Origin of the sequence: Phytobacter massiliensis JC163 (assembly GCF_000321045.1) — a bacterium.
Lineage (GTDB): Bacteria > Pseudomonadota > Gammaproteobacteria > Enterobacterales > Enterobacteriaceae > Phytobacter_A > Phytobacter_A massiliensis.
The window spans coordinates 381,166-427,149 of record NZ_HE578946.1 but is presented as its reverse complement, the minus strand read 5'-3'; the positions used below and the strand labels follow the sequence as shown (position 1 = coordinate 427,149).

General features: G+C 56.8%; 45 protein-coding genes, 1 other RNA gene and 1 pseudogene. 15 read left to right on the top strand and 32 right to left on the bottom strand.

From position 1 onward, the window contains the following. Positions 1-80: 80 nt before the first annotated feature. The gene (locus tag ENTHG_RS12450) at positions 81-980 is read right to left on the bottom strand and encodes a LysR family transcriptional regulator (RefSeq protein WP_044180133.1); all 900 of its coding nucleotides are present in this window, start codon (positions 978-980) and stop codon (positions 81-83) included. Positions 981-1,196: 216 nt separating this feature from the next. Here ENTHG_RS12450 and ENTHG_RS12445 point away from each other — a divergent pair, with 216 nt between their 5' ends. Next, positions 1,197-2,675, top strand: coding sequence for a UbiD family decarboxylase (locus tag ENTHG_RS12445; protein WP_044180131.1), 1,479 nt, complete (start codon positions 1,197-1,199; stop codon positions 2,673-2,675). 119 nt (positions 2,676-2,794) lie between these two features. Further along, entirely contained in the window at positions 2,795-3,343 is a 549-nt protein-coding gene (idi, locus tag ENTHG_RS12440) for an isopentenyl-diphosphate Delta-isomerase (protein ID WP_044180130.1), read from the top strand. Between the two features lie 46 nt (positions 3,344-3,389). Here the strand turns inward: idi and lysS are convergent, their stop codons facing one another. The 5 genes from lysS to xerD all read right to left on the bottom strand — a co-directional run bounded on the left by lysS (position 3,390) and on the right by xerD (position 9,479). After that, positions 3,390-4,907, bottom strand: a complete 1,518-nt coding sequence (gene lysS, locus ENTHG_RS12435) for a lysine--tRNA ligase (RefSeq protein WP_044180128.1) — start codon at positions 4,905-4,907, stop codon at positions 3,390-3,392. A gap of 9 nt (positions 4,908-4,916) precedes the next feature. Next, positions 4,917-6,015, bottom strand: a protein-coding gene (prfB, locus tag ENTHG_RS12430; protein ID WP_106403261.1) for a peptide chain release factor 2 whose coding sequence is annotated in 2 segments (ribosomal slippage) — positions 4,917-5,939 and positions 5,941-6,015 — 1,098 coding nt in all. Because the reading frame shifts where the segments join, the coding sequence is not laid out codon by codon here. A gap of 90 nt (positions 6,016-6,105) precedes the next feature. Further along, complete coding sequence (gene recJ, locus ENTHG_RS12425; protein ID WP_044180124.1) at positions 6,106-7,839, bottom strand: single-stranded-DNA-specific exonuclease RecJ; 1,734 nt, start codon at positions 7,837-7,839, stop codon at positions 6,106-6,108. 5 nt (positions 7,840-7,844) lie between these two features. Beyond that, positions 7,845-8,558 carry a bifunctional protein-disulfide isomerase/oxidoreductase DsbC gene (gene dsbC / locus ENTHG_RS12420; RefSeq protein ID WP_044180122.1) on the bottom strand — a complete coding sequence of 238 codons (714 nt, stop codon included), beginning with the start codon at positions 8,556-8,558 and terminating at the stop codon, positions 7,845-7,847. 24 nt (positions 8,559-8,582) lie between these two features. Next, a complete protein-coding gene (gene xerD / locus ENTHG_RS12415) occupies positions 8,583-9,479 on the bottom strand; it encodes a site-specific tyrosine recombinase XerD (RefSeq protein ID WP_044180120.1) in 897 nt (298 codons plus the stop codon). Positions 9,480-9,580: 101 nt separating this feature from the next. On the opposite strand from xerD, the gene fldB reads away from it, so the two are divergent. Next, the gene (gene fldB / locus ENTHG_RS12410) at positions 9,581-10,102 is read left to right on the top strand and encodes a flavodoxin FldB (protein WP_044180118.1); all 522 of its coding nucleotides are present in this window, start codon (positions 9,581-9,583) and stop codon (positions 10,100-10,102) included. 2 nt (positions 10,103-10,104) lie between these two features. On the opposite strand, the gene ENTHG_RS12405 is transcribed toward fldB, so the two are convergent. Together ENTHG_RS12405 and sdhE are read right to left on the bottom strand one after the other, a co-directional pair. Next, positions 10,105-10,521 carry a protein YgfX gene (locus tag ENTHG_RS12405; protein ID WP_044180117.1) on the bottom strand — a complete coding sequence of 139 codons (417 nt, stop codon included), beginning with the start codon at positions 10,519-10,521 and terminating at the stop codon, positions 10,105-10,107. Continuing rightward, entirely contained in the window at positions 10,502-10,768 is a 267-nt protein-coding gene (sdhE, locus tag ENTHG_RS12400) for an FAD assembly factor SdhE (protein ID WP_044180116.1), read from the bottom strand. Before sdhE ends, ENTHG_RS12405 begins: the two co-directional genes overlap by 20 nt. A 248-nt stretch (positions 10,769-11,016) precedes the next feature. Here sdhE and ygfZ point away from each other — a divergent pair, with 248 nt between their 5' ends. Continuing rightward, complete coding sequence (ygfZ, locus tag ENTHG_RS12395) at positions 11,017-12,000, top strand: tRNA-modifying protein YgfZ (RefSeq protein WP_044180115.1); 984 nt, start codon at positions 11,017-11,019, stop codon at positions 11,998-12,000. A gap of 48 nt (positions 12,001-12,048) precedes the next feature. Here the strand turns inward: ygfZ and trhA are convergent, their stop codons facing one another. After that, positions 12,049-12,708 carry a PAQR family membrane homeostasis protein TrhA gene (trhA, locus tag ENTHG_RS12390; RefSeq protein ID WP_044180114.1) on the bottom strand — a complete coding sequence of 220 codons (660 nt, stop codon included), beginning with the start codon at positions 12,706-12,708 and terminating at the stop codon, positions 12,049-12,051. Between the two features lie 258 nt (positions 12,709-12,966). Between trhA and ENTHG_RS12385 the strand changes: the two genes are divergently transcribed. Together ENTHG_RS12385 and ENTHG_RS12380 are read left to right on the top strand one after the other, a co-directional pair. After that, positions 12,967-13,698, top strand: coding sequence for a MurR/RpiR family transcriptional regulator (locus ENTHG_RS12385; RefSeq protein WP_044180113.1), 732 nt, complete (start codon positions 12,967-12,969; stop codon positions 13,696-13,698). A 112-nt stretch (positions 13,699-13,810) separates the two neighbouring features. Beyond that, positions 13,811-15,244, top strand: coding sequence for a 6-phospho-beta-glucosidase (locus tag ENTHG_RS12380; protein WP_044180709.1), 1,434 nt, complete (start codon positions 13,811-13,813; stop codon positions 15,242-15,244). Between the two features lie 42 nt (positions 15,245-15,286). On the opposite strand, the gene ENTHG_RS12375 is transcribed toward ENTHG_RS12380, so the two are convergent. The 8 genes from ENTHG_RS12375 to ENTHG_RS12340 all read right to left on the bottom strand — a co-directional run bounded on the left by ENTHG_RS12375 (position 15,287) and on the right by ENTHG_RS12340 (position 25,405). Then, the gene (locus tag ENTHG_RS12375; protein ID WP_044180112.1) at positions 15,287-16,030 is read right to left on the bottom strand and encodes an SDR family oxidoreductase; all 744 of its coding nucleotides are present in this window, start codon (positions 16,028-16,030) and stop codon (positions 15,287-15,289) included. Between the two features lie 165 nt (positions 16,031-16,195). Next, positions 16,196-19,069, bottom strand: coding sequence for an aminomethyl-transferring glycine dehydrogenase (gene gcvP / locus ENTHG_RS12370; RefSeq protein ID WP_044180111.1), 2,874 nt, complete (start codon positions 19,067-19,069; stop codon positions 16,196-16,198). 71 nt (positions 19,070-19,140) lie between these two features. Continuing rightward, entirely contained in the window at positions 19,141-19,527 is a 387-nt protein-coding gene (gene gcvH, locus ENTHG_RS12365; RefSeq protein WP_044180110.1) for a glycine cleavage system protein GcvH, read from the bottom strand. A 25-nt stretch (positions 19,528-19,552) separates the two neighbouring features. After that, a complete protein-coding gene (gcvT, locus tag ENTHG_RS12360) occupies positions 19,553-20,647 on the bottom strand; it encodes a glycine cleavage system aminomethyltransferase GcvT (RefSeq protein ID WP_044180107.1) in 1,095 nt (364 codons plus the stop codon). A gap of 414 nt (positions 20,648-21,061) precedes the next feature. Beyond that, positions 21,062-22,264 (bottom strand): FAD-dependent 2-octaprenylphenol hydroxylase, encoded by a 1,203-nt coding sequence (gene ubiI, locus ENTHG_RS12355; RefSeq protein ID WP_044180105.1) that lies wholly within the window; start codon positions 22,262-22,264, stop codon positions 21,062-21,064. A 46-nt stretch (positions 22,265-22,310) separates the two neighbouring features. After that, positions 22,311-23,489: a 2-octaprenyl-6-methoxyphenyl hydroxylase gene (ubiH, locus tag ENTHG_RS12350; RefSeq protein WP_044180103.1), complete on the bottom strand. Its 1,179-nt coding sequence runs from the start codon at positions 23,487-23,489 to the stop codon at positions 22,311-22,313. Further along, the gene (gene pepP, locus ENTHG_RS12345) at positions 23,486-24,802 is read right to left on the bottom strand and encodes a Xaa-Pro aminopeptidase (protein ID WP_044180101.1); all 1,317 of its coding nucleotides are present in this window, start codon (positions 24,800-24,802) and stop codon (positions 23,486-23,488) included. Before pepP ends, ubiH begins: the two co-directional genes overlap by 4 nt. A 24-nt stretch (positions 24,803-24,826) precedes the next feature. Beyond that, positions 24,827-25,405 (bottom strand): YecA/YgfB family protein, encoded by a 579-nt coding sequence (locus ENTHG_RS12340; RefSeq protein ID WP_122959178.1) that lies wholly within the window; start codon positions 25,403-25,405, stop codon positions 24,827-24,829. A gap of 222 nt (positions 25,406-25,627) precedes the next feature. Between ENTHG_RS12340 and zapA the strand changes: the two genes are divergently transcribed. From zapA to ENTHG_RS12330, 3 genes are all read left to right on the top strand, one after another. Beyond that, positions 25,628-25,957: a cell division protein ZapA gene (zapA, locus tag ENTHG_RS12335; protein WP_044180097.1), complete on the top strand. Its 330-nt coding sequence runs from the start codon at positions 25,628-25,630 to the stop codon at positions 25,955-25,957. 41 nt (positions 25,958-25,998) lie between these two features. After that, a non-coding RNA gene (gene ssrS / locus ENTHG_RS24280) (6S RNA) lies at positions 25,999-26,182 on the top strand. 24 nt (positions 26,183-26,206) lie between these two features. Next, positions 26,207-26,812 carry a 5-formyltetrahydrofolate cyclo-ligase gene (locus tag ENTHG_RS12330; RefSeq protein WP_044180095.1) on the top strand — a complete coding sequence of 202 codons (606 nt, stop codon included), beginning with the start codon at positions 26,207-26,209 and terminating at the stop codon, positions 26,810-26,812. 11 nt (positions 26,813-26,823) lie between these two features. On the opposite strand, the gene ENTHG_RS12325 is transcribed toward ENTHG_RS12330, so the two are convergent. From ENTHG_RS12325 to rpiA, 3 genes are all read right to left on the bottom strand, one after another. Then, positions 26,824-27,435: a DUF2238 domain-containing protein gene (locus tag ENTHG_RS12325; RefSeq protein ID WP_044180092.1), complete on the bottom strand. Its 612-nt coding sequence runs from the start codon at positions 27,433-27,435 to the stop codon at positions 26,824-26,826. 72 nt (positions 27,436-27,507) lie between these two features. Continuing rightward, on the bottom strand, positions 27,508-28,740 hold the full coding sequence (gene serA / locus ENTHG_RS12320) for a phosphoglycerate dehydrogenase (RefSeq protein WP_044180090.1): 1,233 nt from the start codon (positions 28,738-28,740) through the stop codon (positions 27,508-27,510). 267 nt (positions 28,741-29,007) lie between these two features. Then, positions 29,008-29,667 (bottom strand): ribose-5-phosphate isomerase RpiA, encoded by a 660-nt coding sequence (rpiA, locus tag ENTHG_RS12310; protein WP_044180086.1) that lies wholly within the window; start codon positions 29,665-29,667, stop codon positions 29,008-29,010. A gap of 174 nt (positions 29,668-29,841) precedes the next feature. Between rpiA and argP the strand changes: the two genes are divergently transcribed. Then, entirely contained in the window at positions 29,842-30,735 is an 894-nt protein-coding gene (gene argP / locus ENTHG_RS12305) for a DNA-binding transcriptional regulator ArgP (protein WP_044180084.1), read from the top strand. 50 nt (positions 30,736-30,785) lie between these two features. On the opposite strand, the gene ENTHG_RS12300 is transcribed toward argP, so the two are convergent. From ENTHG_RS12300 to epd, 6 genes and pseudogenes are all read right to left on the bottom strand, one after another. Next, on the bottom strand, positions 30,786-31,535 hold the full coding sequence (locus ENTHG_RS12300) for an oxidative stress defense protein (RefSeq protein WP_044180082.1): 750 nt from the start codon (positions 31,533-31,535) through the stop codon (positions 30,786-30,788). A gap of 91 nt (positions 31,536-31,626) precedes the next feature. Next, positions 31,627-32,262 carry an arginine exporter ArgO gene (gene argO / locus ENTHG_RS12295; RefSeq protein ID WP_044180706.1) on the bottom strand — a complete coding sequence of 212 codons (636 nt, stop codon included), beginning with the start codon at positions 32,260-32,262 and terminating at the stop codon, positions 31,627-31,629. 137 nt (positions 32,263-32,399) lie between these two features. Further along, on the bottom strand, positions 32,400-33,260 hold the full coding sequence (gene mscS, locus ENTHG_RS12290) for a small-conductance mechanosensitive channel MscS (RefSeq protein ID WP_044180080.1): 861 nt from the start codon (positions 33,258-33,260) through the stop codon (positions 32,400-32,402). A gap of 185 nt (positions 33,261-33,445) precedes the next feature. Beyond that, positions 33,446-34,525, bottom strand: a complete 1,080-nt coding sequence (gene fbaA, locus ENTHG_RS12285; RefSeq protein WP_044180078.1) for a class II fructose-bisphosphate aldolase — start codon at positions 34,523-34,525, stop codon at positions 33,446-33,448. An 83-nt stretch (positions 34,526-34,608) separates the two neighbouring features. Continuing rightward, a complete protein-coding gene (pgk, locus tag ENTHG_RS12280; protein WP_044180077.1) occupies positions 34,609-35,772 on the bottom strand; it encodes a phosphoglycerate kinase in 1,164 nt (387 codons plus the stop codon). 52 nt (positions 35,773-35,824) lie between these two features. After that, a pseudogene (gene epd / locus ENTHG_RS12275) lies at positions 35,825-36,843 on the bottom strand (erythrose-4-phosphate dehydrogenase). Between the two features lie 370 nt (positions 36,844-37,213). Between epd and ENTHG_RS12270 the strand changes: the two are divergent. Genes ENTHG_RS12270 through ENTHG_RS12250 form a run of 5 tightly spaced genes read left to right on the top strand, consistent with a single transcriptional unit; the run spans position 37,214 to position 40,303 of the window. After that, positions 37,214-37,666: a PPC domain-containing DNA-binding protein gene (locus tag ENTHG_RS12270; protein WP_161624527.1), complete on the top strand. Its 453-nt coding sequence runs from the start codon at positions 37,214-37,216 to the stop codon at positions 37,664-37,666. A 14-nt stretch (positions 37,667-37,680) separates the two neighbouring features. Further along, positions 37,681-38,259, top strand: a complete 579-nt coding sequence (locus ENTHG_RS12265) for an ECF transporter S component (RefSeq protein ID WP_044180072.1) — start codon at positions 37,681-37,683, stop codon at positions 38,257-38,259. Then, a complete protein-coding gene (locus ENTHG_RS12260) occupies positions 38,260-38,967 on the top strand; it encodes an energy-coupling factor transporter transmembrane component T (protein ID WP_044180071.1) in 708 nt (235 codons plus the stop codon). Beyond that, positions 38,955-39,629 (top strand): ABC transporter ATP-binding protein, encoded by a 675-nt coding sequence (locus ENTHG_RS12255; protein WP_044180068.1) that lies wholly within the window; start codon positions 38,955-38,957, stop codon positions 39,627-39,629. The genes ENTHG_RS12260 and ENTHG_RS12255 overlap by 13 nt, the downstream gene beginning before the upstream one ends. Next, complete coding sequence (locus ENTHG_RS12250; RefSeq protein WP_044180066.1) at positions 39,623-40,303, top strand: energy-coupling factor ABC transporter ATP-binding protein; 681 nt, start codon at positions 39,623-39,625, stop codon at positions 40,301-40,303. The genes ENTHG_RS12255 and ENTHG_RS12250 overlap by 7 nt, the downstream gene beginning before the upstream one ends. On the opposite strand, the gene ENTHG_RS12245 is transcribed toward ENTHG_RS12250, so the two are convergent. From ENTHG_RS12245 to cmtB, 6 genes are read right to left on the bottom strand one after another with little or no spacing between them, the layout of a single operon-like run. Beyond that, complete coding sequence (locus tag ENTHG_RS12245; RefSeq protein WP_044180064.1) at positions 40,293-41,021, bottom strand: nucleoside/nucleotide kinase family protein; 729 nt, start codon at positions 41,019-41,021, stop codon at positions 40,293-40,295. The two genes, ENTHG_RS12250 and ENTHG_RS12245, sit on opposite strands and share 11 nt — an antisense overlap. After that, complete coding sequence (locus ENTHG_RS12240; RefSeq protein ID WP_044180062.1) at positions 41,018-41,527, bottom strand: MltR family transcriptional regulator; 510 nt, start codon at positions 41,525-41,527, stop codon at positions 41,018-41,020. The genes ENTHG_RS12245 and ENTHG_RS12240 overlap by 4 nt, the downstream gene beginning before the upstream one ends. Positions 41,528-41,542: 15 nt before the next feature. Beyond that, complete coding sequence (gene glpX / locus ENTHG_RS12235; protein WP_044180060.1) at positions 41,543-42,514, bottom strand: class II fructose-bisphosphatase; 972 nt, start codon at positions 42,512-42,514, stop codon at positions 41,543-41,545. Beyond that, a complete protein-coding gene (locus ENTHG_RS12230) occupies positions 42,511-43,788 on the bottom strand; it encodes a zinc-binding dehydrogenase (RefSeq protein WP_044180058.1) in 1,278 nt (425 codons plus the stop codon). Before ENTHG_RS12230 ends, glpX begins: the two co-directional genes overlap by 4 nt. A 17-nt stretch (positions 43,789-43,805) precedes the next feature. After that, positions 43,806-45,185 carry a PTS mannitol transporter subunit IIBC gene (locus ENTHG_RS12225; protein ID WP_044180056.1) on the bottom strand — a complete coding sequence of 460 codons (1,380 nt, stop codon included), beginning with the start codon at positions 45,183-45,185 and terminating at the stop codon, positions 43,806-43,808. A 23-nt stretch (positions 45,186-45,208) separates the two neighbouring features. Continuing rightward, complete coding sequence (gene cmtB, locus ENTHG_RS12220) at positions 45,209-45,652, bottom strand: PTS mannitol transporter subunit IIA (RefSeq protein WP_044180054.1); 444 nt, start codon at positions 45,650-45,652, stop codon at positions 45,209-45,211. Positions 45,653-45,984 lie beyond the last annotated feature (332 nt).

Sequence of the window (45,984 nt, the reverse complement as noted above, 5' to 3'; positions counted from 1 at the left end):
GGCTTCCTGCACGCAAAACAGATCCTCTAAGAGTGTGGATGGCTCCTTATTCTAGCAGCCAGCAGGCGCTTGCCAACCTCTCAACCTTCGCTGGGCGCAAAAGGATAACCCGCAGCGATAATCTGCATGATTTCCGGCTGCCAGTTAACGGCAGGCATCTTCACCAGCGCGGGGTAAAACACCTGCGGGGAAGGGAAAACATCCACCACATAGCAATGCTGTAACTTTGCTGGGTCAACCTCGGATGAGGGAAGCAGCGTCGCCGCCTCCAGCCCCGACTCCAGCCACTCTAAAATGACCCCTGGCTGCGTGATCTGCATAATCACCTTCGGGTTGCCGCCTGCCTTACGGAACAGGTCGAGCAGCATCTCATACGTACCGGAATCTTTTGCCCGATGCAGCAAAACCAGGGGAAAGGCCGCGAGCGCCTGATAATCAAAAGGCGATGACGGCGCCTCTGACAGGCAACGTTTATTGATAACCGCCACCGGCTTTATCGGATCAAATGAGACAAAATCATACCCTTCGCTGCGGTAGGGCCGCTGAATCATGGCGAAATCAATATGGCCTTCATTAAGCAGTGTCTCTAAATGGCTGGAGTCGGTTACCGATATATTTATTTCAATATGCGGATGCCGACGATACAGCTCCAGCAATAACGGTTTGAACCAGGACTGGAAAAGATGGGTCAGGCCGATTTTTAACTGGAATTGTTCCTGATGGGCAATAGCTACCGTTTCCCTGGCGGTGTCTTCAATCTGACGTAATATCTCGCAGGCTTTGCGATAAAGAAAGTAACCCGCTTCCGTGGGTTCGATCCGGTTTCCCTGGCGGGTAAACAGCGATACCGCCAGCTCCTTTTCCAGCTCCTGAATACGTTTGCTAAGCGGCGGCTGCGCCATATTCAGCACTTTCGCTGCCTGGCTGACGGAGCCCTGCTCCACAACACGGCAGAAATAGCGCAATCTTTTCAGATCCATAGCGGGTCGCTCTGTAATGATAAGGCGCTCAGTATCACACTTGTCGAATCAAAGCGAAAGCCTGCTTTATTTTCACTATTGCCCTAAATAATTAACATTTTTGAAAAAATTACCTTTTTGATCTGCTTAGCCTCAGGAAAACGGTATTTGCCTTAGCGCCATGACAAAAATAGGGTATCGCCAGGTTTTCATTTTTTTCTGCAAAAGGAACAGGCTATGTCTGAGTCACAAAATAGCGTTTCCGATTTACGCTCGGCGCTGGAATTATTAAAAACGTTACCCGGCGAATACGTTGAAACCAATACCGAAGTCGATCCGCACGCGGAGCTTTCCGGCGTATACCGCTACGTGGGCGCTGGCGGAACCTGCCAGCGCCCCACCCGTAAAAACGGCCCGGCGATGGTCTTCAAAAATATTAAAGGTTTTCACGATATCAGCGTGGCGATTGGCCTCAATGGTTCACGTCAGCGCGTAAGCCATTTTCTGCGCTGCGCGCCGGAAAAGCTGGGCCACCTGTTAAAAGAGTCGGTTGCCAGCGCCATTCCCCCTGTCACGGTGGATAACGCCGTCTGCCAGGAGGTGGTACATCTGGCAAGCGATGCCGATTTCGACCTGCGAAAGCTGCTGCCTGCGCCAACCAATACCGAAGAGGATGCCGGGCCGTATATCACGATGGGGCTGTGCTACGCCTCCGATCCCGAAACACATGAATCCGACATCACCATTCACCGCCTGTGCGTGCAGAGCCGTGACGAGCTCTCTATGTGGCTGACGCCGGGGCGCCATATCGACGCCTTCCGCATGAAGGCGGAAGCCGAAGGGCAACCGCTGCCGATCTCAATCAGCATCGGCGTGGACCCGGCCATTGAGATTGCCGCCTGCTTCGAGCCGCCGACCACGCCGCTGGGCTTCAATGAACTGAGTATCGCCGGGGCGCTGCGCGGTAAGGCGGTGGAAATGGTGCAGTGTAAAACCATCAACGAAAAAGCCATCGCCCACGCCGAGATTGTCATTGAAGGCGAGCTGCTGCCGGACGTGCGCGTGCGTGAGGACCAGAACACCGATACGGGCCGCGCGATGCCGGAGTTCCCCGGCTACACCGGCGAAGCCAAAGCGGCTATTCCGGTTATCAAGGTAAAAGCGGTCACCCACCGCACCCATCCTATCTGGCGCACCACCGTCGGGCCAGGCGAAGAGCATGTCAATATGGCGGGCATTCCAACGGAAGCCAGCATCCTGGATATGGTGGAACGCGCCATGCCGGGCAAACTCCTGAATGTTTTCGCCCACTCGGCAGGCGGCGGCAAGCTGCTGGCGGTGCTGCAATTTAAAAAATCCTCTCCGGCGGATGAAGGCCGCCAGCGTCAGGCCGCCCTGCTGGCGTTTTCTGCCTTCCCGGAACTCAAACATGTGATTCTGGTGGATGAAGATGTCGATATTTTCGACAGCGACGACGTGCTGTGGGCAATGCAGACCCGCTACCAGGGCGATGTCGATACGGTGACGATCCCCGGCGTGCGCTGCCACCCTCTCGATCCGTCGCAGGTGCCGGAATACAGCCCGTCCATTCTGCAACAGGGCATGTCCTGCAAGACGCTGTTCGACTGCACGGTGCCCTTCCACCTGAAGCACAACTTCGAGCGCTCTAAATTTAAAGAGGTGGACGTGAAACGCTTCCTGCCGGATTTCGAATAACGCTATTGCCGGGCCGGGGCCTGTTTTGGTAATGCCTTTCTCAGCGTAATAGGCTACGCTGATGGGCTGAGTACATGGCCCGGTATGTGCCGGGTCGTTTTTGATTTACAGGAGTTTTCATGACCCGGGAACATGTCATACTGCTGGATGCCCAGGACGCCCCTTCCGGCACGCAGGAAAAATACGCGGCGCATACTCAATCCACCCCGCTTCACCTCGCCTTCTCTTGTTGGTTGTTTAACGACCGGGGCCAGTTTCTGGTAACCCGCCGCTCGCTTGCCAAAAAGGCGTGGCCGGGCGTATGGACTAACTCGGTATGCGGCCATCCGCAACAGGGTGAAGACACCGAAGCAGCTATCGTTCGCCGCTGCCGTTTTGAGCTTGGCGTAGAGGTTGCCGCCCTCACCCCCGTCTACCCGACATTCCGCTACCGCGCCGTCGACCCGGGGGGCATAGTGGAAAATGAAGTCTGCCCGGTGTATGCCGCGCGGGCAACCAGCGAACTGCAGGTTAATGCCGATGAAGTAATGGCGTACCAGTGGAGCGATCTTGAGGCGGTATTACGCGCAATCAGCGCCACGCCGTGGGCGTTCAGCCCGTGGATGGTAATGCAGGCGTCAGACGACGCGGCGCGCGAAGCACTGCTGCGTTTCAGCCGCCAGCAATAAAAAACCCCGACGCACCGGCCGGGGTTTTCATTTGTCACCGTGAGGCTTATTTCACCGGACGCATCGCCGGGAAGAGGATCACGTCGCGGATGGTATGGCTGTTGGTGAACAGCATAACCATACGGTCGATACCAATGCCCAGGCCCGCTGTCGGCGGCAGGCCATGTTCCAGCGCGGTTACGTAGTCTTCGTCGTAGAACATCGCTTCATCGTCGCCCGCTTCTTTAGCGTTAACCTGATCCTGGAAGCGCTGCGCCTGGTCTTCTGCGTCGTTCAACTCGCTAAAGCCGTTGCCGATTTCACGCCCGCCGATAAAGAACTCGAAGCGATCGGTGATTTCCGGGTTCACGTCGTTACGGCGCGCCAGCGGGGAGACCTCCGCCGGATATTCGGTGATAAAGGTCGGCTGAATCAGGTGCGCTTCCGCCACTTCTTCGAAGATCTCGGTCACGATACGGCCCAGACCCCAGCTCTTCTCAACCTTGATACCGATGCTTTCAGCGATGGCTTTCGCAGAATCGAAGTTATCCAGATCCGCCATCTCAGTTTCCGGACGGTATTTCTTGATAGCTTCGCGCATGGTCAGTTTTTCAAACGGCTTGCCGAAGTCGAAAGTCTGATCGCCATAAGGCACTTCGGTGGTGCCGAGAATATTCTGCGCCAGAGTACGGAACAGCGATTCGGTCAGCTCAATCAGATCTTTGTAATCCGCATACGCCATGTAGAGTTCCATCATGGTGAACTCAGGGTTATGGCGAACGGAGATGCCTTCGTTACGGAAGTTACGGTTGATCTCGAACACGCGTTCGAAGCCGCCAACCACCAGACGCTTGAGGTACAGTTCCGGCGCGATACGCAGGTACATGTCCAGATCCAGCGCGTTATGATGGGTGATAAACGGACGCGCGGAAGCGCCGCCAGGAATCACCTGCATCATCGGGGTCTCTACTTCCATAAAGTCGCGGCCAACCATGAACTGGCGGATGCCCGCCAGAATCTGCGAACGCACTTTAAACGTTTTGCGGGATTCATCGTTAGAGATGAGATCCAGATAGCGCTGACGATAGCGCGCTTCCTGATCCTGCAGGCCGTGAAATTTATCCGGCAGCGGACGCAGCGCTTTGGTCAGCAGGCGCAGTTCGGTGCAGTGGATAGACAGTTCGCCCGTTTTGGTTTTGAACAGTTTACCTTTGGCGCCGAGGATATCGCCCAGATCCCATTTCTTGAACTGCTCGTTATAAACGCCTTCCGGCAGATCGTCGCGAGCAACGTACAGCTGAATACGGCCGCCAACGTCCTGCAGGGTCACGAAGGACGCTTTACCCATAATGCGGCGGGTCATCATGCGCCCGGCAACGGCCACTTCAACGTTGAGCGCTTCCAGCTCTTCGTTCTCTTTCGCATCAAAGTCAGCATGCAGTTGGTCTGAGGTATGGTCGCGACGGAAATCGTTCGGGAACGGAACGCCCTGCTCACGAAGCTGAGCCAGCTTCTCGCGGCGCGCTTTCATTTCATTGTTAAGATCGGCTACCTCATCAGCGGCCTGTACGTTTTGTTCAGACATTTTGGTTCCTCATAACCCTGCTTTCAAACTTGCTTCAATAAATTGGTCCAGGCTACCGTCCAGCACCGCCTGCGTATTGCGGGTTTCAACCCCGGTGCGCAGATCTTTGATACGGGAGTCGTCGAGGACATAAGAACGAATCTGGCTGCCCCAGCCGATGTCGGATTTGTTATCTTCCATCGCCTGTTTCTCGGCATTTTTCTTCTGCATTTCCAGTTCATAAAGCTTCGCTTTCATCTGCTTCATGGCCTGGTCTTTGTTCTTGTGCTGTGAGCGGTCGTTCTGACACTGCGTCACCAGCCCGGTAGGAATGTGGGTGATACGCACCGCCGATTCCGTACGGTTAACGTGCTGACCGCCCGCGCCGGACGCGCGGTACACGTCAATACGCAGATCCGCCGGGTTGATTTCGATATCGATATCGTCTTCCACTTCCGGGTAGACGAAGGCGGAGCTGAACGAGGTGTGGCGGCGACCACCGGAATCGAACGGGCTTTTACGTACCAGGCGGTGAACGCCGGTTTCCGTACGCAGCCAGCCGTAGGCGTATTCGCCAGCGATTTTGATGGTCACGGATTTGATACCGGCCACTTCGCCTTCCGACTCTTCAATGATTTCTGTTTTAAAGCCGCGCGCTTCGGCCCAGCGCAGATACATGCGCATCAGCATGCTCGCCCAGTCCTGGGCTTCGGTGCCGCCGGAACCAGCCTGAATATCCAGATAGCAGTCGGCGCTGTCGTACTCGCCGGAGAACATGCGGCGGAACTCAAGCTGCGCCAGTTTCTCTTCCAGCGTATCGAGTTCAGCAACGGCTTCGTTAAAGGTCTCTTCATCATCGGCCTCGACGGCCAGTTCCAGCAGGCCGGAGACATCTTCAAGCCCCTGAGCCATCTGGTCGAGCGTATCGACGATCGCTTCGAGAGAAGAACGCTCTTTACCCAGCGCCTGCGCGCGTTCGGGTTCATTCCAGACGTCCGGCTGTTCCAGCTCGGCGTTTACTTCTTCAAGACGCTCTTTCTTCGCATCGTAGTCAAAGATACCCCCTAAGAACGTCGGAGCGCTCCGTGAGGTCCTGAATGCGGTTTTTTACCGGGTTGATTTCAAACATGGTCGTTTTCTTTTGATGGACTTGTCAAAGTGCGGTCATAAGGGCGGAATTGTACCGGATTCACACCCTGTTTTATAGCTGATAGTGCTGTTATATTGGCCAGAGGTTTTCGATAATTAACTGTACGCTGCGGTTGCCGCGAAACTCGTTCACATCCAGCTTATAGGCGATATTGACCGCCCGTACGCCGTTGTCCGGCCAGCAAGTGGTATCCACGTTGAAGGCGATACCATCGAGCAACGGGCCGCCGCCTGCGGGTTCGAGCATCACTTTCAGGTGGCGCTCCCCGACAAGCCGCTGTTGCAGCAGGCGGAACTCGCCGTCGAACATCGGCTCCGGGAACATCTGCCCCCAGGGTCCTGCGTCACGCAGCATCTCGGCGGTTTCCAGCGTCAGCTCCTGGGGCGCAAGCGGCCCATCAGAGACGATCTCGCCCTGCAGCAGCGAAGGGTCAAGCCACTCGGTGACCAGCTCGCCAAAATAGCGTTGGAACTCCTCAAAGCGCGCCTCTTCAAGCGTAAGCCCCGCCGCCATCGCATGGCCGCCGAACTTAATCATCAGCCCGGGGTGTAGCGTGTCCAGCCGCTCCAGCGCGTCGCGCATATGCAGCCCCTGAATGGAACGGCCAGAGCCTTTCAGCATGCCGTCGCCCGCGGGCGCAAAGGCGATCACCGGGCGATGAAAACGCTCTTTGATGCGCGAGGCCAGGATGCCCACCACTCCCTGATGCCACTCGGGGTGGTACATCGCCAGCCCGCCCGGCAGCGTATCGCGGCTGCGTTCAAGCTTCTCGCACAGCGTCAGCGCCTCTGCCTGCATGCCCTGCTCTATCTCTTTGCGGGTCTGGTTAAGCGCGTCAAGCTCGCTTGCCAGCACCCGCGCTTCGCCAGGGGTGTCACACAGCAGCAGCGCTACCCCGACCGACATATCATCCAGCCGCCCGGCGGCATTCAGGCGCGGCCCCAGCGCAAAGCCCAGGTCGCTTGCCGCCAGCTTCTGCGGGTCGCGGTTCGCAACCTCCAGTAACGCTTTGATACCCGGACGGCACTTGCCGGCGCGAATGCGGCTTAGCCCCTGCCAGGTCAGAATGCGGTTGTTGGCATCCAGCGGCACCACGTCCGCAACCGTGCCCAGCGCCACCAGATCAAGCAGCTCCGCCAGGTTAGGGATTGCCAGCCCGCGCGCTTCAAACCAGCCCTTGTCGCGCAGATAAGTGCGCAGGGCCAGCATCAGGTAGAAAGCCACGCCGACGCCCGCCAGCGACTTCGAGGGGAAGTCGCACTCCCGCAGGTTCGGGTTGATGATCGCATCGGCTTCTGGCAGCGTCTCGCCGGGTAGATGGTGGTCCGTGACCACCACCGGGATACCGAGTTCATGCGCCCGCTCCACCCCGGCGTGAGAAGAGATGCCGTTATCCACGGTAAGAATGAGCTGCGCGCCTCTGGCGTGCGCCTGGTCGACGACTTCCGGGCTCAGCCCATAGCCGTCGTCAAAGCGGTTCGGCACCAGGTAGGTGACGTTTTCGCAGCCCAGCGCACGCAGCGCCAGCACGCTCAGGGCGGTGCTGGTCGCGCCATCGGCGTCAAAATCCCCCACCACCACAATGCGTAACCCTTCCTGCAGGGCGTTGTGCAGGATCGCCACCGCGTTATCGATGCCGTACAGCCGCTGCCAGGGCAACATGCCTTTCACCCCGCGCTCAAGATCCCCCGCATGGCGTACGCCGCGGCTGGCATAGAGCCGACGCAGTAAGGGAGAGAGATCGGCAGGGAGTTCCGCCGCGTCGTTAACTTCGCGACGGCGCAGTCGTATTTCAGATTTCACTAGAGTTACTTACCGCCAGTCTGTTTTTGGTGCTCATCAAGGAACGCTTTCATCTCTTTCGGCCCCTGGTATCCCGGCACAACGTAACCGTTACTCAGCACAATAGCCGGGGTGCCGTTTATGCCAAACTGTACGCCCAGCGCATAGTGATCGGCGATGTTGATATCGCAGCTCGCCGGTTTCACCCCTTTGCTGTTCATCGCATCGTCAAACGCTTTGTTACGATCTTTGGCGCACCAGATAGCCTTCATATCCTGCTCGGCCTGGCTCTCCAGCCCCTGACGCGGGAAGGCCAGGTAACGCACGGTAATGCCTAGCGCATTATAGTCCGCCATCTCTTCATGCAGCTTATGGCAATAGCCGCAGGTGATGTCGGTAAAGACGGTGATGACGTGTTTCTCCTGCGGCGCTTTATAAACAATCATCTCTTTTTCCAGCGCGTTGAGATGGGTCATCAGCAGCTGATTGGTTACGTTTACCGGCTGCGCGCCGCTGACGTCGTACATCGGGCCCTGGATGATATGTTTACCATCCTCGGTAACGTACAGCACGCCGCTTTGCGTGAGCACGGTTTTCATACCGGCGACCGGCGCGGGCTGAATATCGCTGCTTTGTACGCCGAGCTTGGCCAGCGACTGTTTAATCGCCGCATCGTCAGCTTGCGCATTCCCCGCCAGCGCGGCGGCCAGCAGAGTGAATATAACGAGACCTTTTTTCATAAATTATCCTTAAATCACCAGCCATCACGCTCGCGGGTGATGCTGTTGATGAAGCTGTCGCAGCCGCTCTGTCGCAACGTGCGTATAAATTTGCGTCGTGGAGAGATCGCTGTGGCCAAGCAACATCTGCACGACACGTAAGTCTGCCCCGTGATTGAGCAGATGGGTAGCGAAGGCATGACGCAAAACGTGCGGCGAGAGCTTTTCGCTATCGATTCCCGCCAGCTGCGCGTAGTGCTTAATGCGATGCCAGAAGGTCTGCCGCGTCATCTGCTGCGCCCGCTGGCTGGGAAAAAGCACATCAAGAGACGCGCCGTTTAAAAGCCAGGGGCGACCGTGTTCAAGCCAGTTTTCCACCCAGTAAACGGCCTCTTCACCCAGGGGGACCAGCCGCTCTTTATTGCCTTTGCCGATCACCCGCACCACCCCCTGACGCAGGCTGATATCGCTCATCGTCAACCCAACCAGTTCAGAGACGCGAAGCCCGGTGGCGTATAACACCTCCAGCATGGCTTTATCACGCAATTCCAGCGGCTGGTCAACGGCTGGCGAGGCCAGTAGCCGCTCTACCTGCGCTTCGCTGAGATCTTTCGGCAGACGCTGCGGCAGCTTCGGCGAGGCCAGCAGCGCGCTGGGATCGTCGGCGCGGAACTTTTCCCGATACAGATGCTGGAAAAAACGGCGAACCGCACTCAGCATGCGGGCCGAGCTGGTGGCCTTGTAGCCCCCTTCCATCCGTTCCGCCAGCAAGGCCTGCAGGTCGTCTGCCTGCACGCTGGCGAGCGTTAACTCACGATGGTGCAGCCACTCAACCAGCCCCTGTAAGTCACGACGATAGGCGCTCAGGGTATTTTCCGCCAGGTTGCGCTCCAGCCAGAGGGCATCTAAAAACTGCTCGATACGGGCGAGATCCTCTTCCACCTTCACTCCTCCTGATTTCGTCACGCTGCATTATGCCTGATAGCGGCCTGATTCTGGTACACTGCTCGCAAAGAGACACCCGGAATTGAGAAGTTTACGTTATGAACATCGGTCTGTTTTATGGTTCCAGCACCTGCTATACCGAAATGGCGGCAGAGAAAATTCGCGACATTATCGGCCCGGAGCTGGTGACATTACACAATCTTAAAGACGATGCGCCCGCGCTGATGGAGCAGTATGACGCGCTCATTCTCGGCATTCCAACCTGGGATTTCGGCGAGTTACAGGAAGACTGGGAGGCCATCTGGCCGCAGCTCGACACCCTTAATCTTGATGGCAAAATCGTTGCGCTCTACGGCATGGGCGACCAGCTCGGCTACGGCGAGTGGTTCCTTGATGCGCTGGGTATGCTGCACGATAAGCTGGCCCCCCGCGGCGTGCGCTTTATTGGCTACTGGCCAACGGAAGGTTATGAATTTACCAGCCGCAAACCGGTGATCGCCGACGGGCAGCTCTTCGTCGGGCTGGCGCTGGATGAAACCAACCAGTATGACCTCAGCGAAGAGCGCATTCAGAACTGGTGCGAACAGATCCTGATGGAGATGGCGGAACAGTTCGGCTGAGATTAATGCTGCCGCTGCGCCGAATGTTGTAATACTATCCGGCGCAAATCGCGCCACTCCTGCTCATCCATACTGTCTGCCGCCAGCCATAAATGGTGACGGCGGCCATCATCCTCGCGGCGCAGACGCAGCAGCATGCCCGCTTTCAGCATCCACGGCGTACCGGCAATATCCCACTCCACGCCCTGCCAGCGCAGCCGGGAGTCCATCATCAGCTTGATCTCGCCCTGACAGGCGTTGATGCGGCGCTGGCTGCGCACGCAGTCAAACACCACCAGCGAAAGCAGCAGCAGCCAGAGCGGCGTATAGCTCAGCGGCCACGGCAGCAGCAACACAATCGCCGCCAGCACGCCGTGAAGTAACAATGACAGCCATTGTGAGCGCCATGAGACGCGTAAATCAGATTGCCACAGGACCACGTTCCCGATTCCGTGTCTGAATTAACTGGACCATCCGCTGCAACTCGCTATCCTGCGGTTTGCCATGATTCATCAGCCAGTTAAATAAATCCGGGTCATCGCACTCCAGAAGGCGCACGAACAACCGTTTATCGTCATCGCTCAGTGAATCATATTCATGTTCAAAGAAGGGCATGATGGAAATGTCCAGTTCACGCATACCGCGTCGACACGCCCAGTGGATACGGGCCTTATTGTTTATATCCATGTTTTCAACCTGCTTAGCCACGATGAGTTGCTATTGTAACGTGTTTTTAATCATCTATCGGCGGAATATTTCTGTTTGGGAGGACGCTTCCTGAATAAATCTTGCCGTTACAACGTTGCCTGCGCTTTTGCGTAGCGCCACGCAGAGTTGTTATAAGGCACAAATCGTCTGTTTTTATCGCTTGCATTGATGAACGGCTCTTTTACCATTAACTCATGACTTCGCCTCAGGCTAATCAGGACATTACTATGGCTTTTACTCCGTTTCCTCCGCGTCAGCCCATCGCCTCAACGCGCCTGCCGCTGACGCTTATGACCCTCGACGACTGGGCGCTCACCACCATCACAGGCGCAGATAGCGAGAAGTACCTGCAAGGCCAGGTCACCGCCGACGTCGCCAGCATGCGTGACGATCAGCACCTGCTGGCGGCCCACTGCGATGCCAAAGGCAAGATGTGGAGCAACATGCGTCTGTTCCGTACTGCGGAAGGCTTTGGCTGGATCCTGCGCCGCAGCGTTGCCGATGCCCAGCTTACCGAAATCAAAAAATATGCCGTATTCTCGAAAGTGACCATCGCCGCAGACAGCGAGCACGTGCTGTTAGGGGTGGCGGGTTTCCAGGCCCGCGCCGCGCTGGCCAACCATTTTAGCGTGCTGCCGGATGCCGATAATCAGGCCGTCCGTGACGGCGCATCCACCATTCTGTGGTTCGCCCACCCCGCCGAGCGCTTTTTACTGGTGACCGATGCCGCGACCGCGGAAAAAATCACCGAAGCCCTGCGCGGCGAAGCGCAGCTTAACAATAGCCAGCAGTGGCTGGCGCTCAATATCGAAGCGGGTCTGCCGGTCATTGATGCGGCAAACAGCGGGCAGTTTATTCCGCAGGCCACTAACCTGCAGGCGCTGGGCGGGATCAGCTTTAAGAAAGGCTGTTACACCGGCCAGGAGATGGTGGCCCGCGCCAAGTTCCGTGGCGCCAATAAGCGCGCGCTCTGGTCGCTGGCAGGCACCGCCAGCCGGGTGCCGGAAGCGGGCGAAGATCTGGAGCTCAAAATGGGGGAGAACTGGCGGCGAACCGGTACCGTGCTGGCGGCGGTCCAGTTGGACGATGGCAAGCTGGTGGTGCAGGCAGTCATGAATAATGACATGGAGCCAGGCAGCGTCTTCCGGGTGCGTGATGATGTGAACACCCTGAGCATTGAGCCGCTGCCTTACTCTCTGGAAGAGGGTTGAGTCACTCCCCCGGTCGGCATCTGCATACCGGGGGTTTTACGGGTTGGGTTACATCTGGCCGACGTACAGGTAGATCGCCAGGAAATGGCAGACGCTGCCGCCAAGCACAAAACCGTGCCAGATAGCATGGTTATACGGAATGCGTTTGCATACGTAGAAAATGACCCCCAACGAATAGACCACCCCGCCCAGCGCCAGCAGCGTTACGCCGCCCGCCGAAAGCCGGATTGCCAACTGGTAAACCACAATCAGCGACAGCCAGCCCATGGTGAGATAGGTCACCAGCGACAGCACCTTAAAGCGGTGGGCAATCGTCAGCTTAAACAGGATCCCCAGCAGCGCCAGGCTCCAGATAACAACCATTAACCCCCGGGCCAGCGGCGAATCCAGCCCCACCAGCAGAAAGGGGGTGTAGGTTCCGGCTATCAGCAGGTAAATAGCGCAGTGGTCAAACTTTTTGAGCCACACCTTGGCCCGCTGATGCGGAATAGCGTGATAGAGCGTGGAAGCAAGAAACAGCAGAATCATACTGCCGCCGTACAGGCTATAGCTGGTAACCGCCATAGTGCCGGCGTTGGCGTCTGCCGCCTGCACCAGTAACAGCACCAGACCAACAATACCAAACACCAGCCCGATGCCATGACTGATGCTGTTGGCTATTTCCTCAGCCAGTGTATATCCCTGCGCGATTAATGGCTTGTGCACCATAGTTGACTCCAGGAGAACTCAAAAAAAACGTCGCGTGTATAGAGTAACTGAGAATGATTCCAGTGCACACATGTTCGCTAAAATAAATCATAAAATTCATTCAAGTTATTATAAATCAATTAGTTAAGCTTAACATTTAAACTTACATCTGTTCTTTTCACCAAAAGCCACTTAAATCAATCGCATAGTGCTGACAGCCGCCTGCATGTTATTATTCTCAGCTGATAATTTCCTAAGTGAGCCAACGCCATCGTGAGTATGTTCTCCCACGCCGCTATCGCCAGCCTCAACAACCTTGAGATGATGGTCTACAACTTCGTCATCAAGAACCGCGATAAAGTCATGTACATGACCATTCGTGAACTGGCCGACGGCGCGGGCGTCTCCACCACCACGGTGCTGCGTTTTTGCCGTAAACTGAACTGTGAAGGCTATTCGGAATTCCGCGTGCGCTTTAAGCTGTATCTGGAACAAAATGAGCCGCAGCAGGCTAACTTCGGTGCCAGCGAAATTATCAGCTTTTTCAGAGGCGTTAATAATGATGAATTCGACCAACTCTTAGAAACGGCTGTCGATATTATATTATCGTCGGAGCGTATAATATTTGTCGGCGCGGGCACATCCGGCGCATTAGCAAAATATGGCGCGCGCTTTTTCTCAAACGTTGGAAAATTCAGTAATCACATTGACGATCCCTATTTCCCCGTCACCAATGATATGGCGCGCAATGCGCTGGCTATCGTCCTGTCCGTATCGGGTGAGACCGAAGAGATCCTGCGTTTTGCCAGCCAGTTCAGCCTTCATCACTGCAAGGTGATGACAATTACCAGCCATGAACACTCCCGGCTGGCAAAGCTGGCGGACTTTAATATCTCCTGGCATGTGCCGCAAACGCGCATTGGCGGTGTCTACGATATTACCACGCAGATTCCGGTAATTTATATTCTTGAGTCGCTGGGCCGAAAGCTGGCGAAAAAACTCACACAATAAAACAGTCCGTTTTTTATATGTAACAAGTTACACGCTATGGAAATTGTTATAGCGTGACTTTTGATTACCCTTTGTTAGACTCGCAAAAAGACAATCAGCGGGATTAATGAAGATGAAAAAACTGACTCTACCGAAAGATTTTTTATGGGGCGGCGCGGTGGCGGCGCACCAGGTGGAAGGCGGCTGGAATAAAGGCGGCAAAGGGCCGAGCATCTGCGACGTGCTCACCGGCGGCGCCCACGGCGTACCCCGTGAAATCACTCAAAGCGTGATTGAAGGTAAATACTACCCGAACCACGAGGCCGTGGATTTCTACAGCCACTATAAAGAAGACATCAAACTGTTTGCCGAGATGGGCTTCAAATGTTTCCGCACCTCGATTGCCTGGACGCGCATCTTTCCCAAAGGCGACGAAGCCGAGCCGAATGAAGAAGGGCTTAAGTTCTACGACGCGATGTTCGATGAGCTGCTGAAATACAATATCGAGCCGGTGATCACCCTCTCCCACTTTGAAATGCCGCTGCATCTGGTGCAGCAGTATGGCGGCTGGACCAATCGTAAAGTCGTCGATTTCTTTGTGCGCTTCGCCGAAGTCGTCTTCGAGCGCTATAAGCACAAGGTCAAATACTGGATGACCTTTAACGAAATCAATAACCAGCGTAACTGGCGCGCGCCGCTGTTCGGTTACTGCTGCTCCGGCGTGGTCTACACAGAGCATCAAAACCCGGAAGAGACCATGTACCAGGTGCTGCACCACCAGTTCGTCGCCAGCGCCCAGGCGGTGAAGATCGGCCATCGTATCAACCCGGATATGAAAATCGGCTGCATGCTGGCGATGGTGCCGCTCTATCCTTTCTCCTGTAAACCAGAAGATGTGATGTATGCGCAGGAGTCCATGCGCGAGCGCTATGTCTTTACCGACGTGCAGCTGCGTGGTTACTACCCCTCCTACGTGCTGAACGAGTGGGAGCGCCGCGGCTTTAACATCAAAATGGAAGCAGGTGATGAGCAGATCCTGCGCGAAGGCACCTGCGACTATTTAGGTTTTAGCTACTACATGACCAATGCGGTCAAAGCCGAAGGCGGCAGCGGTGACGCCATTTCCGGTTTCGAGGGCAGCGTGCCTAACCCTCATGTCAAAGCTTCTGACTGGGGCTGGCAGATTGACCCGGTGGGCCTGCGCTATGCCCTGTGCGAACTCTATGAACGTTATCAGAAGCCGCTGTTCATCGTGGAAAACGGTTTTGGTGCATACGATAAAGTGGAAGAAGACGGCAGCATTAACGATGACTACCGCATCGACTATCTGCGTGCCCATGTAAAAGAGATGATTGAAGCGGTCACTTACGACGGCGTGGACCTGATGGGCTACACCCCGTGGGGCTGCATCGACTGCGTCTCCTTTACCACCGGCCAGTACAGCAAGCGCTATGGCTTTATCTACGTCAACAAGCATGACGATGGCACCGGCGACATGTCGCGTTCACGCAAGAAGAGCTTTAACTGGTACAAAGAAGTCATCGCCAGCAACGGCGAGCATTTGTGAGTTGAATTCCCCTCACCCCGCCGGGGTGAGGGGCAAACAGGGCTACTTCCCGCCCGCCAGCTCCAGAAAACTCCCTGTCACATACGACGCTTTGTCGCTCAGTAACCAGACTATCGCCTGCGCCACCTCTTCCGGCTGGCCGCCGCGCTGCATCGGCAACAGCGATTTGACACGATCCACGCGGCCCGGTTCGCCACCGGAGGCGTGCATGTCGGTGTAGATAAAACCCGGTCGGATGCCGTTGACGCGAATCCCCTGGGCGGCAACCTCCAGCGACAAACCGGTAGTAAGCGTATCCACTGCCCCTTTCGACGCCGCATAGTCGACATATTCGCCCGGCGAGCCTAACCGTGCCGCCGCTGATGAGACGTTAACAATAGCGCCACCTGCGCCGCCCCGCTTTACAGACATCCTTTTTACCGCCTCCCGGCAGCAGAGGAAATAGCCGGTGACGTTGGTCGCCAGCACCCGGTTGATACGCTCTGCGGTGAGGTTTTCCACGGTGCTTTGTTCAAATAATATGCCAGCGTTATTGACCAGCGCGGTGAGCGGCTCTGCTTCACGGTCGATAGCCTCAAACATGGCGACGACCTGGCTCTCATCGCTGATATCCGCTCGCAGGGAGAAAGCCTTCCCTCCCGCCGCCTGAATAGCTTCCACCACCTCTGTCGCAGCACGCATATTGTGGTGATAATTCACCGCTACCGTGTAGCCTTCCTGCGCCAGTAAGAGCGCGGTTGCCCGCCCGATCCCCCGGCTTGCGCCCGTTACAAGTGCTATTGCCATACCGTTCTCCCAAAAATAAAGGCGCCGAAGCGCCTTTAAAATAGCCGATCGCCCCCGCATCCGGAAGTCCCAGGTGCGCATACACTTACCCGGGCAAATCATACCGTTGTGCGGTTTCGTAGCCCGGATAAGGCGTTTCGCCGCATCCGGGAGCCGCGTGTGCGCTTACTGATAGTCGCTCATCGGCACGCAGGCGCAGAACAGGTTACGGTCGCCGTACACATCGTCAAGACGCTTCACGGTCGGCCAGTATTTGTTCGCCACGCCCGCCGGGAAGACCGCGACGTCGCGGCTGTAGCCGTGGTTCCACTCCGCCGCCAGCTCATTCTGGGTGTGCGGCGCGTTCACCAGCGGGTTATCGGCAAGCGGCCACTCGCCGGATTTCACGCGGTCGATCTCCGCGCGAATGGCCAGCATCGCGTCAATAAAGCGATCCAGCTCGACCTTGCTTTCAGATTCCGTCGGCTCCACCATCAGCGTGCCCGCCACCGGGAACGACATGGTCGGCGCGTGGAAGCCGTAGTCGATCAGGCGCTTGGCGATATCCAGCTCGCTAATGCCGGTCTCTTCTTTTAGCGGACGAATGTCGAGGATGCACTCGTGCGCCACGCGCCCGTCGCGGCCGGTATAGAGCACCGGGAAGGCCTCTTTCAGGCGGCTGGCAATATAGTTGGCGTTGAGGATCGCCACCTGGCTTGCCTGTTTTAAGCCCTCGGCGCCCATCATGCGGATGTACATCCAGCTGATCGGCAGAATAGAGGCGCTGCCAAACGGCGCGGCGGAAACCGCGCCCTGGCGGGTCAGCATCCCTTCAATCTGCACCACGCTGTGGCCCGGCACAAACGGCGCCAGATGCGCTTTCACGCCAATCGGCCCCATGCCCGGACCGCCGCCGCCGTGCGGAATGCAGAAGGTTTTATGCAGGTTAAGGTGCGACACGTCCGCGCCGATAAAGCCCGGCGAGGTAATGCCAACCTGGGCATTCATGTTCGCGCCGTCGAGGTAGACCTGGCCGCCGAACTGATGCACCACTTCACACACCTCGCGGATCGTCTCTTCGTAGACGCCGTGGGTGGACGGGTAGGTCACCATAATGCAGGAGAGGCTGGCGGCGTGCTGTTCTGCTTTGGCACGCAGATCGGCCAGATCGATATTGCCGTTCTTGTCGCAGGCTACTACCACCACCTGCATCCCCGCCATCTGCGCGGAAGCCGGGTTGGTGCCGTGGGCGGAGGCCGGGATCAGACAGATATCGCGGTGCCCTTCGTTACGGCTTTCATGGTAATGACGAATCGCCAGCAGGCCAGCGTACTCGCCCTGCGCGCCGGAGTTCGGCTGCATGCAGACGGCGTCGTAGCCGGTCAGCTTCACCAGCCAGTCGGCAAGCTGGCCGATCATCTGCTGATAGCCCTCAGCCTGTTCCGGCGGGCAGAACGGATGCAGCTCGGCAAATTCCGGCCAGGTGATGGGGATCATCTCCGCCGCCGCGTTCAGCTTCATGGTGCAGGAGCCCAGCGGGATCATCGCCTGGTTGAGCGCCAGATCTTTACGCTCGAGCGAGTGCATGTAGCGCATCATATCGGTTTCGCTGTGATAGCGGTTAAACACCGGATGCGTCAGGATCGCGTCGTCACGCAGCATGCTCTGCTGGATGGAGCGGCTGTCGTGCGCGACCTCTTTGTCCAGCGCGTCAATGTCCAGCGCGTTTTCTTCCCCCAGCAGGACACGGAACAGCTGCAGCACATTCTCGCGGGTGGTGGTTTCATCAAGGGTGATGCCCACGGCGTTATGAATATCGCTGCGCAGATTGATGTGCGCCGCTTCGGCACGCGCCAGCACGGCGGCTTTATCGGCCACCTCCACGCACAGGGTGTCGATGTAGTGGGCGTGGCGCAGCTTCAGCCCTTTTTGTTGCAGGCCCGTCGCCAGGATATCGGTCAGGCGGTGAATGCGGTTCGCAATGCGCTTGAGGCCGACCGGGCCGTGGTAAACGGCATACAGGCTGGCAATGTTCGCCAGCAGCACCTGCGAGGTACAGATGTTGGAGTTCGCTTTCTCGCGGCGGATATGCTGTTCGCGGGTCTGCATCGCCATGCGCAGCGCGGTGTTGCCCGCCGCATCTTTCGACACGCCGATAATACGGCCCGGCATGGAGCGTTTAAATTCATCTTTTGCCGCGAAGAACGCCGCGTGCGGACCGCCGTAGCCCATCGGCACGCCAAAGCGCTGGGCGGAGCCGAAGACAATGTCCGCGCCCTGTTTGCCCGGCGCGGTCAGCAGCACCAGCGCCATAAAGTCGGCGGCGACGCTGACGATAACCTTGCGCGTTTTCAGTTCGCTAATCAGCGGGGTGTAGTCATGCACCTCGCCGGTGGTGCCCACCTGCTGCAACAGCACGCCGAACACGTCCTGATGATCCAGCGCCTTCTCTGCGTCGTCGACAATCACCTCAAAGCCGAAGGTTGCCGCGCGGGTGCGCACCACGTCCAGGGTTTGCGGATGAACGTCAGCGGCCACGAAGAAGCGGTTGGCATTTTTCAGCTTGCTGACGCGTTTGGCCATCGCCATCGCTTCGGCGGCGGCGGTCGCTTCATCGAGCAGAGAAGCAGAGGCGATATCCAGCCCGGTCAGATCCAGCGTGACCTGCTGGAAGTTAAGCAGCGCTTCCAGTCGGCCCTGCGACACTTCCGGCTGATAAGGGGTATAAGCGGTGTACCAGCCGGGGTTTTCCAGCATATTGCGCAGAATAACCGGCGGTAGCTGCACGGCGGTGTAGCCCATGCCAATGTAAGACGTGAAGCGCTTATTGCGACCGGCAATGGCTTTTAACTCAGCCAGCGCGGCAAATTCAGTGGCGGGGAGCCCCACCTGCGGCGGCGTCGCAAGCTGAATGTCTTTCGGCACAATCTGGGCTGTTAGCGCATCTAACGACCCCGCGCCAACGGCAGCCAGCATCTCCTGCTGCTGCGTGGCGTCCGGTCCGATATGGCGTTCAATAAAAGCGCCGCTGTTTTCCAGCTGGCTTAACGTCTGTGTCATGGGCGATGGTTCCTGAAACGTGCGGTGAAATGGGTACTTACCCTCTCCCCACCGGGGAGAGGGAGAAAGGATTACTCGTCTAACAGGGCTTCGTACGCGCTCGCATCCAGCAGCGCTTCGACTTCGCTCTCATCGCTGGCTTTGATTTTAAAGATCCAGCCGCCTGCGTACGGTTCGCTGTTAACCAGCTCCGGCGCGTCGCCCAGGGCGTCGTTGACGGCCACGATTTCGCCGCTAATCGGCGCATAGATATCGGAAGCCGCTTTAACCGACTCGGCTACCGCGCAGTCGTCGCCAGCGCGGACGGTCGCGCCCACATCCGGCAGATCAACAAAGACCATATCGCCCAGCAGTTCCTGAGCGTGTTCGGTGATGCCAACGGTCCAGGTGCCATCAGCCTCTTTGCGCAGCCATTCGTGTTCTTTACTGTATTTCAGTTCTGCTGGTACGTTGCTCATCAATCATTCTCCAGAAAAGGATGGGTTACGCGACGGCTTTGCCGTTACGCACAAAAACAGGTTTGGTGACCTTCACCGGCATTTCGCGGTTGCGGATCTGCACAATAGCGGTCTCGCCGATCCCCGCCGGGACGCGCGCCAGCGCAATGCTGTAGCCGAGCGTCGGCGAAAAGGTGCCGCTGGTAATAATGCCTTCCTGGTGGTTACCATTCTCATCGGTAAAGCGCACCGGCAGTTCGTTACGCAGTACCCCTTTCTCGGTCATCACCAGGCCGACCAGTTGTTCAGTGCCTTTTTCACGCTGTGATTCCAGCGCTTCGCGGCCAATAAAATCGCGATCGGCCGGTTCCCAGGCGATGGTCCAGCCCATGTTGGCCGCCAGCGGTGAAACGCTTTCGTCCATCTCCTGGCCATAGAGGTTCATGCCCGCTTCCAGACGCAGGGTGTCGCGCGCGCCGAGACCGCACGGTTTGACGCCCGCTTCCACCAGCCCGCGCCAGAAATCGGCGGCCTTTTCATTCGGCATCGCAATCTCATAGCCCGCTTCGCCGGTATAGCCGGTGGTGGCGATAAACAGGTCACCTGCCTGCACGCCAAAGAACGGCTTCATACCTTCGACCGCCGCGCGCTGCTCGTCGGTAAACAGCGTGGCGGCTTTTGCCTGCGCGTTCGGCCCCTGTACCGCAATCAGCGCCAGGTCGTCACGCACGGTAATGTCGATGGCGTAAGGTTCAGCGTGTTGGGTTATCCAGGAGAGGTCTTTTTCGCGGGTGGCGGAGTTAACGACGAGGCGGAAGAAATCATCGGCAAGGTAATAAACGATCAGGTCGTCTATTACGCCCCCGGAGGCGCACAGCATGCCGGAATAGAGCGCTTTGCCAGGCTTCGTGAGCTTCGCCACGTCGTTGGCCAGCAGATAACGCAGGAACTCCCGGGTGCGGCTGCCGTGCAGATCGACAATGGTCATATGAGAGACATCGAACATACCGGCATCGCTGCGCACCGCGTGGTGTTCGTCGATTTGCGAGCCGTAATGCAGCGGCATCATCCAACCGTGAAAATCAACCATGCGCGCGCCGCACAGCGTGTGTTGTTCATATAGGGGAGTCTGCTGAGCCATCTTTTCCTCGTCGAATAGCTTTCACGTTGCTGACGGCGAAAATTCACCGCGCGCTGAGGCATCGACGCCCGTTCCGGTAGCCGACGCAAACGTTAACTTCCGCCTGAACTTATCACCGAAAGCGGCGCTTCACCATCAAAGAAAATGAGCCATCACATTAGCTTATGACCATTTTTAACCAATGGCCCATCAGAGGATTATGCTGAGTATTAGGGCAAAATTCGTCATTAAGCATGGTAAAGCACGGTATGCTTACGCCATTCACGATATTTAGCTCGACAGAACAGAGAATTTTCCCGACGGGATTTTTTTGAGGAATGAGAAAAACTAATCCGAAAAATGGCGTGAAATTAGATTTTTTCAAACGAGAGAGGCTTTCCCTTTCCAGGACCGGAAAGGGAAAGTGTGACGCAGTTAACGCAGCCAGCCCGGCAGGTCGTTTAAGCCCATTGCCTGACGCAAAAGCTGTGGTTTAACTCCCGGCAGCGTGTCCGCCAGCTTCAGGCCAATATCGCGCAGCAGTTTCTTCGCCGGGTTTTCACCGGCAAACAGCTCGCGGAAGCCCTGCATACCTGCCAGCATTAACGCGGCGCTGTGCTTACGGCTGCGCTCATAGCGACGCAGGTACATGTGCTGGCCGATATCCTTACCCTGAGCGTGCAGACGCTTGAGTTCGGAAATCAGTTCGGCGGCATCCATAAAGCCAAGGTTGACGCCCTGCCCGGCCAGAGGGTGAATGGTATGCGCCGCGTCGCCCACCAGCGCCAGACGATGGCCGGCAAACTGGCGCGCATAGCGCCCGGTGAGCGGGTAAACCTGCCGTTCGCTCTCTACACTACACAGGCCAAGGCGATTATCAAACGCCACGCACAGCGCCTGGTTGAACGCCTCCTCGCTGGCATCTTGCATCTGTTGCGCCTGTTCAGGCAGCATCGACCAGACAATCGAGCAAAGATGCGGGTCGGCCAGCGGCAGGAAGGCCAGAATGCTGTCGCCATGGAAAACCTGACGGGCGACGGCCTGATGCGGCTCGGCGGTACGAATAGTCGCCACCAGCGCGTGGTGATGATAATCCCAGGAGGTGAGCGGGATATCCGCTTTGTTGCGCAGCCAGGAGTTGGCGCCATCGGCCCCGACCACCAGCCGGGCTGTCAGCATAGAGCCATCCTGCAGGGAGATAAACGCTTCGTTCTCTCCCCAGGCGACCTGCTGCAGTTGCGCGGGCACCGTTAGCGTAACGTCAGCGCACTGCTGCGCTTTGTGCCATAACGCCTGGTGAATCACCCCATTCTCAACAATATGACCAAGGTGGCTATAGCCCATGCTGCGATCGTCAAAGGCGATGCGGCCAAAGCTGTCTTTTTCCCACACTTCCATACCGTGATAGCAGCTGGCGCGGCGGGCAACAATGGCGGACCAGACGCCCAGCCGCGTTAGCAGCTTTTCACTGGCGGCATTGATCGCTGACACCCGCAGCTGCGGCGGCGCGTTATCGTCCACCGGTACGGGCGTGTTCTGCTCCAGTACCGCCACGCGCAGCCCGCTGCCCTGCAACCCGCACGCCAGCGCCAGCCCCACCATGCCGCCGCCTACAATTGCCACATCAACACTTTGCACTGTTTACTCCTTAAAGCCGGGACGGAATGAGTCTGTCATCATATTTTTATCGCGCTACCCAGCCAAGCGTGCGCTGCGCCAGCACGTCTCGTGCCGGGGGGAATAATTCCATCGCCATTAACCCGACGGTGCGCCCGGCCACCAGCGGCGCCCAACGGTTGGCGAAAACATGCACCAGCCCGTCCGTTACGCCTATGGTGGCGCGTTTGTCCGCGTGACGACGGTCGCGGTAGCGTGCCAGCACGCCGTAGCCGCCGATATCCTCCTGCCCAGCCCAGGCGCTGGCCAGCGTCTCCGCCAGGCTCATGACATCTCGCAGGCCAAGGTTGAAGCCCTGCCCGGCGATGGGGTGCAGCGTCTGCGCCGCGTTGCCAACCAGCACGGTACGGTGAGAGATGGGCGAGGAAGCGGTGGTTAAAGAGAGCGGATAGACGCTGCGCGTGCCCGCATGGACAATTTTGCCCAGCCGCCAGCCAAACGCTTTTTGTAGCTCAACGCAGAATTTTTCATTGCGCCAGGTGAGGATCTCATCCTTTTTGTCCAGCGGCTGGCACCACACCAGCGAACAGCGCCCCTGCGACATCGGCAGCAGCGCCAGCGGCCCATGCGCGGTAAAGCGCTCGAAAGCCCGCCCGCCGTGGGCGACCGCAGTCGTAACGTTGGCAATGACCGCCGCCTGGTGATAGGGCGACTGCTGCCAGTCTATACCGCACTGCGCTCCCAGCGCGGAGCGTGACCCGTCGGCGGCCACCAGCAGCGTACCGTTGAGGGTTTCGCCACCCTCCAGCGTCACGCTCACCTGCCCTTCGCTGCGGGTGAAACGGCTGACGCGCGCCGGGCAGTGCAGCGTGACGCCAGGCGCTTTTTGCAGCAGGGTAAACAGCCGCTGCCCGGCATCGTACAGTTCGACCACCTGCCCCAGCGCATCCAGCCGGTAGTCGCGGGCATCAAGGGTGACAAAGCCCGCGTGGCCCCGGTCGCTGACGTGCACGGTGGTGATCGGGGTGGCTTTATCAGCCAGATGGGGCCAGACGCCAATTTGCGCCAGCTGCTGGCAGGTGCCCGCCGCCAGCGCAATCGCCCGGGCGTCAAAGCCCGGGTGGCCCTGCTCGCCGGGCGTTGACGCTTCGATAAGGTGAACCGGCAGTTTGCCGCCGGTAAAGTGCGATATCGCCAGCGCAAGGGTCGCGCCCGCCATCCCGCCGCCTACGATAATCACGCTCATAAGCGGCGCGCCGCCGCCATCAGCGCCTCAATGTCATCGGCTTTTTTGACCACGCCTGCGGTCAGGTTTTCATTGCCGTCTTCGGTGATAACGATGTCATCTTCGATACGAATGCCAATCCCCCGGTAGGCTTCCGGCACATCGGCGTCCGGAGCGATATAAAGCCCAGGCTCGACGGTGATAACCATCCCTGGCTCCAGGGGACGCGAACGATCCGGGCCGTAAACCCCAACGTCGTGCACGTCCAGCCCCAGCCAGTGGCTCAGGCCGTGCATAAAGAAAGGCCGGTGCGCGTTTTCCGCAATCAGCGTATCGACATCGCCATTAAGGATGCCCAGCCTGACCAGCCCGCTTACCATAATGCGGACTACTTCGCCGTTGACCGCCTGAATAGAGGTGCCGGGGCGGAACAGGCGCAGGCTGGTTTCCAGCGACTCAAGCACGATGTCGTAGATTTCGCGCTGCGGCTGGGTGAATTTGCCGTTCACCGGGAAGGTACGGGTAATATCCCCGGCGTAGCCCATGTATTCGCAACCGGCGTCGATCAGCACCAGATCGCCGTCACGCATTTCGCTTTCGTTTTCGGTGTAGTGCAGGATGCAGCCGTTTTCCCCCGCCCCAACGATGGTGTTGTAAGAAGGAAAGCGCGCGCCGTGTCGGTTAAATTCATACTGGATTTCCCCTTCCAGCTGATATTCAAACATCCCCGGTCGGCACACCTGCATGGCGCGGGTGTGCGCAAGAGCGGAGATCGCGCCTGCGCGGCGCAGCACGTCAATCTCTTCGGGGGATTTAAACAGGCGCATCTCATGCACGATGGGACGCCAGTCGGTAAGGGTCGACGGCGCGGTCAGATTCTGGCGCGAGCCTTTACGCAGCTTATCCAGCGCGGCAAAGACGATGTTATCGGCATACGCGTATTCGCCCTGCGCGTGGTAGACCACGTCCAGGCCGTTGAGCAACTGGTAGAGGTGCTGGTCAATATCCGGGAAGGCCAGCGCACGGTCCACGTCCAGTTTTTCCGGCGCGGCGTCCTGGCCGAGACGGCGACCAAACCAGATCTCCGCCGTTTTATCACGCACGCGGTTGAACAGCACGCTGTGATTGTGGGTGTCATCACTTTTAATCAGCACCAGCACCGCTTCAGGTTCATTAAAACCGGTGAAGTACCAGAAGTCGCTGTTCTGGCGGTACGGGTATTCACTGTCGGCGCTGCGGGTCGCCTCCGGCGCGGCGAAAATAAGCGCGGCGCTTGCCGGGGCCATTTGCGCCAGCAAAGCCTGGCGGCGGCGAAGGAACTCAAGCTGTGTCATGACACCTCCTTTGGATGAGTTTGATTAATGCAGTGTTGGCTTACGCACTTCCGGTGCGGTTGGCTGCGGGCGGGTGAATGTGTCATGGCACAACAGCGCCGCCACGCGCACATATTCAATGATCTCTTCGAGCGACATCTCCAGCTCTTCCTGGTCTTCGTCTTCGTCGTAACCAAGCAGCGCGATGTTGCGCAAGTCGTCGATCGCCTCGCCCGTTTCGCCCGGCACCTTATCGAGTTTAGGCTGCGTTACGCCAAGACCCAGCAGAAAATGGTTAACCCAGCCTGCCAGCGCGTCGGCACGGTCGAAAACGCTCACGTCATCGCCGCCAGGCAGATAGAGCTGAAACAGGAAGCCGTCGTCTTCCAGCGAGTCGCTGGTGGCGGCATGGAGTTTACGCAGCGCCTGCGCAAGCTCGTGGCCAAATGCCAGCCCTTCGTTGGTTAAATCATGCAGCAGCGGCTGCCAGGAGCTGTCGTTGTTGCCGCCGCAGAGCATCCCGGCGATAAGCCCATGCATTTCGGCAGGAATTAAGCCGACGCCCTGCTGGTTGAGTAACTGGCCTACATCGTTGTAACCAGGTATTTCGTTCTGTATAGACATGCGCATTCGTCGTCGTTGGGGAGGATATTCATGTTATGCTACCACTTTGGACCCTGGTGATATACCCGTCATACTTCACGTTAGATGCCATTGCACGCACGGTGAATGAATAAGGTATAGCAAAGAGCTTGAATCCTCTCACCAGGGTGGCTATAGTGACGCCCCTTCGCAGCCAGGACTCGGGTGCGAAGGCAGAGCGCAGTCAAACAGCAGGAAGGTGGCATGTCTGCACAACCCGTCGATATCCAAATTTTTGGCCGTTCACTGCGAGTGAATTGCCCACCTGAACAGCGAGATGCGCTGAATCAGGCCGCGGATGATCTGAATCAGCGGTTGCAAGATCTGAAAGTTCGCACTAGAGTCACAAATACTGAGCAGTTAGTTTTCATTGCAGCGCTGAACATCAGCTATGAACTGACTCAGGAAAAGGCGAAAACCCGCGACTACGCCGCCAGCATGGAGCAGCGTATTAAAATGTTACAGCAGACCATCGAACAGGCATTGCTTGATCAGGGTCGCATAACAGAGAGAGCGGGGCCTAAGTTTGAATAACACTTCAAGGTCGACTATGGTAAAGTGACCGTGAAGAAAAAATTTCTCTGAGATGTTCGCAAGCGGGCCAGTCCCCTGAGCCGATATTTCATACCACAAGAATGTGGCGCTCCATGGTTGGTGAGCATGCTCGGTTCGTCCGAGAAGCCTTAAAACTATGACGACACATTCACCTTGAACCAAGGGTTCAAGGGTTACAGCCTGCGGCGGCATCTCGGAGATTCCCTTCCTTTTTTACCAACGTCTGTTATGACACAACTTTCTGAACTTCCCCTTTCTCGTCAGCAAATCCGCAAGGATATACGCCAGCGTCGCCGCGCCCTTAGCGCAGAGCAGCAGGCGCATTATGCGATGAGCGCCGCCGCCCGCATGATGGCTTACCCGCCGGTGGTGATGGCGAAAACCGTCGCGCTGTTTCTCTCTTTTGATGGCGAACTCGATACGCGCCCGCTGATTGAACAGCTCTGGCGCAGCGGCAAGCGCGTTTATCTGCCTGTTCTTCATCCGTTCAGCGCAGGCAATCTGCTGTTCCTGCACTACCATCCCCACAGCGAACTGGTGGTAAATCGTCTGAAAATTACCGAGCCGCGGCTCGATGTGCGGGACGTGTTACCCCTTGCTGAACTGGACGTGCTGGTCACGCCGCTGGTGGCATTCGACAGACAGGGGCAGCGGCTGGGCATGGGCGGCGGTTTTTACGATCGCACGCTGCAAAACTGGCGGCATTATGGCCTGAGCCCGGTAGGCTACGCCCATGACTGCCAGCGTGTAGAGCAACTGCCGGTGGAGGAGTGGGATATCCCCCTGCCTGCGGTTATCACGCCGTCAAAAGTGTGGGAGTGGCCGCGTTCGTAGCGCGGCCTTTTTCATCGCGCCTTAAGATGGCAAAGCTGGCGGCTGTGCCAGCGCGCCAGCAACAGTACCGTGGTTAACGCGCCAAGCAGCGCGCAGAGCATATCGGACTGTGTATCCCAGGGATCGCCCTGAGTGCCGAGAAAATCATCCGCCCCCTGCCCCAGCGCCAGCGCCGCCCACCACTCGATAAGCTCATAGAAAGCGCTTATCGCCAGCGCAATGCAGCACACCACAAACGCGACCATCTTGCGCCCCTGCACATAACCGCCGCGAACCAGGATCTCTCGCGCCGCCAGCGCGGGCACCAGCCCCTGGAAGAAATGACCAAGCTTATCGTAAGGGTTGCGGCTCAGGCCCAGCCACGCCTGCACGTCAAAACCGATGGGCACTTTGGCGTAGGTGTACATTCCGCCGCCAATCAAAATAAGCGCATGAAGAAAAATCAGCGTGTAGAGCAGCGGCGTAAGCGGATAGCGCTTCTGCGTCAGCAGCAGCAAAGGCACCACCACGCAGACCGGAATGACCTCCATTAACCACGTCATCCGGTCGGCGGTGTAAATACCGGTATAAATAAGGATAAGCAGCAGGATAACCGCGCCGCTTTTCAGCATTGTAGGTGTCATGAAGGCTTTCCCAGGCAAGGAAGAAGGCGTGAGATAAGACCGGGCGGGCATCCGCCGCGCCCGGCAAACAGATTAGTACAGCAGGCGGGCGCGGATAGTGCCCGGAATGGCTTTCATGCTCTGCAACGCTTTTTGCGCCACATCCTCTTCGGCTTCGATATCAATAACCACGTAGCCCATATATGGCGTGGTCTGCAGATACTGGGCAGCGATGTTGATGCCTTCGGCTGCGAAGATCTGGTTGATCGCGGTCAGCACGCCCGGGCGGTTCTCATGAATGTGCAGCAGGCGACGACCGCCGTGCAGCGGCAGCGAGACTTCCGGGAAGTTAACCGCAGAGAGCGTGGAGCCGTTATCGGAGTATTTAATCAGCTTACCGGCAACTTCCAGGCCGATGTTTTCCTGCGCTTCCTGCGTCGAACCACCAATGTGCGGCGTCAGCAGCACGTTGTCGAATTCGCACAGTGGGGAGTCGAAAGGATCGCTGTTGGTGGCAGGCTCGGTGGGGAAAACGTCAATCGCGGCGCCGGCCAGATGCTTGCGCTTAAGGGCGTCGCACAGCGCCGGAATATCCACTACCGTGCCGCGAGCGGCGTTAATCAGCAGCGAACCGGGCTTCATCAGCGCCAGCTCTTCCGCGCCCATCATGTTTTTCGTCGAGGCGTTTTCCGGCACGTGCAGGCTGACCACATCGCTCATATTGAGCAGGTCGGAAAGGTGCTGCACCTGGGTGGCGTTGCCAAGCGGCAGTTTGCTTTCAATGTCGTAAAAGAAAACGTGCATCCCTAGGGATTCCGCCAGAATACCCAGCTGGGTGCCGATGTGGCCGTAGCCGATAATGCCCAGCTTTTTACCGCGCGCTTCATAGGAGCCGGTGGCCAGCTTGTTCCAGACTCCCCGGTGCGCCTTGGCGTTGGCTTCGGGAATACCGCGCATCAGCAGCAGCAGTTCGCCGATAACCAGCTCCGCCACGGAACGGGTGTTGGAGAAGGGGGCGTTAAACACCGGCACGCCGCGTTTTGCGGCGGCGTCCAGGTCAACCTGGTTAGTACCGATACAGAAGCAGCCAATCGCCACCAGTTTTTCTGCGGCGGCAATCACCTCTTCGGTCAGTTGGGTGCGGGAGCGTAAGCCGATAAAATGGGCATCACGGATAGACTCTTTCAACTGCTCAGTGTCCAGCGCGCCTTTGTGATATTCGATGTTGGTGTAACCTGCCGCACGAAGGCTATCCAGCGCTTTTTGATGCACCCCTTCGACGAGCAGGAATTTAATTTTGTCTTTCTCCAGTGATACCTTTGCCATTTACCCGACCCTGTTTGTAGTCATAACTGATGTTGTGTGGATTAGCATCCGCTTGCTGCCAACATATCAAAAAAAACTATTGCGGCAATATGAACGTTTGCGTCGGTGCGATGAAGGAATGTCATCCAGCGGGAAATGGCAGATGAATATGCTAAAAATTCCGTAAAGTGCGGAAGGAAAATCAAAACACCGGCGATAAACGTGACAGATGTCACCAAATTTCACTGCGGACTTTTTTTAAGGGGGAATCGCTCCCCCTCAGGCAGATCATTTCGTGATGGTTTTTACGCCATCAGCGCTACCGATAAGCGCCACATCAGCGCCGCGGTTGGCGAACAGACCAACGGTCACCACGCCCGGAAGCGCATTGATGGCATTTTCCAGGGCGACAGGATCGAGAATCTCCAGACCGTGCACGTCCAGAATAACGTTGCCGTTATCCGTCACCACGCCCTGGCGGTATTCCGGACGGCCGCCCAGCTTAACCAGTTCACGCGCCACCGCGCTGCGCGCCATCGGAATGACTTCCACCGGCAGCGGGAATTTACCCAGAATAGCCACCTGCTTGGAGGCATCGGCGATACAGATAAATTTATCTGCGACGGAGGCGATGATCTTCTCGCGGGTTAGCGCCGCGCCGCCGCCTTTGATCATCTGCATCTGGTCGTTGATCTCATCCGCGCCATCAACATAGATCCCCAGGCGATCGACTTCGTTGAGATCGAAGACCGTGATGCCAAGGTTTTTCAGCTTTTCGGTGGAGGCATCTGAACTGGAGACCGCGCCTTCGATCTGGCCCTTCATGGTGCCCAGCGCGTCAATGAAGTGCGCCGCCGTCGACCCGGTGCCCACGCCAACAATTGTGCCCGGCTCAACATACTTGAGCGCTGCCCAGCCCACTGCTTTTTTTAATTCGTCCTGCGTCATGGTCATTCGCCTGTGGTGAGAATGGTGTGTAATTCGCAGCGCATTATAAAACATGGAAGGGCCAAATGTCCCTGTGAGCTGTGTCACATTACCGGCAGTCATATTTTCGCCTGTACCCGCACCGGTTTTATGTCATAGTGCTAAGTAATTATTTTGCAGGAGTATGTCAGTCAGATGAAACGTCCGGACTACAGAACGTTACAGGCGCTTGATGCGGTGATCCGCGAACGGGGGTTTGAGCGCGCCGCGCAAAAGCTGTGTATCACTCAGTCCGCCGTATCCCAGCGTATTAAACAGCTCGAAAACATGTTTGGCCAGCCATTGCTGGTGCGCACGGTGCCGCCGCGCCCGACGGAACAGGGTCAGAAGCTGCTGGCGCTGCTGCGGCAGGTGGAACTGCTGGAAGAGGAGTGGCTGGGCGATGAGCAGATTGGTTCCACCCCTCTGCTGCTTTCGCTGGCGGTCAACGCCGACAGTCTGGCGACCTGGCTGCTGCCCGCGCTGGCGCCGGTGCTGGCCGATTCGCCTATCCGACTCAATTTGCAGGTGGAAGATGAAACCCGCACCCAGGAGCGCTTACGTCGGGGTGAAGTGGTGGGCGCGGTGAGTATTCAGCCCCAGGCCTTACCAAGCTGCCTGGTGGATCAGCTCGGCGCGCTGGATTACCTGTTTGTGGGGTCAAAGGCCTTTGCCGAACGCTACTTTCCCAACGGCGTAACCCGTTCAGCGCTGCTGAAAGCGCCGGCGGTAGCGTTCGATCATCTTGATGATATGCACCAGGCTTTCTTACAGCAGAATTTCGACCTGCCGCCGGGCAGCGTGCCCTGCCATATCGTGAACTCGTCGGAAGCGTTTGTGCAGCTGGCGCGTCAGGGCACCACCTGCTGCATGATCCCGCATCTGCAGATTGAAAAAGAGTTAAATGCCGGGGAGCTTATCGACTTGACGCCAGGGCTGTTTCAACGCCGTATGCTTTACTGGCACCGTTTCGCCCCGGAAAGCCGGATGATGCGCAACGTGACCGATGCGCTGCTGGCATACGGTCACAAAGTGTTGCGGCAGGATTGAGTGTGTCCCGGATGCGGCGCACATGCGCCTTATCCGGGCTACATATGGCTTTACTGCGCTTTGTCGGCGGTGGCGGGCTGCTCCGTCTGGGCCTGGGTCGGCTCCAGCTGGAATACCACATCAACCTGGTCTTCAAACTGAATCGACGGCTGCTCATAGCTTTCATCGGCTGATGCCTGTGCCGGCGCCGCTTTCATCATCCGCACCATCGGGCTCGGCTGATAGTTAGAAACGTGGTAACGCACGCTGTAGACCGGACCAAGCTTCGCATTAAAGCCGCTGGCAAGCTGCTGCGCCTGATGAACGGCATCGTCAATCGCCGCTTTACGCGCCTTGTCTTTATATTCGTCCGGTTGCGCAACGCCCAGCGAGACAGAGCGAATTTCATTCAGCCCCGCTTTCAGCGCGCCATCCAGCAGCGAATTAAGCTTATCAAGATCGCGCAGGGTCACCTCGACGGTACGTACCGCGCGGTAACCTTTAAGAATACTTTTACCGTTCTGATAATCGTAATCCGGCTGGGTACGCAAATTGGCAGAGTCGATATCCTTTTTCTCTACTTTATTTTCGCTGAGAAATGTCAGGTATTGCGCAACGCGATCGTCAGCCTGTTTCTTTGCCGACGCCGCATCTTTTGCCGCGACGTTAACTTCGATCGCCAGGGTGGCGATATCCGGTACCGCGTCCACGCTTGCGGTTCCCGAAGTGACAATGTGCGGGCCATCAGGCAGTTCGCTTGCCTGAACCGACATTGCGCCAAATCCTACTAAGGCCGCAAGGGCTATCATTTTAAACTTCACGGTTGCTCCTCCATGTGGCTTGTCGCGTCCCAGGGTAACGGCACGCCTGTGAAGCTTAGCGAATGTTAGCGCTTTGTCCATCGGACTACGCTTAGTTCAGCAGCGCCTGCATGTGAACGACCCCCTCTCCCGCCAGCTTCAGCGCGATATACCACATGACCGCGCCCACCAGCAGGTTGATAACACGCTGCGCTTTTGCCGTGCGCAGGCGCGGCGCCAGCCATGCCGCCAGCAGCGCCAGACCAAAGAACCAGATAAACGAGGCGCTGATCGTTCCCAGCGCAAACCAGCGGCGCGGGTCCGGCTCAAGCTGGCCGCCCAGGCTGCCCAGCACAACAAAAGTGTCCAGGTACACATGCGGGTTAAGCCACGTTACCGCTAGCATGGTGGCGATAATTTTCCAGCGCCCCTGTTTCAGCGCCGCCTCGCTGTCGATCTCAATATGCTGGCTAAAGGCGGTTTTAAGCGCGCCGAAGCCGTACCACAACAAAAAGGCGACGCCGCCCCAGGTGACCAGCCCCAGCAGCCAGGGCGACTGCATGAGCAGCGCGCTGCCGCCGAAAACACCGGCGCAAATCAGCAGCAGGTCGCTCAGGGCGCAGAGCAGCGCCGTCATTAAATGGTACTGTCTGCGAATGCCCTGATTCATCACAAACGCATTTTGCGGCCCCAGCGGCAGGATCAGCGCTGCACCAAGGATAAGCCCTTGAAAATAATGATATAACACGTTCAATTCCCACTCATTTCGTTCGGGAGCTGACTATACCTGCTCCTTAACATTAGCGGAAATGGGAAATTTTAATGATTGATTAGCAATTCTGATGAAGGGAGTTAAAAAAGAGCCGACAGTGTCGGCTCTGTAACTTACTGTTGTTCTGGCTCTTTTACCCGTCTGAAATTGACATCCATCTGCGGATACGGGAAGCTGATGCCGTGCTCATCAAAGGTACGTTTGATTTTTTCCAGCACATCCCAGTAGACGTTTTGCAGGTCGCTGCTGTTGCTCCAGACGCGTACCACAAAATTAATCGAGGACGCGCCAAGCTCATTCAGGCGAACCGTCATATCACGGTCTTTAAGAATGCGATCGTCGGCCTCAATAATCTCCGTCAGCAGACGCTTCACCAGATCGATATCCGAATCGTAGGCCACGCCAATGATAAATTCATTGCGGCGGACCGGCTCGCGGGAGAAGTTAATGATGTTGTTGGCAATGATTTTACCGTTCGGGATAACAATGATACGACCATCGACGCTGCGCAGGGTGGTGGAGAAAATCTGCACCTGCAGCACCGTACCCGCTACACCGCCTAAGTCGACGTATTCCCCCGAACGGAACGGACGGAAAGTGACCAGCAGCACCCCGGCCGCCAGGTTCGAGAGCGATCCCTGCAACGCCAGACCAATCGCCAGACCGGCGGCACCGAGTACCGCGATAACCGATGCGGTCTGGACCCCCACGCGCCCGAGCGCTGCGATCAGGGTAAAAGCAATAATGCCATAACGCACCAGCGCGGAGAGAAAATCCGCCACGGTGGCATCAATATGGCGCGCGCGCATCAGTTTGTTAACGGTGTTTGAAATCATGCGGGCAATGATCATCCCCACAATGATGATGGCGATCGCCGCAACAATATTGACCGCGTAGCTCAGCAGCAGCGCCTGGTTCGTTACCAGCCAGGAGCCCGCATGATTGAGGCTATCGACGACGTTCAGATCTTCCATTCTTCTTTCCTTATAGAGTGCCGTACAGGAGCAAACGCCCCCGACGGTGGCAGACATTCTCCTAAAGGGTAAACAAAAGAGGCAAATTTGCCAACCAGATCACATTCAAGGGATAGAGCAGGCCTTTGAATAAGCAATAAAAAAGGCCCGCATCAGCGGGCCTCAGTTTATGCACTAAAGCGAAATTACAGTACGTCTACCGCGTTCAGCTCTTTGAAAGCCTGTTCCAGACGGGCGATCATAGAGGTCTGCGCAGAGCGCAGCCATACGCGCGGATCGTAGTATTTCTTGTTCGGCTGATCTTCGCCTTTCGGGTTGCCCAGCTGACCCTGCAGGTAAGCTTCGTTCTCTTTGTAGTAGTTCAGAACACCTTCCCAGGTCGCCCATTGGGTATCGGTATCGATGTTCATTTTGATAACGCCGTAGCTTACGGAGTCTTTGATTTCCTGAGCGGTAGAGCCGGAGCCGCCGTGGAAGACGAAGTTCAGGCTGTTGTGCGGCAGGTTATGTTTCTTAGAAACATATTCCTGAGAGTCGCGCAGGATGGTCGGGGTCAGCTTAACGTTACCCGGCTTGTAAACGCCGTGTACGTTACCGAAGGAAGCAGCGATGGTGAAACGCGGGCTGATAGCGTTCAGCTTGGTGTACGCGTAATCCACATCTTCCGGCTGGGTGTACAGAGCGGAAGCGTCCATATGGCTGTTGTCCACGCCATCTTCTTCACCGCCGGTGCAGCCCAGTTCGATCTCCAGGGTCATGCCCATTTTGGACATGCGCGCCAGGTACTTAGAGCAGATCTCGATGTTCTCTTCCAGAGACTCTTCGGACAGGTCGATCATGTGAGAAGAGAACAGCGGTTTGCCGGTAGCGGCAAAGTGTTTCTCGCCCGCGTCCAGCAGACCGTCGATCCACGGCAGCAGTTTCTTCGCGCAGTGGTCGGTGTGCAGGATAACCGGCACGCCGTAGTGCTCAGCCATCTGGTGAACGTGGTGCGCGCCAGAGATAGCGCCGAGGATTGCCGCGCCCTGCGGAACGTCAGTTTTCACGCCTTTGCCCGCGATAAACGCTGCGCCGCCGTTGGAGAACTGAATGATAACCGGAGAGCGAACTTTCGCAGCGGCTTCCATAACGGCGTTGATGGAGTCGGTGCCCACGCAGTTTACTGCTGGCAGAGCGAAGTTGTTTTCTTTAGCTACCTGAAACACTTTCTGTACGTCATCACCGGTGATCACGCCAGGTTTTACGAAATCAAAAATTTTAGACATGTTACGAGTCCTGTATCTGTATCGTCGGGCCTTAAAAAAGGGTGCGAGCTAGAAAATCGGGCAGGTTTCCCTGCCCGCTCAAATTACTGCTTAGCGCGCTCTTCAAGCATAGCTACCGCTGGCAGTACTTTACCTTCCACGAATTCGAGGAATGCGCCGCCGCCGGTGGAGATGTAGGAAATTTTGTCAGAAATACCGAACAGGTCGATAGCCGCCAGGGTATCGCCGCCGCCTGCGATGGAGAACGCGTCGCTGTCGGCAATCGCGTTAGCCACGATTTCAGTGCCTTTACGGAAGTTCGGGAATTCAAATACGCCAACCGGACCGTTCCACAGAATGGTCTTCGCGTTTTTCAGGATTTCAGCCAGTTTTTCTGCAGAAGCGTCGCCCAGGTCCAGAATCTGCTCTTCATCTTTGATGTCGTTAACAGATTTCAGGGTTGCGGTCGCCGTTTCAGAGAACTCGGTCGCCACGCGAACATCGGTCGGAACCGGGATATCACAGGTGCCCAGCAGGCGTTTTGCTTCGTCAACCAGGTCTGCTTCGTACAGGGATTTGCCCACGTTGTGGCCCTGAGCGGCAACGAAGGTGTTAGCGATACCGCCGCCGACGATCAGCTGGTCAGCGATTTTGGACAGAGAATCCAGAACGGTCAGTTTGGTAGAAACTTTGGAGCCACCAACGATAGCTACCATCGGGCGAGCCGGCTCTTTCAGCGCTTTACCCAGCGCGTCAAGTTCAGCGGCCAGCAGCGGGCCTGCGCACGCGACGTCAGCGAATTTGCCGATACCGTGAGTGGAAGCCTGCGCGCGGTGCGCAGTACCGAAGGCGTCCATAACGAACACGTCGCACAGCGCGGCGTATTTTTTAGACAGGGTTTCGTCGTCTTTCTTCTCGCCTTTGTTGAAGCGAACGTTTTCCAGCACGACCAGTTCGCCTTCGGCAACGTCAACGCCGTCCAGGTAGTCTTTAACCAGACGTACCGGGTTGGACAGTTTGTCTTTCAGGTAATTAACAACCGGCAGCAGAGAGAATTCTTCGTTGTACTCGCCTTCAGTCGGACGACCCAGGTGAGAGGTGACCATAACCTTCGCGCCCTGTTTCAGCGCCAGCTCGATGGTCGGCAGGGAAGCGCGGATACGCGCATCGCTGGTTACTTTCCCTTCTTTAACCGGTACGTTGAGATCCGCACGGATAAAAACGCGTTTACCAGCCAGATCCAGATCGGTCATCTTAATTACAGACATGGTGAATCCTCTCGTTGATTCTAGATAAAGTTTTGCAAGCGCAAAGTGCGCTCTACCTGAAACCTTGTGCGGCCATTGCTAACGTCGTGTCGAGCATCCGGTTAGCAAAGCCCCATTCGTTATCGCACCAGACAAGCGTTTTAATCAGGTGCGCGCCGCTCACTCGTGTTTGCGTGCCATCCACAATCGCGCTATGCGGATCGTGGTTAAAATCTGTTGAGACCAACGGTAATTCCGTATAGTCAACTATACCATGAAATGCACCCTGTGCTGCTTTTTGCAGCAACGCGTTGACTTCACAGGCTTTTACCGGTTTTTCCACCGTTACGCTCAGGTCGATTGCCGTGACATTAATGGTCGGTACGCGCACCGCAATCGCCTCGAAGCGATCGTGAAACTGCGGGAAAATACGGGCTATCCCCGCCGCCAGTTTGGTATCGACCGGAATGATCGACTGGCTTGCCGCGCGGGTACGCCGAAGATCGGGGTGATACGCATCGATCACCTGCTGATCGTGCATCGCAGAGTGGATCGTCGTGACGGTTCCTGTCTCAATGCCGTAAGCATCATCCAACAATTTAATGACGGGAATTATGCAATTCGTGGTGCAGGAGGCGTTCGATACCATGCGATCGTCTGGCTTAAGCGCGGCCTGGTTAACGCCAAACACAACGGTGGCGTCCAGATCGTTGCTGCCGGGGTGGGAGAAAAGCACTTTTTTGCTCCCGAGGCCAGATGCGCTTCCCCGTCGGCGCGGCTGCCGTAAACGCCGGTGCAGTCCAGCACGATATCGACGCCCAGTTCACGCCAGGGCAAGTCGGCGATATCGCGTTGGTGAAGGAGTCGGATAGCGTCTTCACCAATAAACAGCTGCTCGCGCTCCTGGCGCACATCCCACGCGAAACGCCCGTGGCTGGTGTCATATTTCAATAAATGTGCGATGCCTGCGGCGTCCGCCAGTTCATTGATTGCCACCACGGTGATTTCCGCTCGCCGCCCGGATTCATATAACGCGCGAACCACATTGCGCCCGATGCGACCGAAGCCATTAATCGCTATGCGTACGGTCATAGATCTCCTGCAAGGTTACCTGTTAAAGGTGGCTGACAGAGTAATGCAGCAACCCCTGGAGAGAAACCTCGCCTGTCGCAAACTGCGACTGATTGATTAATTGTCGAACAAGCTATCGACTGAAACGGTTCAGCCAGAATAAGCGAAACGTGGAATAAAAGGAATCGGTGTCCAGCGCTGGCAACCATTTATCTGATGTACATCACACTTTAATGCACATTTCCGGCAAAGTTATTCCAGATTAAGAATTACCCTTTTATCGCGGCAAGCCATACAGTGAACCAATTCGCATTTTCGTGACCTGCGTCAGTAAGCGAGAGCGCCGTCCTCTCTATTATCTCGCCCACGTCCGAGTTTCGGAGTAATGACCATGTCCGCACTGCCTTTTCCTGTTTTAGCTCACGCCTCCGGCGCGCGTTTTTACGCGCTGCGTCTGCCGCCGGGGCAAGAACTGCTTTCCGCCCTTCATGCTTTTATCGACCACCATCAGCTACAGGCCGCCTGGATTGCTGGCTGCACCGGCAGTTTGACCGATGTCGCCCTGCGTTTTGCCGCCCGGGAAGAGACCACGCGCCTTAGCGGCACGTTCGAGGTGATTTCACTCAGCGGCACGCTGGAGCGCGGCGGAGAACATCTGCATTTAAGCGTTGCCGATGAAAATGGCGCGATGACCGGCGGCCACGTGATGCCGGGCAACACGGTACGCACCACCCTGGAGCTGGTTATCGGCGAACTCACCGCTTACACCTTTAGCCGCGCCCCCTGCCCGGCTTCCGGCTATGACGAACTGGCCGTCTCCCTGCGTAATATCATCCCTTTATAATCTCTGAGGAACCTATGGCTCACCGTTCTTTTACCAGCCAGGCGCTGGCGCTTATTGTGATCTCCATCGCCATCAATATGATTGGCGGTCAGCTTATCAGCATGCTGAAGTTGCCCATCTTTCTTGATTCGATCGGCACGATCATCAGCGCAGTGTTGCTTGGCCCGCTGGTTGGCATGTTGACCGGCCTGCTGACCAACCTTCTTTGGGGGCTGCTTACCGATCCCATTGCCGCCGCCTTCGCGCCGGTGGCGATGGTGATTGGCCTGGCGGCTGGCTGGCTGGCCCGCGCAGGCTGGTTTCGTACCCTGCCGAAAGTCGTGATGAGCGGCGTGCTCATCACCATCGCCGTTACGCTGGTCGCCGTTCCTTTGCGCACCGCGCTGTTCGGCGGCGTGACCGGCAGCGGCGCGGATCTCTTTGTTGGCTGGATGCATGCGATGGGGCAAAACCTGGTGGAATCGGTGGCCTTCGCCGTCTTTGGCGCTAACCTGCTGGATAAAGTCCTGACGGTGGTGATTGTCTGGCTGCTGCTGCGCCGGTTGCCGCAACGCACCGCACGTCATTTCCCCGCGATGGCTGCCGTGCGCTAAATGCATCCGTTCACCTCTCTGGCGCTCTGGGCACTGATTGCCTGCTCAACGCTGCTGGCTCCTGCGGGGCCGGTGTTGATGAGCTGCGGCGCGCTGGCCTTCCTGAGCCTGCTGCTGTTCCCGGCCGGGCGGCGGCGGGCGCGTTATGTCGCCTGGCTGATGCTCTCTATGGGAGCAGGCTTCTGGCTGGTGCACAGCGGCTGGCTGGGATGGTGGTTAAGCGGCCAGCCGCGGGATCCGGCGCGCTGGCAGGCCGCTATTGCGCTCTGGCTGCGTATTCTGACGGTGGTTTCCACCGCACAGCTGTGGATGGCGCTGGTGCCGGTGCGCCAGTTTATTCGCGCCCTCTTCGCCAGCCGCCTGCCGCCGGGGCTTGCCTGGCTGTTCGCCGGGCCGCTGCTGGTGGTAGAGCAGTTCAAACGCAACCTTGCGCAGATCCATGAAGCGCAGCGCGCCCGGGGCGTCGCCCTGGATGAACGCTGGTATCAGCGTCTGCGCGCCATTCCAGCGCTGGTGGTGCCGCTGACCCATAACGCGCTCAACGATCTGGCGGTACGCGGGGCAGCGCTGGATATGCGCGCCTTTCGCCTGCATCCCCGGCGCACCACGCTGTGGGCGCCTGTCGACACGCTGGCGCAGCGGTATATCCGTTACGCAATTTTGCTCGCTATGGTGGGCGAGCTGGGGTTATGGCTATGGTTACGCTAGAAGAGGTGATTTACCGGCCTACCGGCAATGCAGACGAGCCCCGCGCCTGGACATTGCGGATCGACGAGCCGGGTATGGTGGCGGTCTTCGGCGGCAACGGCAGCGGCAAGAGCACGCTGGCGCAGTTGCTGGCTGGCTGGTTCCCGGACTTTTTACCCGGCGAGATAACCGGAAAAGGCGAACTGCTGGGCCAGCCCATCGGCGAAAAAAGTCTCGTTGAGCTGGCGCAGACCATCCAGCTGGTACAGCAGTCGCCCTATCTACAGCTTTCCGGCTGCACGTTCAGCGTGGAGGAAGAGGTCGCCTTCGGCCCGGAGAACCTCTGTCTGAGCGAGAGCGAAATCCTCGCCCGCATTGACGAGGCCTTAACCCTGACGGCATGCCAGCCGCTGCGCCATCGCCACCCGGCCTCGCTCTCCGGCGGCGAAACTCAGCGGGTGGTGCTGGCCAGCGCGCTGGCGATGCAGCCGAAACTGCTGCTGCTGGATGAGGCGTTCAGCCGCCTGACGCCGCAGGCCACACAGATGCTGCTGTCCCGGCTGGATGAATGGGCACGCCAGCGCCAGGCGCTGATTGTGCTGTTTGAGCGCCGCCAGCAGCCATTCAGGGCGTATTGCAGGCTCGCCTGGCAGCTTAGCCCACAGGGGATCGCGCCATGTTAAATCTTGAGAATGTCTCGTTTCGCTGGCCGGGGGCCGCACAAAACTGTATCGACTCCCTGTCGCTTAATCTTACAGCCGCGCAGTGGGTGGCATTAACCGGCGATAACGGCGCAGGCAAATCCACCCTGCTGCGGCTGATGGCCGGGCTGCTTACGCCCACCCACGGCGCTGTGAAGCTGCAAAACCAGCCGCTGACCGCGCTGAAAAACCGCCAGCGGGCGGCGCATATCGGGGTGTTGTTCCAGGAGGCGGAGCACCAGATATTCCACAGCCGGGTCGTTGATGAAGTGGAATTTGGCCTGCGGCTGCAAAAGCTGCCCGCAGCGGAAATCAGCCGTCGTGCCGCCGATGCGCTTGCGCTGTGTGAATTAACCGATGTCGCCACGGCGCACCCGCTTGACCTGCACTCCGCGCAGCGGCGCATGGTGGCGGTCGCCTGCCTGGAAGCGCTGGCGCCGCCGCTGTTATTACTCGATGAACCCAGCCGCGATTTTGACGATCGCTGGCTGGGCATTTTTGAACGCTGGCTAATGGCCTGCCAGCAGCGTGGCACGACGGTGCTGGCTATCAGCCACGATTATGCGTTTATCGACCGGTACTTTGCGCGCGTCCTGCGCTTACAGGGCGGGAAAATCGCCGCCGACGGGACGCCGGATGAGGTGCTCACACGGTAAGGGGCGATGCCAGCCGATAGCCGCCGTCGCTCTCCATCTCAAGCGTCAGGCTGGCCGGAACGCTTTGGGAAAGCACCTTTTCGACGTTTGGTCCATCCGTACGCCTGTAGAATGCTTCCGCCTCCTGCCTGGAGAGGCCGCCCGCCATTTTTCGCGCAATCAGCCGTTCCCGAAGTACCCCGGCCGGGGCGCGAATAAACAGGCTGAAATCGCAGTACTGACGTAACATAGCCCAGCGCGCATCGTCCAGCAGCAGCCAGTTGCCTTCGACAATCACCAGCGGGGAGATAACCTGAATGGCGGCCTCAACCGGCTCATGAAGCTGCCGGCTGTATTGCGGCCAGCTTGCCGCCTGCTGACTGCAAATATCCTGTAAATTCTGCGCAAGCTTCTCTACGTTGAACGTTTCCGGAGCCCCTTTTCTGGCCCGTAAATTATGTTGCTCAAGCCAGCTGTTATAATGATGAAAACCATCCATCGGTAAAGTTTGTATCGCGGGAAGCCCGCCGTCCTGCTCAGCGAGCCACGTCCAGAAAGCAGTAAGCGTCGATTTACCCGTGCCCGGCGGCGCACTGAGGAAAATAACGGTGCGCGAAGAAGAAGGCCGACGCTGTAATTGGGCCAGCCTTTTTAAAAGCGGTTTGTGCACCGTTTCTATTTCGGTATCGCTATAGTGGGCTTCCACCTCTAGTCCATTAACGGATAGCTTTATTTTCACGAGTCGAGATCCTTTATTATGCTGGTCACCGCTAATGCCAGCGCGGATTTGGTCATCGACACGTATCGCGCTGCAGAATAAAGTGCAAAGTCGGCGAACTTCATCGTTTTCAACGAGTTAAACAAGGCGGCGTTGCGCGTGATGGTATTGACGTTATTAATAAAATCCCAGCATATATCACTCGCGAAGTCGGGCGGGTCATCCTGGCTTAAAAGATAGTGGTGAAACTGCGAGAAATGCATGATATCCGCATATAACCACTTATCTATTTTTCCCAGGGCATAGATCAGCCGCAGCGCCACATCAATATCATCCAGCGGCCCGCTCTGGGCCAACAGCGGTTTAACCGCATACTCCACGATTTCTTCATCGTTATTCACGAATAATGACGGCAGAAAAGATTTAATGGCCTGTAGCAGTATGTCATTCGCTGTCGCCATAAAAGCGCTCAGCTCTGGCTGCGCATCCAGCTTTTCCAGCACGTCATCTTCTGTCAACGTCGTCATTGGTATCCCGATAAATCACCCGTAATGCAGTGAGTCTATAATATTACAGGTCCGTTCTATACCATTGATGAGCAATGTTTGGGTATGAATTGTCTGTCCGCTTCGATAGATCCCTTTCATTAAATCGCCGCCGGTTACGCCCGTGGCGGAAAATAAAAGGGTGTCGCTGTTAACCAGTTCGTTAAGGGTATAAACCCGGTTAACTTCAACCCCCATTTCCCGACAGCGACGATGCTCATCGCGGGCAATCTGCTGGTGCGCTTCGCTCTCTCCCTTCGCCTGACAAAAATCAAGCAGCGAGGCGTGCATATCGCCCTCTAGCGCCCTGACCGCGCATGCGGAAATCACCCCTTCCGGCGCTCCCCCTATGGTGTACATCACGTCAAAGGGGTTGTCCGGCAGGCAGGTCAGCACGCTGGCGGCGACATCGCCATCCGGCAAGGCGAAGACTTTGACCCCCATCCCGGCGGCGCACTGGATAGCGGGCTGCTGACGGGGTTTATCGAGAGTGACCATTCGTAGCTCATCCAGCGGCTTACCCAGCGCTGCCGCGACCGCCCGCAGGTTTTCCGCCAGCGGCTTGTGCAGATCGATCACTCCCCGCGCCCGACGGTTGACCACCAGTTTCTCCATATACATATCGGGGGCATGCAGCAAACTGCCCTGGGGGGCGAATGCCATCACCGCCAGCGCGTTGTTTTGCCCCATCGCCACCATCCGCGTCCCTTCAATAGGATCGACGGCGATATCAACAGCGGGGCCGTCGCCGGTGCCCACCTTCTCGCCAATATAGAGCATCGGCGCGTGGTCAATTTCACCTTCACCGATGACGATGCGGCCTTTCATCGCCATCTGATTGAGCGCATCACGCATGGCGGCCACCGCCACGCCATCAATCTTATTTTTATCGCCGCAGCCGGTTTGCGGCCAGGCGGCGAGCGCCGCCTGTTCCGTAACCCGTAACAGCGGCCACGCTAACGACATCATTGCGCAGCCTCCCCCGTATCAACCCCAAACTGGGCAAGCAGATACTTCTCTGCCTGTTCATTCCAGATGCCATGCGTCGGCTCGACCAGACGCGCCAGCTCCCGAAATAGCGGGTCGGTCTCCCCTTTACGTTTAAAATCGCTGATGGCGGTTAAGGGCATCGTGACGCCGTTATAAATAAGCTTTTTGCCCCCCGGTATAGAAGGCAGGTTAAGAACCGTCTCCGGAACCGCGTCCAGACCGCCGATATGCGTCACCATAAACGAGGGCTGCAATGCGCCCGTGGCGCTCTTCTCGATGGCCTCGATCATGTCATCGGTAGACCCACCGGAGGTGCCCACAATGTGCGTACTGTTGTAGTGAACATTGTAGAAATTAAAGGGCACTTTGAAGTTGGCATCCGTCGGACCGGCAAAGAAATTGAGGCAGCCATCTTCCGCCAGTAGATCATCCGCCAGTTCAATCACCGAAGGCACCGCGGCATAGACAAAAACATCATCAAAGCCGTGCCCACCGGTCAGCTCCCGCAGCGTCTGCTGCGGGTTTTCCAGAGCGCTGGTATTGATATAGCTCAGTTCAATACCCTTGCTCGCCGCCAGCTCAACCGGCAACAGTTTCTGCGCCTGTGCCAGCCGCGCATCGTCGATATCCACCACCACGATACGTTTCGGGGCGATACCGCCGTTGATGGCATAATCGATGGCGCCAATCCCCATCGGCCCGGCGCAGGCAAGGAGCGCCAGATTGCCGCCGGGTTTAATCCCCATGCGATGCTCATAGACATAAGGAGTGGTGTGATAATTGGCTTTATAGGCGCCAATGATGCAGCACATCGGCTCCGCCAGCGAAGCGGCGGCAAAATAAGCGCCGCGATAGGGTAAAACGCACCCTAAATTGATAGCGAACTCCGGGATGATCATATACGTCGCATTGCCGCCGAAATATTCGTAGCTATAGCCTGCTGAATAGCCGCTGGGCAATCCCATTGCTGGCTGCAAAACAAAGCGTTCACCCTTCTTATATTTATCCGCCAGGTTTTTCCCGACCTCAACAATCACCCCGGCGCATTCATGGCCGGTAATAACCGGATGATTTTGCAAATCGTCTGGCACACGTTTATGGTCGCTGCCTAATTTTGCCGCTTTCCAGGTTGATAAACAGACGCTGTCGGAAATAACGCTCACTAATAACTCATTGTCGGTAATCGGGGGCAGCTCAAACTCACGAATACGTACGTCCCCTTTACCATAGATCGCTGCAACTTTTGTTTTCATATATACCACCGTTGAATTTATTTCGCTGTCAGCTGTTCGAATAAAGTATCCAGCCGAGGATCGCCAATATAGTTATCAATAAGAATAAGTGGCTTATCCGTGACAATTTTAACGCGCCCTTCCAGGCTGGCATGCGTCACGATAATATCGGCATCCGCAGGTACATTTTCGATAGCATAATGCTGAACTTTAATTTGCTGACCGTTTTTCTCCAGGCGGCGACGGAATGTCGTTGCGCCCATCGCGCTGGAACCCATTCCCGCATCACAAACGAAAGCCACATGTTTAATTGCCGCTGGCTGCCAGGCGCCTTCACTCTTCATTTGCTTCACGGCTTTTGCCGAGTCGGCAAATTCGCTTTCGGTCTCTTCGCCGCTGTTTTTTTCCAGCTTGAGAATAAACGAGGTAATAACGAACGAGACCAGCGTACCAATGGATACCCCTGCGATAGTGGCAATAAACGATCCTTTCGGCGTCAGGGCCAGATAAGCGAAGATAGAACCCGGACTTGGGCCCGCAACTAAACCGCCATCAAGCAGGTTGAAGACAAACGTACCGGACATGCCGCCTGCAATCATGGCAATCAGCGTCAGCGGTTTCATCAGAACATAGGGGAAATAGAGTTCATGAATACCGCCCAGGAAGTGAATGATCATCGCGCCAGGGGCAGAACGTTTACTCATCCCTTTACCGAAGATGGAGAAAGCCAGCAGCAGTCCAAGCCCAGGCCCTGGGTTTGAGGCCACCATAAAGAAAATAGACTTGCCGGTTGTTGACGCCTGCTGCATCCCCAGCGGGTAATAGACCCCCTGATCGATAGCGTTATTGAGGAACAGAATTTTTGCCGGCTCGTTAATGAGCGAAAGCAGAGGCAGATAACCCGCATGTACCATCGCCTCAATACACTCTTTCACAAAGGTATTGGCAATCAGTACCGCCGGACCAATGATTTCGAAGCCAAGCAGGCATAACACCATGCCAGCGATACCGAGCGAGAAGTTATTGATGACCATCTCGAACCCTGCCGGGATCCGTTTGTCCAGCAGTCGGTCGATATGCTTAATGATCAGCCCTCCTAACGGGCCCATGATCATCGCGCCAAGGAACATCGGGATATCCGCACCGACGATAACCCCGATAGTGCCAATACCCCCCATTACGGCGCCGCGCTTGCCGCCCACCAGATGGCCGCCCGTTGAGCCAATCATCACCGGCAGCAAATAGGTGATCATCGGGCCGACGATTTTGGCGAAATGTTCGTTTGGCATCCAGCCAGTAGGAATAAATAAAGCGGTAATAAAACCCCAGGCAATAAAGGCACCAATATTAGGGATGACCATTGCGGTCAAAAACCCTCCAAAAGCCTGGACTTTCGCACGAGCAGACTTGTTTTCCATAATTGTATCCTGTCAGCGCATATTTACGCACGTGAAATGATGGCGGCGAGTTGATGCTCAGTATTTGCTGATAATAAAGCGGAGAGATTTTCATCTTCACATAATAATTCGCTTAATGCCTGGATAGCGCCAATATGTGAATCAGAATCAGCAGCAGACAGGCCGATTAATAATTTAACCGGCTCTGACTTTTCACCAAAAGCCACAGACTCCTTTAACAAAGTTAATGACATTCCGGTTTTCAGCGCGCCAAATTCGGGCCGCGCATGAGGCATTGCCACCTGCGGCGCCAGAATATAATAAGGGCCATTACTTAACGTTGAGTCTTTAATAGCCTGCACATACTCTGCGCTGACATATTTATTGCGTAGCAGCGACGCCATAGACAAATCTATGGCCTGCTGCCAGTTGGCTGCCGACGATTTAATGGCGATAGAGCTCGGAGGAAAATAATCAATTAAGCGCATAACGCGTCCTCGTATTTTATTATTAGGGGTACTTCCGATGTTCAAAAATAAAATACGCCTGTCGGCAGGCTAAAGCAACGCAGCGAAAGTGGCGCAGTCGGAAACCAGGAATTTTCAACAACCGTTAAAAATCAATTAATTAAAAGATGGTTTTATTTTTGCAATAGATAAAATGAGAGGTGGGTTGCAAATACTGCAAAAAACACACATTAATATATGTGATATATATCACCAAAATAGTCTTGCCTGAATGATTTTTTATGATCTGAAACACGTCGGGACGGATAAAAAAACGGGCCGCCGAAGCGACCCGGTTTGTTCTGCTATGCAGA

What these genes read in the sequence shown, in the direction of transcription:
- ENTHG_RS12450 (WP_044180133.1), bottom strand. Translation starts at nt 980, where the DNA reads ATGGATCTGAAAAGATTGCGCTATTTCTGCCGTGTTGTGGAGCAGGGC.
- ENTHG_RS12445 (WP_044180131.1), top strand. Translation starts at nt 1,197, where the DNA reads ATGTCTGAGTCACAAAATAGCGTTTCCGATTTACGCTCGGCGCTGGAA.
- idi (WP_044180130.1), top strand. Translation starts at nt 2,795, where the DNA reads ATGACCCGGGAACATGTCATACTGCTGGATGCCCAGGACGCCCCTTCC.
- lysS (WP_044180128.1), bottom strand. Translation starts at nt 4,907, where the DNA reads ATGTCTGAACAAAACGTACAGGCCGCTGATGAGGTAGCCGATCTTAAC.
- dsbC (WP_044180122.1), bottom strand. Translation starts at nt 8,558, where the DNA reads ATGAAAAAAGGTCTCGTTATATTCACTCTGCTGGCCGCCGCGCTGGCG.
- fldB (WP_044180118.1), top strand. Translation starts at nt 9,581, where the DNA reads ATGAACATCGGTCTGTTTTATGGTTCCAGCACCTGCTATACCGAAATG.
- sdhE (WP_044180116.1), bottom strand. Translation starts at nt 10,768, where the DNA reads ATGGATATAAACAATAAGGCCCGTATCCACTGGGCGTGTCGACGCGGT.
- ygfZ (WP_044180115.1), top strand. Translation starts at nt 11,017, where the DNA reads ATGGCTTTTACTCCGTTTCCTCCGCGTCAGCCCATCGCCTCAACGCGC.
- trhA (WP_044180114.1), bottom strand. Translation starts at nt 12,708, where the DNA reads ATGGTGCACAAGCCATTAATCGCGCAGGGATATACACTGGCTGAGGAA.
- ENTHG_RS12385 (WP_044180113.1), top strand. Translation starts at nt 12,967, where the DNA reads ATGTTCTCCCACGCCGCTATCGCCAGCCTCAACAACCTTGAGATGATG.
- ENTHG_RS12380 (WP_044180709.1), top strand. Translation starts at nt 13,811, where the DNA reads ATGAAAAAACTGACTCTACCGAAAGATTTTTTATGGGGCGGCGCGGTG.
- ENTHG_RS12375 (WP_044180112.1), bottom strand. Translation starts at nt 16,030, where the DNA reads ATGGCAATAGCACTTGTAACGGGCGCAAGCCGGGGGATCGGGCGGGCA.
- gcvP (WP_044180111.1), bottom strand. Translation starts at nt 19,069, where the DNA reads ATGACACAGACGTTAAGCCAGCTGGAAAACAGCGGCGCTTTTATTGAA.
- gcvH (WP_044180110.1), bottom strand. Translation starts at nt 19,527, where the DNA reads ATGAGCAACGTACCAGCAGAACTGAAATACAGTAAAGAACACGAATGG.
- gcvT (WP_044180107.1), bottom strand. Translation starts at nt 20,647, where the DNA reads ATGGCTCAGCAGACTCCCCTATATGAACAACACACGCTGTGCGGCGCG.
- ubiH (WP_044180103.1), bottom strand. Translation starts at nt 23,489, where the DNA reads ATGAGCGTGATTATCGTAGGCGGCGGGATGGCGGGCGCGACCCTTGCG.
- pepP (WP_044180101.1), bottom strand. Translation starts at nt 24,802, where the DNA reads ATGACACAGCTTGAGTTCCTTCGCCGCCGCCAGGCTTTGCTGGCGCAA.
- ENTHG_RS12340 (WP_122959178.1), bottom strand. Translation starts at nt 25,405, where the DNA reads ATGTCTATACAGAACGAAATACCTGGTTACAACGATGTAGGCCAGTTA.
- zapA (WP_044180097.1), top strand. Translation starts at nt 25,628, where the DNA reads ATGTCTGCACAACCCGTCGATATCCAAATTTTTGGCCGTTCACTGCGA.
- ENTHG_RS12330 (WP_044180095.1), top strand. Translation starts at nt 26,207, where the DNA reads ATGACACAACTTTCTGAACTTCCCCTTTCTCGTCAGCAAATCCGCAAG.
- ENTHG_RS12325 (WP_044180092.1), bottom strand. Translation starts at nt 27,435, where the DNA reads ATGACACCTACAATGCTGAAAAGCGGCGCGGTTATCCTGCTGCTTATC.
- serA (WP_044180090.1), bottom strand. Translation starts at nt 28,740, where the DNA reads ATGGCAAAGGTATCACTGGAGAAAGACAAAATTAAATTCCTGCTCGTC.
- rpiA (WP_044180086.1), bottom strand. Translation starts at nt 29,667, where the DNA reads ATGACGCAGGACGAATTAAAAAAAGCAGTGGGCTGGGCAGCGCTCAAG.
- argP (WP_044180084.1), top strand. Translation starts at nt 29,842, where the DNA reads ATGAAACGTCCGGACTACAGAACGTTACAGGCGCTTGATGCGGTGATC.
- mscS (WP_044180080.1), bottom strand. Translation starts at nt 33,260, where the DNA reads ATGGAAGATCTGAACGTCGTCGATAGCCTCAATCATGCGGGCTCCTGG.
- fbaA (WP_044180078.1), bottom strand. Translation starts at nt 34,525, where the DNA reads ATGTCTAAAATTTTTGATTTCGTAAAACCTGGCGTGATCACCGGTGAT.
- pgk (WP_044180077.1), bottom strand. Translation starts at nt 35,772, where the DNA reads ATGTCTGTAATTAAGATGACCGATCTGGATCTGGCTGGTAAACGCGTT.
- ENTHG_RS12270 (WP_161624527.1), top strand. Translation starts at nt 37,214, where the DNA reads ATGTCCGCACTGCCTTTTCCTGTTTTAGCTCACGCCTCCGGCGCGCGT.
- ENTHG_RS12265 (WP_044180072.1), top strand. Translation starts at nt 37,681, where the DNA reads ATGGCTCACCGTTCTTTTACCAGCCAGGCGCTGGCGCTTATTGTGATC.
- ENTHG_RS12260 (WP_044180071.1), top strand. Translation starts at nt 38,260, where the DNA reads ATGCATCCGTTCACCTCTCTGGCGCTCTGGGCACTGATTGCCTGCTCA.
- ENTHG_RS12255 (WP_044180068.1), top strand. Translation starts at nt 38,955, where the DNA reads ATGGTTACGCTAGAAGAGGTGATTTACCGGCCTACCGGCAATGCAGAC.
- ENTHG_RS12250 (WP_044180066.1), top strand. Translation starts at nt 39,623, where the DNA reads ATGTTAAATCTTGAGAATGTCTCGTTTCGCTGGCCGGGGGCCGCACAA.
- ENTHG_RS12240 (WP_044180062.1), bottom strand. Translation starts at nt 41,527, where the DNA reads ATGACGACGTTGACAGAAGATGACGTGCTGGAAAAGCTGGATGCGCAG.
- glpX (WP_044180060.1), bottom strand. Translation starts at nt 42,514, where the DNA reads ATGATGTCGTTAGCGTGGCCGCTGTTACGGGTTACGGAACAGGCGGCG.
- ENTHG_RS12230 (WP_044180058.1), bottom strand. Translation starts at nt 43,788, where the DNA reads ATGAAAACAAAAGTTGCAGCGATCTATGGTAAAGGGGACGTACGTATT.
- ENTHG_RS12225 (WP_044180056.1), bottom strand. Translation starts at nt 45,185, where the DNA reads ATGGAAAACAAGTCTGCTCGTGCGAAAGTCCAGGCTTTTGGAGGGTTT.
- cmtB (WP_044180054.1), bottom strand. Translation starts at nt 45,652, where the DNA reads ATGCGCTTAATTGATTATTTTCCTCCGAGCTCTATCGCCATTAAATCG.